General features: G+C 38.9%; 70 protein-coding genes and 11 pseudogenes. 36 read left to right on the plus strand and 45 right to left on the minus strand.

Features of this window, described 5'->3' with window-relative positions; genetic code table 11:
• Positions 1-250, minus strand: a pseudogene (locus DYY67_RS00395) (proline--tRNA ligase); the annotation flags it as partial.
• A 42-nt stretch (positions 251-292) separates the two neighbouring features.
• A complete protein-coding gene (locus DYY67_RS00400) occupies positions 293-577 on the minus strand; it encodes a hypothetical protein (RefSeq protein ID WP_166389818.1) in 285 nt (94 codons plus the stop codon).
• A 100-nt stretch (positions 578-677) separates the two neighbouring features.
• On the opposite strand from DYY67_RS00400, the gene serB reads away from it, so the two are divergent.
• The 7 genes from serB to DYY67_RS00425 all read left to right on the plus strand — a co-directional run bounded on the left by serB (position 678) and on the right by DYY67_RS00425 (position 4,401).
• Positions 678-1,328 (plus strand): phosphoserine phosphatase SerB, encoded by a 651-nt coding sequence (gene serB / locus DYY67_RS00405; RefSeq protein WP_166389820.1) that lies wholly within the window; start codon positions 678-680, stop codon positions 1,326-1,328.
• A gap of 40 nt (positions 1,329-1,368) precedes the next feature.
• Entirely contained in the window at positions 1,369-1,581 is a 213-nt protein-coding gene (locus tag DYY67_RS10190) for a coenzyme F420-0:L-glutamate ligase (protein WP_255492559.1), read from the plus strand.
• Positions 1,565-2,110, plus strand: coding sequence for a coenzyme F420-0:L-glutamate ligase (gene cofE, locus DYY67_RS00410; protein ID WP_255492560.1), 546 nt, complete (start codon positions 1,565-1,567; stop codon positions 2,108-2,110). The genes DYY67_RS10190 and cofE overlap by 17 nt, the downstream gene beginning before the upstream one ends.
• Positions 2,111-2,163: 53 nt before the next feature.
• Positions 2,164-2,550, plus strand: coding sequence for a PHP domain-containing protein (locus DYY67_RS10195; RefSeq protein WP_255492561.1), 387 nt, complete (start codon positions 2,164-2,166; stop codon positions 2,548-2,550).
• 31 nt (positions 2,551-2,581) lie between these two features.
• Positions 2,582-3,085 (plus strand): PHP-associated domain-containing protein, encoded by a 504-nt coding sequence (locus tag DYY67_RS10200; protein ID WP_255492562.1) that lies wholly within the window; start codon positions 2,582-2,584, stop codon positions 3,083-3,085.
• A 98-nt stretch (positions 3,086-3,183) separates the two neighbouring features.
• Complete coding sequence (locus DYY67_RS00420) at positions 3,184-3,396, plus strand: sulfurtransferase TusA family protein (protein WP_445082559.1); 213 nt, start codon at positions 3,184-3,186, stop codon at positions 3,394-3,396.
• Positions 3,397-3,399: 3 nt separating this feature from the next.
• Complete coding sequence (locus tag DYY67_RS00425; protein WP_166389822.1) at positions 3,400-4,401, plus strand: PLP-dependent cysteine synthase family protein; 1,002 nt, start codon at positions 3,400-3,402, stop codon at positions 4,399-4,401.
• Here the strand turns inward: DYY67_RS00425 and trxB are convergent, their stop codons facing one another.
• From trxB to DYY67_RS00450, 7 genes are all read right to left on the minus strand, one after another.
• On the minus strand, positions 4,402-5,370 hold the full coding sequence (gene trxB / locus DYY67_RS00430; protein WP_320415873.1) for a thioredoxin-disulfide reductase: 969 nt from the start codon (positions 5,368-5,370) through the stop codon (positions 4,402-4,404).
• 44 nt (positions 5,371-5,414) lie between these two features.
• Positions 5,415-5,795 carry a DUF6775 family putative metallopeptidase gene (locus DYY67_RS10205; protein WP_255492563.1) on the minus strand — a complete coding sequence of 127 codons (381 nt, stop codon included), beginning with the start codon at positions 5,793-5,795 and terminating at the stop codon, positions 5,415-5,417.
• Positions 5,752-5,868, minus strand: a complete 117-nt coding sequence (locus DYY67_RS11310; protein WP_320415898.1) for a DUF6775 family putative metallopeptidase — start codon at positions 5,866-5,868, stop codon at positions 5,752-5,754. The genes DYY67_RS10205 and DYY67_RS11310 overlap by 44 nt, the downstream gene beginning before the upstream one ends.
• A 100-nt stretch (positions 5,869-5,968) precedes the next feature.
• Positions 5,969-6,148 (minus strand): DUF6775 family putative metallopeptidase, encoded by a 180-nt coding sequence (locus DYY67_RS11315; RefSeq protein ID WP_320415874.1) that lies wholly within the window; start codon positions 6,146-6,148, stop codon positions 5,969-5,971.
• Between the two features lie 64 nt (positions 6,149-6,212).
• Positions 6,213-7,031 (minus strand): sulfide-dependent adenosine diphosphate thiazole synthase, encoded by an 819-nt coding sequence (locus tag DYY67_RS00440; protein WP_166389824.1) that lies wholly within the window; start codon positions 7,029-7,031, stop codon positions 6,213-6,215.
• Positions 7,032-7,067: 36 nt separating this feature from the next.
• The gene (locus DYY67_RS00445) at positions 7,068-7,838 is read right to left on the minus strand and encodes a hypothetical protein (protein ID WP_166389826.1); all 771 of its coding nucleotides are present in this window, start codon (positions 7,836-7,838) and stop codon (positions 7,068-7,070) included.
• Between the two features lie 37 nt (positions 7,839-7,875).
• Positions 7,876-8,088 carry a hypothetical protein gene (locus DYY67_RS00450; RefSeq protein ID WP_166389828.1) on the minus strand — a complete coding sequence of 71 codons (213 nt, stop codon included), beginning with the start codon at positions 8,086-8,088 and terminating at the stop codon, positions 7,876-7,878.
• A gap of 190 nt (positions 8,089-8,278) precedes the next feature.
• Here DYY67_RS00450 and DYY67_RS11320 point away from each other — a divergent pair.
• The 3 genes and pseudogenes from DYY67_RS11320 (at position 8,279) to DYY67_RS10225 (ending at position 10,882) form a co-directional block, all read left to right on the plus strand.
• Positions 8,279-10,083 (plus strand): annotated as a pseudogene (locus tag DYY67_RS11320) (nitrite/sulfite reductase).
• Entirely contained in the window at positions 10,080-10,340 is a 261-nt protein-coding gene (locus DYY67_RS10220; RefSeq protein ID WP_255492566.1) for a rhodanese-like domain-containing protein, read from the plus strand. Before DYY67_RS11320 ends, DYY67_RS10220 begins: the two are co-directional and overlap by 4 nt.
• 53 nt (positions 10,341-10,393) lie before the next feature.
• A complete protein-coding gene (locus DYY67_RS10225) occupies positions 10,394-10,882 on the plus strand; it encodes a sulfurtransferase (RefSeq protein ID WP_255492567.1) in 489 nt (162 codons plus the stop codon).
• 4 nt (positions 10,883-10,886) lie between these two features.
• On the opposite strand, the gene DYY67_RS00465 is transcribed toward DYY67_RS10225, so the two are convergent.
• Positions 10,887-12,029, minus strand: a complete 1,143-nt coding sequence (locus DYY67_RS00465; RefSeq protein WP_166389830.1) for a tetratricopeptide repeat protein — start codon at positions 12,027-12,029, stop codon at positions 10,887-10,889.
• 127 nt (positions 12,030-12,156) lie between these two features.
• On the opposite strand from DYY67_RS00465, the gene DYY67_RS10095 reads away from it, so the two are divergent.
• Positions 12,157-12,378, plus strand: a complete 222-nt coding sequence (locus DYY67_RS10095) for a hypothetical protein (RefSeq protein WP_218584670.1) — start codon at positions 12,157-12,159, stop codon at positions 12,376-12,378.
• Positions 12,379-12,668: 290 nt separating this feature from the next.
• The gene (locus DYY67_RS10100) at positions 12,669-13,571 is read left to right on the plus strand and encodes a collagen-like protein (RefSeq protein WP_218584671.1); all 903 of its coding nucleotides are present in this window, start codon (positions 12,669-12,671) and stop codon (positions 13,569-13,571) included.
• Positions 13,572-13,731: 160 nt separating this feature from the next.
• On the opposite strand, the gene DYY67_RS00475 is transcribed toward DYY67_RS10100, so the two are convergent.
• The 5 genes from DYY67_RS00475 to DYY67_RS00495 all read right to left on the minus strand — a co-directional run bounded on the left by DYY67_RS00475 (position 13,732) and on the right by DYY67_RS00495 (position 16,162).
• Positions 13,732-13,887, minus strand: coding sequence for a hypothetical protein (locus tag DYY67_RS00475; protein ID WP_166389832.1), 156 nt, complete (start codon positions 13,885-13,887; stop codon positions 13,732-13,734).
• A 113-nt stretch (positions 13,888-14,000) separates the two neighbouring features.
• Positions 14,001-14,177 carry a hypothetical protein gene (locus DYY67_RS00480; RefSeq protein ID WP_166389834.1) on the minus strand — a complete coding sequence of 59 codons (177 nt, stop codon included), beginning with the start codon at positions 14,175-14,177 and terminating at the stop codon, positions 14,001-14,003.
• Between the two features lie 34 nt (positions 14,178-14,211).
• Positions 14,212-15,312 carry an OBG GTPase family GTP-binding protein gene (locus DYY67_RS00485; RefSeq protein WP_166389836.1) on the minus strand — a complete coding sequence of 367 codons (1,101 nt, stop codon included), beginning with the start codon at positions 15,310-15,312 and terminating at the stop codon, positions 14,212-14,214.
• Positions 15,313-15,377: 65 nt separating this feature from the next.
• On the minus strand, positions 15,378-15,875 hold the full coding sequence (locus tag DYY67_RS00490; protein WP_166389838.1) for a VTT domain-containing protein: 498 nt from the start codon (positions 15,873-15,875) through the stop codon (positions 15,378-15,380).
• A 38-nt stretch (positions 15,876-15,913) separates the two neighbouring features.
• On the minus strand, positions 15,914-16,162 hold the full coding sequence (locus DYY67_RS00495; protein WP_166389840.1) for a DUF504 domain-containing protein: 249 nt from the start codon (positions 16,160-16,162) through the stop codon (positions 15,914-15,916).
• A 479-nt stretch (positions 16,163-16,641) separates the two neighbouring features.
• On the opposite strand from DYY67_RS00495, the gene DYY67_RS00500 reads away from it, so the two are divergent.
• The 8 genes and pseudogenes from DYY67_RS00500 (at position 16,642) to DYY67_RS00525 (ending at position 23,115) form a co-directional block, all read left to right on the plus strand.
• On the plus strand, positions 16,642-17,337 hold the full coding sequence (locus DYY67_RS00500; RefSeq protein WP_166389842.1) for a phosphoglycolate phosphatase: 696 nt from the start codon (positions 16,642-16,644) through the stop codon (positions 17,335-17,337).
• A 10-nt stretch (positions 17,338-17,347) separates the two neighbouring features.
• Complete coding sequence (argS, locus tag DYY67_RS00505; RefSeq protein WP_320415875.1) at positions 17,348-18,919, plus strand: arginine--tRNA ligase domain-containing protein; 1,572 nt, start codon at positions 17,348-17,350, stop codon at positions 18,917-18,919.
• Complete coding sequence (locus DYY67_RS11325) at positions 18,906-19,142, plus strand: DALR anticodon-binding domain-containing protein (RefSeq protein WP_320415876.1); 237 nt, start codon at positions 18,906-18,908, stop codon at positions 19,140-19,142. The genes argS and DYY67_RS11325 overlap by 14 nt, the downstream gene beginning before the upstream one ends.
• A complete protein-coding gene (locus DYY67_RS11330) occupies positions 19,139-19,234 on the plus strand; it encodes a DALR anticodon-binding domain-containing protein (RefSeq protein ID WP_320415877.1) in 96 nt (31 codons plus the stop codon). The genes DYY67_RS11325 and DYY67_RS11330 overlap by 4 nt, the downstream gene beginning before the upstream one ends.
• A gap of 53 nt (positions 19,235-19,287) precedes the next feature.
• Positions 19,288-20,173: pseudogene (locus DYY67_RS00510) on the plus strand (tRNA (adenine-N1)-methyltransferase).
• Between the two features lie 5 nt (positions 20,174-20,178).
• The gene (locus DYY67_RS00515; protein WP_166389844.1) at positions 20,179-21,042 is read left to right on the plus strand and encodes an NAD(P)H-hydrate dehydratase; all 864 of its coding nucleotides are present in this window, start codon (positions 20,179-20,181) and stop codon (positions 21,040-21,042) included.
• Positions 21,043-21,048: 6 nt separating this feature from the next.
• Positions 21,049-22,396, plus strand: a pseudogene (locus DYY67_RS00520) (M20/M25/M40 family metallo-hydrolase).
• Positions 22,397-22,536: 140 nt separating this feature from the next.
• Positions 22,537-23,115, plus strand: coding sequence for a proteasome subunit beta (locus DYY67_RS00525; protein ID WP_166390131.1), 579 nt, complete (start codon positions 22,537-22,539; stop codon positions 23,113-23,115).
• A 3-nt stretch (positions 23,116-23,118) separates the two neighbouring features.
• Here DYY67_RS00525 and DYY67_RS00530 read toward each other — a convergent pair whose 3' ends face one another.
• Both DYY67_RS00530 and DYY67_RS00535 read right to left on the minus strand, forming a co-directional pair.
• Positions 23,119-23,595 (minus strand): PUA domain-containing protein, encoded by a 477-nt coding sequence (locus DYY67_RS00530; protein ID WP_166389846.1) that lies wholly within the window; start codon positions 23,593-23,595, stop codon positions 23,119-23,121.
• Positions 23,592-24,602: a homoserine dehydrogenase gene (locus DYY67_RS00535; protein WP_166390133.1), complete on the minus strand. Its 1,011-nt coding sequence runs from the start codon at positions 24,600-24,602 to the stop codon at positions 23,592-23,594. The genes DYY67_RS00530 and DYY67_RS00535 overlap by 4 nt, the downstream gene beginning before the upstream one ends.
• An 83-nt stretch (positions 24,603-24,685) precedes the next feature.
• Between DYY67_RS00535 and DYY67_RS00540 the strand changes: the two genes are divergently transcribed.
• Together DYY67_RS00540 and DYY67_RS00545 are read left to right on the plus strand one after the other, a co-directional pair.
• The gene (locus DYY67_RS00540; RefSeq protein ID WP_166389848.1) at positions 24,686-25,345 is read left to right on the plus strand and encodes a hypothetical protein; all 660 of its coding nucleotides are present in this window, start codon (positions 24,686-24,688) and stop codon (positions 25,343-25,345) included.
• A gap of 72 nt (positions 25,346-25,417) precedes the next feature.
• Positions 25,418-26,185 carry a sulfite exporter TauE/SafE family protein gene (locus tag DYY67_RS00545; protein ID WP_166390135.1) on the plus strand — a complete coding sequence of 256 codons (768 nt, stop codon included), beginning with the start codon at positions 25,418-25,420 and terminating at the stop codon, positions 26,183-26,185.
• Between the two features lie 39 nt (positions 26,186-26,224).
• Here DYY67_RS00545 and DYY67_RS00550 read toward each other — a convergent pair whose 3' ends face one another.
• Both DYY67_RS00550 and DYY67_RS00555 read right to left on the minus strand, forming a co-directional pair.
• Positions 26,225-26,689, minus strand: coding sequence for a hypothetical protein (locus tag DYY67_RS00550; RefSeq protein ID WP_166389850.1), 465 nt, complete (start codon positions 26,687-26,689; stop codon positions 26,225-26,227).
• Positions 26,689-28,476 carry an SDR family NAD(P)-dependent oxidoreductase gene (locus DYY67_RS00555; protein ID WP_166389861.1) on the minus strand — a complete coding sequence of 596 codons (1,788 nt, stop codon included), beginning with the start codon at positions 28,474-28,476 and terminating at the stop codon, positions 26,689-26,691. The genes DYY67_RS00550 and DYY67_RS00555 overlap by 1 nt, the downstream gene beginning before the upstream one ends.
• Before the next feature lie 99 nt (positions 28,477-28,575).
• On the opposite strand from DYY67_RS00555, the gene DYY67_RS00560 reads away from it, so the two are divergent.
• Both DYY67_RS00560 and DYY67_RS11335 read left to right on the plus strand, forming a co-directional pair.
• Positions 28,576-28,812: a hypothetical protein gene (locus tag DYY67_RS00560; RefSeq protein WP_166389863.1), complete on the plus strand. Its 237-nt coding sequence runs from the start codon at positions 28,576-28,578 to the stop codon at positions 28,810-28,812.
• A gap of 153 nt (positions 28,813-28,965) precedes the next feature.
• Complete coding sequence (locus DYY67_RS11335) at positions 28,966-29,199, plus strand: hypothetical protein (protein ID WP_320415878.1); 234 nt, start codon at positions 28,966-28,968, stop codon at positions 29,197-29,199.
• Here DYY67_RS11335 and endA read toward each other — a convergent pair.
• The 4 genes and pseudogenes from endA to DYY67_RS00585 all read right to left on the minus strand — a co-directional run bounded on the left by endA (position 29,196) and on the right by DYY67_RS00585 (position 32,703).
• Positions 29,196-29,731 (minus strand): annotated as a pseudogene (gene endA / locus DYY67_RS00570) (tRNA-intron lyase). The gene DYY67_RS11335 and the pseudogene endA overlap by 4 nt on opposite strands.
• 82 nt (positions 29,732-29,813) lie before the next feature.
• A complete protein-coding gene (locus DYY67_RS00575; RefSeq protein ID WP_166389865.1) occupies positions 29,814-30,467 on the minus strand; it encodes a DUF47 domain-containing protein in 654 nt (217 codons plus the stop codon).
• Positions 30,468-30,538: 71 nt separating this feature from the next.
• Positions 30,539-32,306: pseudogene (locus tag DYY67_RS00580) on the minus strand (ATP-dependent DNA ligase).
• Between the two features lie 106 nt (positions 32,307-32,412).
• Entirely contained in the window at positions 32,413-32,703 is a 291-nt protein-coding gene (locus tag DYY67_RS00585) for a hypothetical protein (RefSeq protein ID WP_218584672.1), read from the minus strand.
• Between the two features lie 117 nt (positions 32,704-32,820).
• Between DYY67_RS00585 and DYY67_RS00590 the strand changes: the two genes are divergently transcribed.
• A complete protein-coding gene (locus DYY67_RS00590; protein WP_166389869.1) occupies positions 32,821-33,129 on the plus strand; it encodes a MarR family transcriptional regulator in 309 nt (102 codons plus the stop codon).
• Here the strand turns inward: DYY67_RS00590 and DYY67_RS00595 are convergent.
• The gene (locus tag DYY67_RS00595) at positions 33,114-33,500 is read right to left on the minus strand and encodes a cyclophilin-like fold protein (RefSeq protein WP_166389871.1); all 387 of its coding nucleotides are present in this window, start codon (positions 33,498-33,500) and stop codon (positions 33,114-33,116) included. The two genes, DYY67_RS00590 and DYY67_RS00595, sit on opposite strands and share 16 nt — an antisense overlap.
• Positions 33,501-33,552: 52 nt before the next feature.
• On the opposite strand from DYY67_RS00595, the gene DYY67_RS00600 reads away from it, so the two are divergent.
• Together DYY67_RS00600 and DYY67_RS00605 are read left to right on the plus strand one after the other, a co-directional pair.
• Positions 33,553-34,062 carry a DNA-directed RNA polymerase subunit K gene (locus DYY67_RS00600; RefSeq protein WP_166389873.1) on the plus strand — a complete coding sequence of 170 codons (510 nt, stop codon included), beginning with the start codon at positions 33,553-33,555 and terminating at the stop codon, positions 34,060-34,062.
• Positions 34,063-34,233: 171 nt separating this feature from the next.
• Positions 34,234-34,440 carry a hypothetical protein gene (locus DYY67_RS00605; RefSeq protein WP_166389875.1) on the plus strand — a complete coding sequence of 69 codons (207 nt, stop codon included), beginning with the start codon at positions 34,234-34,236 and terminating at the stop codon, positions 34,438-34,440.
• On the opposite strand, the pseudogene DYY67_RS11340 reads toward DYY67_RS00605, so the two are convergent.
• Positions 34,437-34,854 (minus strand): annotated as a pseudogene (locus DYY67_RS11340) (transcriptional regulator). The gene DYY67_RS00605 and the pseudogene DYY67_RS11340 overlap by 4 nt on opposite strands.
• Before the next feature lie 184 nt (positions 34,855-35,038).
• Here DYY67_RS11340 and DYY67_RS11345 point away from each other — a divergent pair.
• Complete coding sequence (locus DYY67_RS11345; protein WP_320415899.1) at positions 35,039-35,695, plus strand: asparagine synthase C-terminal domain-containing protein; 657 nt, start codon at positions 35,039-35,041, stop codon at positions 35,693-35,695.
• 192 nt (positions 35,696-35,887) lie between these two features.
• Here the strand turns inward: DYY67_RS11345 and DYY67_RS00620 are convergent, their stop codons facing one another.
• The 7 genes from DYY67_RS00620 to DYY67_RS00650 form a co-directional block, all read right to left on the minus strand.
• Complete coding sequence (locus DYY67_RS00620) at positions 35,888-36,031, minus strand: YHS domain-containing protein (protein ID WP_166389877.1); 144 nt, start codon at positions 36,029-36,031, stop codon at positions 35,888-35,890.
• A gap of 38 nt (positions 36,032-36,069) precedes the next feature.
• Positions 36,070-37,179, minus strand: coding sequence for an aldo/keto reductase (locus DYY67_RS00625; RefSeq protein ID WP_166389879.1), 1,110 nt, complete (start codon positions 37,177-37,179; stop codon positions 36,070-36,072).
• Between the two features lie 30 nt (positions 37,180-37,209).
• Positions 37,210-37,992, minus strand: a complete 783-nt coding sequence (locus tag DYY67_RS00630) for a prenyltransferase (protein WP_320415879.1) — start codon at positions 37,990-37,992, stop codon at positions 37,210-37,212.
• Between the two features lie 186 nt (positions 37,993-38,178).
• On the minus strand, positions 38,179-38,583 hold the full coding sequence (locus DYY67_RS00635) for a DUF2203 domain-containing protein (protein WP_166389881.1): 405 nt from the start codon (positions 38,581-38,583) through the stop codon (positions 38,179-38,181).
• A 39-nt stretch (positions 38,584-38,622) separates the two neighbouring features.
• Positions 38,623-39,462, minus strand: coding sequence for an arginase family protein (locus tag DYY67_RS00640; RefSeq protein ID WP_166389883.1), 840 nt, complete (start codon positions 39,460-39,462; stop codon positions 38,623-38,625).
• 64 nt (positions 39,463-39,526) lie between these two features.
• Positions 39,527-40,546, minus strand: coding sequence for a biotin--[acetyl-CoA-carboxylase] ligase (locus DYY67_RS00645; protein WP_168711807.1), 1,020 nt, complete (start codon positions 40,544-40,546; stop codon positions 39,527-39,529).
• 20 nt (positions 40,547-40,566) lie between these two features.
• Complete coding sequence (locus DYY67_RS00650) at positions 40,567-41,229, minus strand: peroxiredoxin family protein (protein WP_166389885.1); 663 nt, start codon at positions 41,227-41,229, stop codon at positions 40,567-40,569.
• A 93-nt stretch (positions 41,230-41,322) separates the two neighbouring features.
• On the opposite strand from DYY67_RS00650, the gene DYY67_RS00655 reads away from it, so the two are divergent.
• Positions 41,323-41,700: a hypothetical protein gene (locus DYY67_RS00655; protein ID WP_166389887.1), complete on the plus strand. Its 378-nt coding sequence runs from the start codon at positions 41,323-41,325 to the stop codon at positions 41,698-41,700.
• A 51-nt stretch (positions 41,701-41,751) separates the two neighbouring features.
• Here DYY67_RS00655 and DYY67_RS10250 read toward each other — a convergent pair whose 3' ends face one another.
• Both DYY67_RS10250 and DYY67_RS10255 read right to left on the minus strand, forming a co-directional pair.
• A complete protein-coding gene (locus DYY67_RS10250) occupies positions 41,752-42,114 on the minus strand; it encodes a hypothetical protein (protein WP_255492570.1) in 363 nt (120 codons plus the stop codon).
• 62 nt (positions 42,115-42,176) lie between these two features.
• Complete coding sequence (locus DYY67_RS10255) at positions 42,177-42,332, minus strand: hypothetical protein (protein ID WP_255492571.1); 156 nt, start codon at positions 42,330-42,332, stop codon at positions 42,177-42,179.
• A 75-nt stretch (positions 42,333-42,407) separates the two neighbouring features.
• On the opposite strand from DYY67_RS10255, the pseudogene DYY67_RS00665 reads away from it, so the two are divergent.
• The 3 genes and pseudogenes from DYY67_RS00665 to ychF all read left to right on the plus strand — a co-directional run bounded on the left by DYY67_RS00665 (position 42,408) and on the right by ychF (position 44,446).
• Positions 42,408-42,819: pseudogene (locus DYY67_RS00665) on the plus strand (CoA-binding protein).
• A gap of 2 nt (positions 42,820-42,821) precedes the next feature.
• Positions 42,822-43,187: a hypothetical protein gene (locus tag DYY67_RS00670; RefSeq protein ID WP_166389889.1), complete on the plus strand. Its 366-nt coding sequence runs from the start codon at positions 42,822-42,824 to the stop codon at positions 43,185-43,187.
• Between the two features lie 41 nt (positions 43,188-43,228).
• A complete protein-coding gene (gene ychF, locus DYY67_RS00675; RefSeq protein WP_166389891.1) occupies positions 43,229-44,446 on the plus strand; it encodes a YchF-related putative GTPase in 1,218 nt (405 codons plus the stop codon).
• Here the strand turns inward: ychF and cysS are convergent.
• The 4 genes and pseudogenes from cysS to DYY67_RS00695 form a co-directional block, all read right to left on the minus strand.
• Positions 44,443-45,854, minus strand: a pseudogene (gene cysS, locus DYY67_RS11760) (cysteine--tRNA ligase). The gene ychF and the pseudogene cysS sit on opposite strands and share 4 nt — an antisense overlap.
• 14 nt (positions 45,855-45,868) lie before the next feature.
• A complete protein-coding gene (locus DYY67_RS00685) occupies positions 45,869-46,657 on the minus strand; it encodes an NAD+ synthase (RefSeq protein ID WP_166389893.1) in 789 nt (262 codons plus the stop codon).
• A 55-nt stretch (positions 46,658-46,712) separates the two neighbouring features.
• The gene (locus tag DYY67_RS00690) at positions 46,713-46,931 is read right to left on the minus strand and encodes a YwbE family protein (RefSeq protein ID WP_166389895.1); all 219 of its coding nucleotides are present in this window, start codon (positions 46,929-46,931) and stop codon (positions 46,713-46,715) included.
• Between the two features lie 302 nt (positions 46,932-47,233).
• Positions 47,234-47,536, minus strand: a complete 303-nt coding sequence (locus DYY67_RS00695; RefSeq protein ID WP_166389897.1) for a Rieske (2Fe-2S) protein — start codon at positions 47,534-47,536, stop codon at positions 47,234-47,236.
• An 80-nt stretch (positions 47,537-47,616) separates the two neighbouring features.
• Between DYY67_RS00695 and DYY67_RS00700 the strand changes: the two genes are divergently transcribed.
• The 3 genes and pseudogenes from DYY67_RS00700 to DYY67_RS00710 all read left to right on the plus strand — a co-directional run bounded on the left by DYY67_RS00700 (position 47,617) and on the right by DYY67_RS00710 (position 51,694).
• Positions 47,617-48,858 (plus strand): adenosylhomocysteinase, encoded by a 1,242-nt coding sequence (locus DYY67_RS00700; protein WP_166389899.1) that lies wholly within the window; start codon positions 47,617-47,619, stop codon positions 48,856-48,858.
• A gap of 27 nt (positions 48,859-48,885) precedes the next feature.
• Positions 48,886-50,536 (plus strand): annotated as a pseudogene (gene metG / locus DYY67_RS00705) (methionine--tRNA ligase).
• Positions 50,537-51,694 (plus strand): MFS transporter, encoded by a 1,158-nt coding sequence (locus DYY67_RS00710; protein WP_255492572.1) that lies wholly within the window; start codon positions 50,537-50,539, stop codon positions 51,692-51,694.
• A gap of 62 nt (positions 51,695-51,756) precedes the next feature.
• On the opposite strand, the gene DYY67_RS00715 is transcribed toward DYY67_RS00710, so the two are convergent.
• From DYY67_RS00715 to DYY67_RS00735, 6 genes are all read right to left on the minus strand, one after another.
• Positions 51,757-52,653 carry an NAD(P)-dependent oxidoreductase gene (locus DYY67_RS00715; RefSeq protein WP_168711808.1) on the minus strand — a complete coding sequence of 299 codons (897 nt, stop codon included), beginning with the start codon at positions 52,651-52,653 and terminating at the stop codon, positions 51,757-51,759.
• Between the two features lie 26 nt (positions 52,654-52,679).
• The gene (locus DYY67_RS00720; RefSeq protein WP_166389901.1) at positions 52,680-52,853 is read right to left on the minus strand and encodes a TPR end-of-group domain-containing protein; all 174 of its coding nucleotides are present in this window, start codon (positions 52,851-52,853) and stop codon (positions 52,680-52,682) included.
• A complete protein-coding gene (locus DYY67_RS11765; RefSeq protein WP_166390143.1) occupies positions 52,804-53,103 on the minus strand; it encodes a tetratricopeptide repeat protein in 300 nt (99 codons plus the stop codon). Before DYY67_RS11765 ends, DYY67_RS00720 begins: the two co-directional genes overlap by 50 nt.
• A complete protein-coding gene (locus tag DYY67_RS10260; RefSeq protein ID WP_255492573.1) occupies positions 53,073-53,204 on the minus strand; it encodes a hypothetical protein in 132 nt (43 codons plus the stop codon). Before DYY67_RS10260 ends, DYY67_RS11765 begins: the two co-directional genes overlap by 31 nt.
• A 295-nt stretch (positions 53,205-53,499) precedes the next feature.
• On the minus strand, positions 53,500-53,670 hold the full coding sequence (locus DYY67_RS00730; RefSeq protein ID WP_166389903.1) for a hypothetical protein: 171 nt from the start codon (positions 53,668-53,670) through the stop codon (positions 53,500-53,502).
• Positions 53,671-53,920: 250 nt separating this feature from the next.
• Positions 53,921-54,331, minus strand: a complete 411-nt coding sequence (locus tag DYY67_RS00735) for a response regulator (protein ID WP_320415882.1) — start codon at positions 54,329-54,331, stop codon at positions 53,921-53,923.
• A 316-nt stretch (positions 54,332-54,647) separates the two neighbouring features.
• On the opposite strand from DYY67_RS00735, the pseudogene ilvC reads away from it, so the two are divergent.
• Positions 54,648-55,648, plus strand: a pseudogene (gene ilvC / locus DYY67_RS00740) (ketol-acid reductoisomerase).
• A 5-nt stretch (positions 55,649-55,653) separates the two neighbouring features.
• On the opposite strand, the gene DYY67_RS00745 reads toward ilvC, so the two are convergent.
• Complete coding sequence (locus tag DYY67_RS00745; protein ID WP_166389905.1) at positions 55,654-56,076, minus strand: cobalamin B12-binding domain-containing protein; 423 nt, start codon at positions 56,074-56,076, stop codon at positions 55,654-55,656.
• Positions 56,077-56,179 lie beyond the last annotated feature (103 nt).

The following is a 56,179-nucleotide window of genomic DNA, read 5'->3' on the forward strand; positions in this document are numbered from 1 at the left end:
GTGTTGTCTCCTTGCTTAATAGTGATTCAGGGATGAGTACTGGAAGAAATCCGTTTTCATGTCCAGTTGCCTTTAGTTTTTGATCAACTGACGACTTGATGTATTCCCATATTGAGTAGCCATATGGCCTTAGTACGATTAACCCCTTGACTGGGGCATAATCTGTAAGCTGTGCCTTTATCACTACCTGTGTATACCATTCGCTAAAATCTTCATTCTTTTTGACCGTGATTCCAATCTCTTTACTCAATTTACATCATTTTGAGGCTTGTCCTAATGAGCCTTTGTTCTTCTACAAAGGGTCGCCTTTGCAAAGAACTTTTCCAGTTATTCTGCTTTGAAAATTAGAGCAGACAAAACATTGGATGAATGGTACTTCTTTTTTCAAAACAGGACAATCTACTGCTTCTTCTTTCATTTTTTTCAGCATCTTGGGGCTGACTCCTTTCAACTTTAATTTTCCTTTATCGTCCATCATTCCTGATGCTTTCAACTCTTCTTTTGTTTGATCCGATAACTTGTTTGATGTTGAAGCCGCTTTGATTGTAACTTCGTATTTATGTGGAAGCTCGCTCATGATCTTCATCTTAGTCATCTTGAATATATTGCTAGTGGTAGAAAGATCTAAGATCGCTTAAGATTAATATAATCTCCATCATTTCACAAAGCGGAAACTGATGCTAGCAATTTTTGATGTGGAAGGCGTATTACTTGACGCAGAATTCCTCCCGATTTTGGCAGAAAAAATTAACAAACAAGACGAGATCTGGGAAATTACAAGAAAAGGAATTGAAGGAGTTATCAACTGGGAAGAAGGACTAAAGAAGAGAATAGAACTTCTCAGGGGAATAAACTATGAAACTTGTACCGAAGTTGCTGATTCTCTTAAGATAATGACAGGTGCCAGAGAAGCATGTCACGCTCTCAAGGCGGCTGGTTGGAAATTGATGGCAGTGTCAGGTGGATTCACTATAATGACTGACAGGCTACGCGAAGATTTGGGGCTTGATTATGTCTTTTCAAACGAATTAATTTTTAAAAATGGCAAACTGGATGGCGTTGTAATAAACGTCAATTCAGACAAAGCCAAATCCGCGATAATCAAGATAAATGAATGGAAAGAAAAAAAGGAAAACATAGTAGTTATTGTTGATGGTGCAAATGATGTTAAATTGTTTGACATATGTGGGCTGGGCGTGGCATTTCGAGCGCAAGATGTTGTCAAAGACTTGGCCACTGTAACGCTAGATGAGAAAGATCTATCAAAGCTCATTGATATCATAAACATGCATTATGGTATGAAGATACAGTTACAAACTGTTGCTTGAGAAGAATATGATTTTAAGCAGTTAAGCAATAGGTTGGTAGATGACCTTAGAGATTATTCCGGTGTATGTTGAAAATGAAATCAAACCCGGTGATGATCTAACTGAGTTACTGCTAGACTCCAATCCTGGATCAAATCTACATGATGGCGATATTCTGGTTTTCACACAGAAAATCATCTCAAAACAAGAAGGACGGATTGCAAATCTTTCAAATGTTAAACCGACTCTTCTTGCTATTGGCTATAGCCAGTGAATACAAAAAAGATCCTCGAATTGTACAACTAATACTTGATCAATCAAAACGTATAGTCAGAATGCGTAATGGTATAATAATTTCAGAGACGATTCACGGTTTCATTTGTGCAAATGCCGGTGTGGACGAAAGCAATGTAGAAGAAGGATATGCAACACTGTTGCCAAATGATAGTGATGCATCAGCTAAAACACTACGTAAACAAATAAAAGAAAAAACGGAAAAAAACATCGCAGTTATCATATCTGATACGTTTGGGCGCCCATTTAGACAAGGTCAAACCAATGCCGCTGTGGGAATTTCTGGAATTGCATCTTTATTGGATTATGCTGGGAGAAAAGATACTTTTGGCAGAACTCTCCGTGTAACTTCTATTGCCATTGTAGATGAAATATGCTCAGCTACGGAACTTGTTATGGGCAAATCACTCAATGTGCCTATATCCATAGTGAGAAATTATCCTTTTGACGATACAAAAAATCAAATAAATGATCTTATTAGAACGCGATCAGAAGATCTATTTAGATAAGTGAATTTTTGAAAACAAAGATTATATTCATAGGTTGAGAGAAGCGATAAACATTGGATGATTTACAGACAGAGCTACACTGTCATAATGAATTTTCAAATTTTCAACTTGGTATAAAAGAAACTCCATATGATTGTGGTATAACAATACAGGAACAGCTAGAACAAGCGTACAAAACTGGCCTAGATGCTTTCTTTATTACAAACCATAATACATTGGATGGATACAAACAGCTTTTAGATTATAAAGAAAACCACGAAAAATTCAAAAATATTAAAATCTATCCAGGTGAAGAAGTTACAACAGATCAAGGAATCCATGTGTTAACATACGGAATCACCGAGACAATAAGGTCAGGTCAAAGTTTTGAAGAGATACTTGATATGGTAAAGTCTCAAGATGCGATTTCTTGTGCCCCTCATCCTTTTGCCCTGAAATAATGGATTACGAGAAAAAGCAATCCTGTGTGATTTGATTGAAGTCTTTAACAGCAACAATGTTGACAGGTATTCAAATCTCAGGGCGTCTTATTTTGCAAAAGCAAATAATATGACTGAGGTGGCAGGAAGTGACTCTCATGTTGTTTCTACACTAGGCAGATGTGTTGACATCATTCAGGCCGAAAATACACTAGACAGCGTTTTGAGGTCAATGAGGCGAGGAAAAATCACAATTGGTACTACTGGTTACATTACCAGTAAAGAAATGATAGAACATGCAAAATATAAAATTGAAAATTCAAAAGATGATATCATAAGATATTTCAAAGAAAATCATCCTCATCTAACAGGGGTATGCAGTTTCCTGATAGATGTGTTTGAATCAAATCCTAACAGCATGGTCTGGAGAGCAGTATACCAAGTAGCTGTGTATCTTACTACTAAATTATCGAACAAAATTAATTTCAAAAATCAAGATTATAACGTGTTGTATGAGCGTAATCTCAGAGCAATATTGCCAATGATCCTGACTTGAGTAATTTTTCTTGCGTACATGAATAGCTTTTAATATCACTTTACTAGCTTTTTATTTATAGGCGATTAGATATTTCAGAATTATCTCCCACCAAAACAATTGATGTTCGAGGAATGTTCTGTCCAGAACCTGTCTTTAGAACAAAGATCGAGATGGAAAGAATGGCAGTAGGAAATATTCTCAAAATTATCGCGGACGATCCTGCATCAGAAGAAGATATTTCACGATGGGTAAACAGAAGTGGACACCAATTGCTTAGTATCAACAAACCTGGTAAAGATCTTGAGTTTACCATTAAGAAGGTGAAGTAGTTCATGGCCACTAAGGCAATAAATGATGCAGAGACACTTTTAAAAAAAATTGGCAATACACCTGTTGTGAAACTTGACTCTCTTTCAAACGACCAGGCAGAGTTTTACGCAAAATTAGAATCTCACAATCCATTTGGTTCTGTAAAAGACAGGGCGGCATTTTGGATGGTAAAAATGGCAGAAGAAAATGGCCTCATAAAAAGGGGACACAGTGTGATAATAGAGCCGACTTCAGGAAATACTGGAATTGCTCTTGCAGGAATTGCAAAACTTCTTGGATATACAGTGGAAATTGTCATACCTGAAAAGGCAAGTGAAGAAACTAAAAAAATAATTGAATCTTTAGGGGCAGTTCTGTATCAAACAAGTGATGACTTGTGCCCAAAAGTCGGAGCCGGTACAGATCAGAGCATCGCACTGGCAAAATCGATTGCGTCAGCAAGACCTGACAAGTACTATTCTCCTAATCAATATGCAAACGAGGCAAATTTCATGGGACATTACAAGGGTACTGGCCCTGAAATTTGGGATCAGACTAAAGGAAAGATAACTCATTTCTTCTCAGGTGTAGGAACCGGGGGAACTATAACTGGAATAGGGGCATATCTGAAAGAGAAAAATCCGAACATAAAGATTATCGCAGTACAGCCACAACAAAATCATTTGATTCAAGGTCTGAGAAATTTTGAAGAGTCTGCAAAACCTGATCTCTTTATCAAACGTGAACAGGTAGTTGATGATTGGATTACAATTACAAATGATGAAGCATTTGTTGCCGTAAAGGAAATCTATGAAAAAGAAGGAATGCTGGTTAGTCCGTCATCTGCTACTGTGTATGTTGCAATGAAGAAGTATGGAATTGAGAAGGGTCATGTAATAGGAATATTTGCTGACGATGGCAGAAAGTTCAAGAGTCTCTATGCTCAACAGAAAATATTTACTAACGAGGAATTTGATAAAGCATTACGCGAGGCAAAACATTTGTCTCCTCCACCGTTTTCCTGACTATTTTCTTCTGCTTTCTGATAAATACTTGTCCACATCTATGGCAGCCATGCACCCAAATCCTGCAGCGGTAATTGCCTGTCGATATCTATGATCATGTACATCGCCAGCAGCAAAGATTCCATCTATGTTGGTATGGGTGTGATTTTTGAGTACTATGTAGCCCTGATCATCTAACTCAATTTGACCTTTGAACAACTTGGTATTTGGCTCATGACCTATTGCAACAAATAAGCCGCCAACATCCATTGTCTCTTGATTGTTAGTTGTTACATCTCTTATCATGATTTGATTTACTTTTTCACTTCCTTTGATTTCATCAATTACAGAATTCCAGTGAAACTTGATCTTGTTATTCTCAAATGCTCTGTCTTGCATTATTTTACTTGCTCTAAGCTTATCTTTTCTATGAATCACATGCACATTTTTTGCAAATTTAGTGAGAAATATGGCTTCTTCCATGGCAGAATCTCCACCACCTGCCACAACTATTTCCTGATTCTTGAAAAATGGGCCGTCACAAGTAGCACAATATGATACTCCTTTTGCGCTGAACTCTTGCTCTCCTTTTGCGCCAAGCTTTCTAGGACTTGCACCAGTTGCAATTATGACCGCATCTGCTTCATACTCTTCTGAATATGTTAACACCTTGAATGGCTTTCTCCTAAAATCTACATTTACTGCTTCATCATCAATGATTGTGGCACCCATTCTCTCTGTCTGTTTTCTCATTGTAGTCATGAGCTCTGGACCTAAGATGCCTTCTGAAAAGCCTGGATAGTTTTCAACTTCTGTTGTAAGCATTAATTGTCCTCCCGGTAACATTCCTGAGATTACTAGCGTATCACGTTTGGCTCTTGATGTGTAAATGGCAGCAGTGTATCCAGAGGGGCCAGCTCCTATTATTATTACATCAAATTTTTTCTTTGTTTCTGGTTTGTTATTTTCTGCTCTAATTTCTGCCTGCACAAACAAAATTCATTTACGATTCATATTTAAATTATGCACCGATTTCAGAGATTATCAAGTACATTTTGGTGCTGTTCGCATAACTTTCCCATTTCTATTTGTGCATGCAAAAGATCTTCTTGCCAATGTGCGTTATGCAAGATGCATTTTCTTGATTCGCAAAAAGGAATCCCTGTAAGGTGATAAAATATTGCCTGTAACACATATCCTCTAACAACCAAGCGTAACCTCTCGTCATGATATTCCAGAAACCTTCCTTTGAATTCTTGTTTAATTGAGTCTAGATTCAGGCCTTGTGATATTCTTTCGTATAACTGGAGATAATAATCACGTGGTTTTGCAGGTGCTTCGATAATTCCTGTAGTAGAAATAATAGACGGATTAGAACAGATCACAGGCCCTGCCATGATATCTGTAGTCGTCATAATCATAGCTACAAGTCAGTCTTGTTGTAAATATAATGTGAAGCTTGTCAGATGATGATTCTGAATCAGGTATGCATCTCTGAAAATATTTTGAAGCTCAAATCCGTCATACAAAATTATATTGTTTGATGTATGCATGTCTGTTTCCAGTTGTTTTTCAAATGTTATCTCTTCTACTGTGGGTTATGTTCCTCAAAAGGCACGTATGGGTTGAAAACTCTACACGAGGCTAACTGGTGGAGAATTTTTTCTTTTATGTCAAAATGCTGAAAAAAACTCTGTCGTACTTCGGTGCTTATTCCACTTTGTTTCTGTATGAACTCCGCAAGTTCATTGATTTTAATCTCAGACACACTTGGTTCGTCATATAAAAATAGTTTAGATATTTTCAATAATGAAATATCGGCTATAGTTGATTTATCTTCTTAGTTCTTTTATTTTGGATGCTGTAATCTCAGCTGCTTTCTTGCCTGATAACAACATGGAACCATATGTTGGACCCATTCTTGCTATGCCATATGTCTCTGTTACGGACATGCCTGTTGCTACAAGTCCAGGGAAAACTTCCCCCGTATGATGTACTACTTTATTCTCGCCATCATCTACCCACATTGGATCCATACCTTTCCATTCCACAAGCTTTCTGTCAACCAGTCTCTTTATTGCTACTGAGTCATGTCCTGATGCATCTATGACCATCTTAGATTCTAAAGCAACTGGGTCCACACAAGTTATGTTTCTTGGAAGAGCTGATACGGGCATCCAATTTACTACAATGCCGCTTACTCTTCCATTTTTCAATATCAAGTCATCAAATTTTGTTAGATTCAAGAATTTTACTCCTGCATCACAAGCTGCAGCTATTAATTTTGAAACTGCGTGTGGACCTGGTGTGAGATAAAGTCCTTCTCTTACCTTCTTGTAAGGAACTCCTAATTCGTCCCAAATTTTTTGTGCTGGGGCTCTCACTGTTACTGGGTTCATCATGTATCCTCCTAACCAATATCCTCCTCCGAGATAGTTGTTTTGTTCTATGACTAGAACTTTGAATCCCATCGATGAAAGTTCTCTGCTTGCAGTCAAACCTGCCGGGCCAGCTCCTATGATTATTACATCAGAATCTGCCCTGTCTACAAGTACTGAGTGAAATTCATCGGCGATTGCTCGTGTGATTTCCTTCTCATCTACGTCTGCAAATATTTTTTGTATCTCATCTTTGTGAGTCGTCGTTTGCATGAAAAATATCCTTAGAACAGCACATTAATAGTTTGCTCAGATTAAAAAAGCATCTTCAAATGATTTAATGCACTCCCTTATGTGCATCCTTTTTGTTGGATTCTTAAATGCATAAGCCGAGATAATGTCTGTTTTTGTAAGATCTTTCTTAGTTAGTATATGTTTTGCAGCCCTGAGTGAATCAACTATTACATTGCAGCCATTTGTACTGTCATTTGTTCTAAGTGACAGGTCCATCTCTATTGTTGAACCTAGAAATCCTTTGGCTTCCATCCAATAATAACTGACTCTTGACTCGCCAAGCTGTTCTGCATATTCTGTAGTGCCTGCAGTAGACTTGAAAGGATACGGAGCTTCAATTGCAATGGATTCTGTTTTGGCGCTTCTTTTTTTCTCTCTTATTTCTTCGGCCATTGTATTCATAGTATCTTGATTTCCTCCAACATCGAGCTGATATGCTTTCTGGATCTTGATGCCACGATTTGTCATAAAATCTATCATTCCTCGATGAAAAGCAGTTCCACCAAACTGACTCATTAAATCATCTCCTAGAATCATCAATCCCTTTGTCTCAAATGCTTTTTTTGTCTTATCGGTTACGGTCTTGGAAGATGTGGCATTAAAAAAAGAACACCCTGCATCCAATGCCGCCTCAGAATATTTTCCTGATGTATTATCAAGTCCAGAAGAAATCGCGTTAACAAGAAAATCTGGATTGGAGGCCTTGAGAGATTTAACAAATTCATCATAACTTACAGATTTTATCTGACCACTCTGGTTAATGTGAGAAGGTGTTGGATCTGACATTATTCCAGGCTGAATTACAATGTCTGAAAAATCTGTTTTACAATTTGTAATCACTTGACCTATTTTTTTTCCTACCTTGGAAGGAATCTATGTCAAAAACTGCTGAGATTGTTATATCCCTCAGAGTTAATCCTGAAATCTTTGGGTGCCAAAGTCCTTCGGTTGAATTCTTGTAAAATTCTAAGCCTTTTATCAGAGTTAATGTTACATTTCCGCTTCCGACAACGGCAATCTTGATTTTATCTGACACACAATTTTTCCTCGTCGATCTTCATTTAACTCTTTTCTGATATTGCTATTCAGAAAGTACATCAAAAAGGGAATTTCATTAAGAAAAGACCAAAATGATGGGTGGAAAATCCTGCCACCATATCATTGACTGATGCATATCTGGTGTCTAGTTTAAAATTTATATGCACTTCGCAAAGTAGCTACCATAATTGAGTAAGACAAGCCTTTCTCAGTCTAGGCCTGATAACCTTCCAAAACCCAAAATACAATGGGGGCGTCTAGAGGAAGCTGAAAAATTTGCAGAGATGGTAAAACTCTTCAGACAAGGCAAGATTAGCCGTGATGATCTACGACGATTTAGACTCCAGCATGGAGCATATGGTAGCAGAATGACTGATGACTATAGTATGATTCGTGTTAAAATCCCTGCTGGCGAAGTTTATCCAGAACAAATTGAAAAAATGGCTGAACTAAGTGAATCGTTTTCAATTGGAAGTGCACATGTTTCCACAAGACAAAATTTCCAGCTTCATTGGGTTGCACTGGAAGATGTCTCCGAAGTTATGCGTGGGCTGGCAGAAATTGGATTGACATCAAGAGAAGCATGCGGCAATTCTGTAAGAAATGTAATGTGTAGCCCTCTTGCAGGTGTATGTCCTAATGAAATATTTGATCCAACTCCATATGCATTATCAACAGCAAAGTTTCTACTGCGAAATTCTATGAATCAATCCCTTCCAAGAAAGTTCAAGATCAACTATACATGTTGTGAAAAACATGGAATGGCAAGAATAGTAGACGTTGGTCTTATACCGCAAAGAACAGAAATTAACGGAAAATTACAGAATGGATTCAAGGTTTTCTTAGGAGGCGGACTTGGTGCCCAGTCATTTGTAGGGCATCAGCTTGAGGAATTTACTCCAGAAGAAGATTTACTCTATACCATAATCGCAGTCATTCGGGTCTATGATAGAATGGGCAACCGAGAAAATATGGCAAGAAACAGGATGAGATATCTTGTTAATGAACTTGGATGGGAAAAATTCCAAAATATTATACTAAAAGAAAGAACAATGGTAAGACTGACACAGTCTGTTGTGGTAAAACTTGATCTTGACAAGACTCCTGAAGTATTGCGCAAAATCTCCATCAGCTCAGAAATTCCATCTCTCCACAGGGATTGTCTAGATGGATCAAAACCAACACAATGAAGCAAAAACAACAAGGTTACAGTGCGGCGTTCATCACGCTAGAATCAGGTGACATTACAGCAAGTCAACTACGTGCTGTTGCTGACATGGCTAGAGAATTTTCTGCAGAGGGACGAATTAGAACTGGATTTGTTCAAGATATAGTGTTTAGATGGGTAAAAGATGAAGATCTTGCAAAACTTTATGCCAAATTGCTAGAGGTCGGTCTTGCAAATTCTGGAGCGTTGACTATGGCCTCAGTTGTTGGATGTTCTGGTACTACCTCATGTAATCTCGCATTGACTAATTCTCATAGACTTGCAAAAGAAGTTCAAAGAAAATTTCTTGAACTAAAACTTGATGAAGACGATGACTTGAGAGATTCTACAATTAAGATAAGCGGATGTCCAAATTCGTGTGGCCAACATGAAATAGCAACAATTGGATTTTATGGCGGAGGTGGAAGGCTTGGAAAGGATATGTACCCACTGTATACCATGTCGTTGGGTGGAAGGGCAGATGGAAATTCAATGCTAGGGCTGATTACAACCAAGGTTCCTACAAAGAGAGTCATTCCAACAATTTTAAAAATAATTGAGATCTTCAAATCTGAAAAAAGATCCGGTGAAGTTCTGGATTCTTGGATTAATAGAGTCATTGAAGGTAGCGGCGGGCCTAAGATTAAATCAATTAATGATATCAAGGAATTGTTGAAACCTGTTGTAGCCCCCCCTACAATCGAGCAAGACCCTGACTTTTACGTCGATTATGGAAACGATGGAATCTATCATGCAAAAACTGGAAGGGGCGAATGTGCCGCTTGAGCAAAGAAAAGATTACAAGAATAACAGTTGATGCAGACACTCTGCGATCAGAGGTTAGGGACAAGAGTGTTAAGGTTCTTGACATACGAAAAGAAGAAGATTACAAGCAAGGACATGTGCCTGGGGCAATTAATTTTCCACTAGCTAGCCTTCTTACTGATGACAGCCCAGAAAAGATTCTCCAATACATGACCAGTCTTTTGGTATTGGTGATGAAACCTCTGTTGTTGTATATGACGACACATTTGGCGCCCTAGCATCACGTGTAGCGTGGGCGCTTCAATATATCGGTCATGAAGAAGTCTCGTTATTGGACATTACATACGGATCGTGGAAAAAACTTGGACTTGAAACAAGCCTTGAATCTCCATCGCTTGAAAAGAAAACCCATTCTCTAAAATTACAACCACAAATTCTTGCAACTGCTGATTCCCTTATGCCAGCAAAAGAGAAGGGTGCCATATTGATGGACAATAGGGAAAGGTTGAATTTTCTTGAGCATCATATCCCTGGAGCCATTAACATTCCATATAGAATGCTTGCCTCTCCTCAAAATATACTACGATCAAAAGATGAGTTGCGAAGGCTTCTGCAGAACAGAAACATATCTTCTAACTCTGAGGTAATTACATACTGTGGTAGTGTAGGTACTCTTTCAGGATTGGGATACTATGCATTAAAGTCAATAGGGATTCAGAATGTAAAACTTTACGTTCGATCCTTTAAAGAATGGGAATCATTAGAAAAACCAATTGAAAAACAACAAGACGCCAACTATTGGGATCTCTCGGCAGAATAATATTTTAGGTATTTTGCGTAGTTTCGCTTCTTAGCTTCTTTGTGGTCTGACTTTCAATGTGATCAAAAAGATCTATCATTTTCTGTTTATTTGCTTGCAAGTATTCGTAACCTTTGTCAGTTAATCTAATTTTGAATAATCTGATATCTCTATGTTCTTCAAAAAAATGTTCTATCATTTGTGCGCCTCTTTTGCTAGGATCTATGAATACATCCATCTTTGCAATGACTTCCTCGACATCTCCTTTCTCTATTGCAGTCTTGACAGCGTGAACTGCCTCGCTAATTTCTTTTAGGTGTTGAATTAGCAATGGATTGATTTTTTTTGTTGTTCCAAAGAGACCTTTCTTTTCAACCCCTATCTTTGCAGCCAACTCGGGGGCAATCTCAAACTCTTCTACCTTTGACAGGCCAACGTTTCTTTCCTCTTTTATCAGTAGGCCTTTTTCCACTAATTTTCTTGCTGCATCTTCCACCTCTGTCTTGCCTAACATGGTTGTCCAAACTATCTGGCCAACTTTGTGATATCCCTGTCTTACTGATTCTAACACTACGACTTCAACAATTCTTCTATATCCGTCATCTGCTCTGACGTTTTCAAAATCTTTGTCTCTTACTGCTTTTTTTGCATTTTTGACATCTATCTCAATTGAACGCTTCAAAGCCTCAATGGCTTCAGGAATGTGATTTAAAAGAGAATAGTAACATCCTTTGTTATACCAAGACATACCATCTGTAGGGTTTGTATCAATTGATTTTTCTACACATTCAAGGGCTTTTTCGTAGTTTTTTTGTCTATAATAGATGAGACCTTTCAGGTTCCAAGCATCCGAGTTTGTAACATCGATCTCGTGAACTTTGTTGTAATCATCCATGGATCCTGCCAAGTCGCCCATGTGGAATCTCGCATACCCTAATTTCAGAAGAGAATCGACATGTCCTGGGTCAACTTGTAATGCCCCTTCAAAGGCTCGTACTGCATCGTCCATCTTTTCATCTGCCATCAAAGAAACTCCTTTTTTGTACAGTTTATCTCTAGTATAGTTAGGATCTGTTATCTTTGATTCCTTGGATCTCTCTACTGACATTTCAGGTTTTATCTTAGTGCTTTCAGGCGACTCTGAATTGCCCTTGAATAATTTTTTCACGACTGGTCAAATATGGATTTTCCGTAGATAAATACTATTCCGGGTGTCTAAAAAGTAAATTTTATTGGCAAAGCAGCTTTATAACGCTTGGATAAATACAAAAATACTCAGGTATTACACCTAGGATATGTCAGCCAGAGAAAGGATAATCGAAATAACTGGCGAATCGCCATTTAGGCTCCCGTCGGGCATCTTTGAGGTGCAAATTTCTATTTGTGATTATCCTCCTTCTCAAGAAGACATAAAACGAAGGAATTTTCCGGTTATCTGGAAAGATAATTTCCACCTAAGGGTAAAAGATGCAAAATTCACTCAGACTCTAGGTTCTCCAAAAAACCCCTATTCCTGATTTTGTCTTTACGCGAGATTCAATCTGGGTCGTAATTCTTGATCAGTTTTCATCAATTAATTCTGCATTTCAAGTCGCGGTACCAAAGATTCCAGGCGAAGTTCCCACCACCACAAATCCAATCCAAGAGGAATCATCACCGAAGAGTTCCAAACCTTCTCCAGAATATTATCCTACGCCAGGCACTCAGGGCCCACGCGGCCCTGTGGGTCAACCTGGAGTTCAAGGTCCACCTGGACAGCCAGGTATTCAAGGTTCGCCTGGACCGCAAGGAATTCCAGGTCCTCAAGGTGACAAGGGTTCGTCCTGGACCTCAAGGTCCTCCGGGAGACAAAGGACCTCAAGGTCCTCCGGGAGACAAAGGCGATAAGGGTGACAAAGGTCCCACTGGCGATAAAGGCATAACGGGAGATAAAGGCCCATCTGGCGATAAAGGTCCAAGAGGAGACAAGGGAGAAATTGGCGACAAAGGCGATAAGGGAGACAAAGGAGACAAGGGCGAAAAAGGTCTTACGGGAGAATCAGGTCCTGCTGGCGATAAGGGTACGACAGGTCCTCCGGGCCCATCTGGCGATAAAGGTATTCTCGGTCCTCCGGGAGACAAAGGGCTCAAAGGTCCCTCAGGTCCACTTGGCGATAAAGGTCCAGTAGGTCCACAAGGTCCACTTGGCGATAAAGGTCTTACCGGTCCCCAAGGTCCACTTGGCGATAAAGGCCCACAAGGCCCGCAAGGTCCTCCTGGAGAAAAAGGTCTTACAGGTATTCCAGGTCCTCAGGGTGAAAAAGGACCTAGAGGTTTACCGGGTTCTCCTGGCGAACAAGGCCCAAGGGGTCCACCAGGCCCACAAGGCCCACCAGGTCCTCAAGGAATTCAAGGCCCTCAAGGCGATAAGGGACCATTAGGTCCACAAGGTCAATCTGGCGATAAAGGTCCTCAAGGAGTTCAAGGTCCTCAAGGCGATAAAGGCGTTACAGGTCCTCCTGGCATGGCTGGCGATAAAGGTCCTCAAGGACCACAAGGTACGATGGGAGATGTAGGTCCTCGTGGCCCACCTGGTCCTCCAGGCCCGCCTGGTCAGCCAGGATTTTCAGATCAACAAAAGCAAATAATCACTCAACTTCTTGAAATACTAGCTTCTAAGAATCTGATCACAACAGAGCAACAAATCAAATTGCTGAGCTTTCTCTACTAGTTCATCTTGTGTTTTGGAAAAGTTGAGACTATTGATAATTTAAAATAAGAGGATCCTTCTTAGCCTGAACCGGCAGTTGCCATGTGTCATGCTAGTTAAGAAAGATGTTTAGCTAAAATATTAAAATTATCGCTTGACATCAAGCGATAATTTTTTGATTTTATCTTCTGCGTTTCTTTGCAGATTTTCTTTTAGCTGTTCTTTTAGCTTTTTTACCCGCTGTTCTTTTAGCTGCTGATCTTCTCTTAGGAGCTGATTTTCTTTTTGGAGCTGATCTTCTTTTGGCAGCTTTTTTAGCGCGTTTTTTCATTGCCATTGACAAGTTTTACATTTAACTTGTTTTTCTATCGTTAGACTTAAGAAAATTACACCAAATGATGATATTCTATAAACAAATTTTTCATAAAATTCTAAAATTTTGATCGCATTTTAGTAAACAGACTCGGCTGATGGCCGCCTTCCTTGTAACCATGAGATCTGTCCGCATTGTACACATTTGTATTGACGTCTTCGTTTGTAAGTTGGAATTTCTGGCATGAAAATTATCTCTTGTTTTGTTTTTGAAATGCATTTCTTACACCATCTGTGTTCAGTTTCTTTTTCCATGAATCACAAAACTTGTCTGTTAAATTAGTTGTTACTATTTGCTTTTAACTATGGTCAGAACATCCTCGTCTTCTAATGTGTGGTTCAAACCAGCTCTCTGTCCGCCAAACTTGACGCTTTTGCCCCACACTAGAGCATATCTGAAATCTTTCTTCAAATCTCTGTGTAATTTGTTACACACATCTAAAACAGTTGAATTGCGTCTAACGATAAGTGGTTCTTTGTAATCAGTCTCGCCGCCCTTTGGTCTCATGTAAATTCTGATAAAATCTAGATATTCATAAATTGCATCTCTGAGCGCAGCTATGTTGATATCAGTATCAGCTGATATGGGGATGATTTTTGATTTTACTTTTTCTTGTAATTCATTTAGGAATCCTTGGTTTACCAAATCTATTTTATTCATCACGGTCAAAGATTCAACATAAAACTTGTTACCTGATACGTAATCAATCAATTGCTCTGAATCGATATCTTCTCTTATCAAAACGCGCGCATTATTTATCCCGTATACTCGTAAAATGTCTTTGAGCAGATTTACAGGCATCTTCGTCATTGGAACCTGTTGACTCACTGCTAATCCGCCATCCCCTGTTTTTTCTATAACGATATTGGGGGGCTTCTGATCCAATCTGATTCCTATGTTACCAAGTTCGGTTCTAATTACTTCCTCGTGATATGGTTGGAATACATCTAATATGATTAGCACCAAATCGGCACTCTTTGCCACTGAAAGAACTCTTTTACCAAGTCCTTTTCCTGTGGATGCCCCTTTGATTATTCCAGGCAAGTCAAGAACTTGAATTTTGGCACCGCGATATTCCATCATTCCTGGTACTACTGTTGTAGTTGTAAATTGAAATGCGCCAACAGCTGACTTTGCACCAGTAAGCCTGTTAAGTAAAGTAGATTTTCCAACGCTTGGAAGACCAATGAATACAACCGTTGCATCTCCTGTTCTTTTTACATCAAAACCGATTGAACTACCAGAACCTTTTGATTTTCTCTCCTCTTCCTCTCTTTTTAATTTGGCAAGCTTTGCCTTTAGAAGACCTACATGATGTTCAGTAGCTTTGTTGATCTGGGTTTTGGCCATCTCGTCTTTTATGGCCTGAATTTTTTCTGGTACTCCCATCTGTCTTATTTGACTCTTATACTGAATAAAATCTTTCTAATTAGATTTGATCTATTGTTCTCTGGTCAAAGTTTGAACGAATTAAAATAATGAACAAACATATTTCCAAAATAAACTGAAGCAAACGCACTAGTCGTTCTTGCTATGCTCATGGATATGAGGAATTTCTTGAAATTGTATCTTTTTACTCCTGCTATTATTGTAACAATCTCTGTCAATATGGGAACTAGACTTAGAGCAAAGATTATGCTCCAACCATGTTTGTTTAACCTCTCAAAACTCTTCTTGTAATCCTCTTCACTATGGGTCTTTCTCAGTAACTTGTACATCTTTTTTCCGTCGTATCCTATGTAATACGTTATGATTCCTCCACCCACGGATCCAATGGCCATTGTGATAAACACAGTTACAGCACTTTGACCGTCTAGAAGCAATGCGGTCGATGTTATCACTATTGGGAATGGGATGATTGAAGCAAAAATGCAGTTTAGAAAAAGACCAACTAATCCATACTTTACAAAGAACGGGTTCTCAAGTATTGGTTTTAAAAAATCAATTAACACAACTCTAGGTGATTTTCTCACATATTATAACTGAATGCTCAAAAACATTCCAAGGACTTGGGATCTTTTTTATTATTTGATTTGTGATATAGCGTCTTGTTTTCTTTCTTTATGTAAAAGATCCTTGTAGCAGGTATTGTCTCAAAATTTTCTGAAATCTTGAGAAATTCTGTCAGTGTAGCTTCCTTAATTATATTAAAGTCAAGATAGCCCACAAAATAGAGATCTGAATTGTCATGATACAATGCCTTGCTAAAAATTTCGGATATTGATCCTTTTCTGGTCACAAATTAACGACTCGATATGAATATTTTAGCTAACCTTATCAAAAATCTATCTTTACTCAGTACATAATTTTAAATTCTAACAATCAATGATTCAAATCATGACTAATAAAATCACGCTAAATATAGACAAGCCGATCTACAATGAAGGTGAATATATGAAATTAAAAGTAGATTATGAGGCACTTAACCCAAAGCAGACAATGCATGTGACAGTTTTAGATCCGTCCAGAGAAGGAGGTTTTCAGTGCTGATCAGTACATTAATTCTCAAAAGGGGAATTATTCTACCGTGTTAAAGTTTGACACAAAACAATGGAGAATTTCTGGTAGATACAAAGTTGCCGCGTGGGATCAGGAAGGAACACGAAAAGAAGTGTTTTTCCAATTCAAGGGAAAGACTTCATGATACTTTGTAGATGACAAAACAGAATAGAATTGTCTATTACAGTTATTATGCCCGGGAATCATTACGTGATTTGATTGAAACCCAAGATATATGCAGTGGATATAGATGGTACAATCACAGATAACAAAGGGGGCAGAGTTGACCTTGATGCACTTGCGGCTCTGCGTTATTTGGTAAAACTCGGCCATAAGGTAATCTACGTGACAGGACGGTCATCTATTGAGGCCTATGTTCTCTCAGTATTTGGCGGTACAACAAGAATAGCAGTGGGAGAAAATGGCGGAATTATCACATCTGGACCTGACGAGCATAGGCTAATTGGAAACAAACAGGAATGCTTGAAGGCATTCCAATTCATTAAAACAAAAATTCCAGATGCAGTTGAAAAACCTGTTTTCCCACGTATCACTGAGGTGGTCCTTGAAAGAAATTTTGATGTCAACTTGGGAAAAAAGATTCTGGCTGAAAATAATTTTAATGTACAATTATCTGATAGTATGTATGCTTATCACATCAACTCAAAAGGAGTTAACAAGGCAAATGGGTTCCTTGAAGTCATGAAGATGTTCTCAGCCACAAAACAAGATGTCATTGCAATAGGTGACAGTGAAACAGACGTGCCTCTTTTTGGACTAGCTGGTATAAGTGTGGCATTAGGAAATGCTACAGATGATGTAAAATCCCATGCTACAATTACAGTTCCGGGTCATGCAGGAGATGGAATAATAGAAGCACTTGAAAAGATTGAATTAAAACTTTTAGTGAAATGATGATGATATCATGACACTACGACTTCTCTTCGATGAAATTCGATCTAATGTGCAAAAAATCTCAAGTGATCTGGGATATCCATTGGTGCGATTTGATGTCTCCGAGGCATCTCAACCGGAATTTGGGGATGTAAGCTGTAATATTGGATTTTTGCTGGCAAAACCACTCAAGAAAAGACCATCGGAAATAGCCGAGTCTATTGCAAATGAATATAAAAAATACAAGACTTCATTTGTATCGCAAGTAAATGTACATCCCTCGGGATATCTCAACTTTGTTGCAAACCACTCGGCTTTTATTAAATCTGTCATGCAATCATCCGCAAGACAAGATTATGGAAAGTTCGATCTTGGAAAGAGCTCGAAGATTGTAGTAGAACATACCAGTGTTAACCCAAACAAGGCGCTGCACATTGGACATGTGAGAAATATAGTAATTGGAGATACAATGGCAAGGATTCTAAACAAAGCCTGCTATGATGTCAGGGTTTTAAACTATGTAGACGATTCCGGGCTTCAGGTGGCCGATATCATTGTAGGATTTCGGTATGGTGGCTTTGATATTGAATCTGCACAGAATCAGAAATTTGATCATTATTGTGGAGATGTTGTATATGTGAGCATCACTGAAAGATACGAGAAAGAACCGCTTCTTGCAGAAAAAAGGACAATAGTGCTAAAAGAACTTGAAGAAGGAAACTCTGAAATCGCAAAATTTGGTGATAAGATAACTCGAAGAGTCCTAGAAGAACAACTCAAGACTTGTTGGAGACTTGGAGTAACATATGACTGTCTAAATTTTGAATCACAAATAGTTCGCTCTAGACTCTGGAACGTGGTTCTTGATAAAATGAAATCTATGGGACTGATATATCTTGAAAATGAAGGAAAGAATGCTGGTTGCTGGGTGATAAAGTCTGATTCAGAAACAGAAGAAGACAAAATTTTGATCAGAAGTAACGGTATTGCTACCTATATTGCAAAAGACATTCCATATGCTACGTGGAAGCTGGGACTGCTGGAAGATCCATTCTACTATAAACAATACACTGTGCAGAAAAATGACAGGATACTTTGGGAGACCACTCTTGAAAATATTGGAACAAAGATGAATTTTACTGGAGATACCGTCATTACGGTTATTGATTCAAGACAGTCAAGACTGCAAAAAATTATCACAAAAATAATATCTGATTTCAAGTCGGAGGGAAAATCATACGTACATCTTGGCTATGAATCAGTCACTTTAAGCTCAGACACTGCAAAAAATCTTAATCTGGAAACTGAAGGCAAGTCTGTCCAGATGTCAGGCAGAAAGGGAATCTATGTTAACGCTGATTCTGTTTTGGATATACTTGGCAAAAAAACGTATGAAGAAGTAAAGAAGCGAAATCCCGAACTTGATGATATGCTACTGGTAAAAATTGCAGAACAGGTAGCAGTTGGTGCGCTGCGGTATGCCATGATAAAACAAGATCTTGATAAAATAATCACGTTTGACATGACAGAATCGCTTGAGTCTAGAAGGCGATACGGGGCCATACATACAATACGCATACGCAAGATCTGTGAGAATTCTTGAAAAGTCTGGCAAAACACCTGCATTTGATGTCTCTTTTGATGATTTGGATACGCCCTATGAGAGAAATCTGGTGAAGATAATTGGCAAATTTGACATACAGGTAGAAGATTCTGCAAAGAACCTGTCTCCTAAACTAATTGCAAGGTACTGTTATGAACTTGCAGTTTCTTTCAACTCATTCTATGAACACGTCAAAGTCTTGACTGCAGAATCCCTGAAATGATAAATGCGCGGCTTTGTCTTGTGTGGTCATTCAAAGAAACCATCACCAAGGCGCTTTCTTTGTTGGGCATTGACACCCCCCATAGGATGTAGTTCCGACTCTGAAATTTGGAAATACTATTATCCATATGGAATAAGGTCTAGTTGTGAAGAAAATAAAACAAAACAACAACGTGTTGTTCTTCTATGATGATTCAAAGAAATGGCTGATGAAAGTATCGCGAAAACAACAATTTCACACTCATGTTGGAATTATTGATCACAAAAAAGTAATAGGAAAAGAATATGGAAGCGCAATCAAGACCAATAAAGGAAAAATAATCTATCTCTTAGAGCCAACCGTATACGATTATGTTATGAAAAGTCAGCGCAGTACTCAGATAGTCTATCCAAAAGATCTGGGTTACATCGCTGCAAGAACAGGATTACAAAGCGGACACACAATTGTTGAAATTGGAACTGGAAGTGGCTTCGCTTACCACTTTTCTTGCCAGTATAGTAAAACCTCGTGGTCATGTGTATACATATGATGTTGATGAAAACTTTATGGCAATAGCAAGGAAAAACATCGAAAAAGCTGGAATCTCAAAATACGTTACAATGGAAAAGTTAGATATCAAAAATACTAAAAAAGTACCACAAACCGACGCGGACATGGTTGTAGTGGATTTGGGGGATCCATGGACCGTAGTTCCACAAGCAAGGAAGATGCTCAAAGGTAGTGGGTATTTTGTGGCAATATGCCCGACAATGAATCAACTTGAGAAACTTGCATCCGCATTGCGAGAAAATGACTTTTTTGATTTAGAGTTTACTGAACAGATTGTAAGGACCATCGAAGCCAGAGAAGGCAAGACACGACATTCGTTTCGAGGCATTGGGCACACCACATATGTTGCATTTGCTCGAAAAGTTACTACGCCAAAAGATCTTAGAAGAATAATACCAAGTATGGAAATTAAAGATGTGCCTGATGTAGAATCTGTGGAAGAATCTGTAGAAGACGAAGGTTTATCCGGCGTGAAAAAATAGGACATTTGTTGGCCAAAATTCTGCAGGCTACAATTGTCAAAAATTTTATTCCTCCAAGAAAATCTTTGTCAAGAAAGGGAGAAAACGGAAAAGTGCTAGTTGTTGGAGGAAGTTATCTATATCATGGTGCTCCAATTCTCTCATCACTTGCTGCGCTTCGCGCAGGAACTGATCTAGTTTACACATGCGTGCCTAAAACTCATGTAACGTCTACTCGAGCATATTCACCAAATCTTATTGTAATTCCAATGGTTGATGTCAAGCTTACAAGAGGCTCAGCTAGAAAACTGGTTGGAATCATACCAAAGGAGCTTGATTCTGCAACTATTGGCATGGGACTTGGAATCCAGGATAGGGAGGCACTGAAGATGCTGGTAAAAGATCTACTTGATAGAGCAGTTATGCTCTCTCTTGATGCAAGCGCACTCGTACCTGAAATTCTTCCTGAAATCAAAGATAAAAAAGTTGTAGTCACACCCCATGCTGGAGAATTCAAGAGATTGTTTGGAGAGGCTCCTCCAGATAATGTAACGCAAAGAACCGCAATGGTGCAAAAACATGCAAAAGATAATGGTATTACGGTATTACTCAAGGGACCAACAGACATTGTTTCAGATGGAACACAGACATTCCTCAATCCAAAGAAACTGGCATCCATGACTGTGGGCGGTACAGGGGATGTTCTCTCTGGTGTAGTAGCTGCAATGCTATCAAAGAATAGGAAACCTGTGGAGGCAGCATCTAGCGCGGTATTTGTAAATGGAAAAGCAGGAGCACTGGCACAAAAGAAAAATGGTTTTCACATTGTAGCAACAGATCTCTTGGATTTTATTCCGCTGGCAATGAAGCCTTTTGATAGAATAAAGTGATTTTGCATGCAGGAACAATACGTAGACAAAAACATGCCGGCACTAATTTCTGACTTGCAGAAATTAATTCAACAACCAAGCATATCCGCAAAAAGTCTTGGATTGGAAGAATGCGCAAGACTGGTAGTTAGAATAATGGGTCAGTCTGGAATCAAAGCGGAGATACTAAGGCTGGGTAAAAATATCCCGCCTGTAGTTTACGGTGAAGTCAAGTCAAAGAAAAATCCCCACAAGACCATACTATTTTACAACCATTATGACGTTCAACCAGAAGAGCCTCTTGAACTATGGGATGATAAACCATTTAGCGGAAAGATAAGGGGAAACAAAATCTATGGTCGTGGTTCAGCAGATGATAAGGGAGAACTAATCACTAGAATCAAAGCAGTTGAGGCATTTATCAAAACAACAGGTGATGTACCATGCAACATAAAATTCCTAGTTGAGGGAGAAGAAGAGATTGGCAGTATGCATGTTGAAGAATATCTGAAAAGATACCAAAAGAAACTGTCATGTGATGGTATAATCTGGGAATTTGGGTACGTTGATGAAAAGGACAGACCTGTCATCAGTCTTGGTATGAAAGGCCTGTTGTATGTTGAACTCTCTGTACTAGAGTCTATTCGTGATGCTCATTCAAGCCTAGCTGTACTAATTGAAAATCCAGCTTGGAGATTAATTGAAGCGCTAAAAACACTGCGTAACAAAAACGGCCTAATTCTCATTAAGGATTGGTATAGGAGAGGTTGATAATTTTACAAAGGAAGAACTTGGTGTAATTGCCCAAGAACCGTTTGATGAAAAGTCGTTTAAAAAAGAATATGGCATAAAGAAGTTTGTGGGAAACAAAAAAGGAATAGACATACGAAAAGCCGTGGTAGGTGACCCTACTTGCAACATTGCAGGATTCTCATCTGGTTGGGAAGGGCCTGGCGCAAAAACAGTTTTACCGTCAAAGGCACTAGTAAAAATTGACTTTAGACTTGTTCCAAAAATGGATCCTCTAAAACAATTATCCAGACTAAAAAAACATCTCAAAGACAAAGGATTTGGGGATGTCCAAGTTCACATGATTCACGGAGAGGCAGCTTCTAGAACTGCAATATCTGATCCATTTGTAAAGGTAGTAAAGAAGGCAGCAGACGAATCTTTTGGAACCTCAATAATGAGCGTCTCATCTGCTGGAACAGGACCTATGCATTCATTTTCCAAAGTGCTCAAGGCGCCTTGCATCTCAATTGGGAGTACGTATGTCTATGCAAGAATCCACTCACCTAATGAATTTGCAAGAATTGATCTGTTAAAAAAGACCACAAAATGCATGTGTAAAATAATAAAAAAATTCAGTGTCTAGCATGGAAATATCGGACATGATTTTTCACATGTCTGCTAAGAAATGTCTGATCTTGACTGCAAAAAGATTTGGATCACAAGTGATTTAGAGAAAGGCCTTTATTGTGCTCATTTAGCAGTTCAATTATGGCCTATATGTACATGCCAGGTGCTACGGCAGTTGGAATAACCTATGACGGAGGTATAGTACTAGCAAGCGAGAGAAGGATATCTTATGGAAATTTTGTGGTAAGTAAAAGCACAAAAAAGACTTTTAAAATAACAGATTTTGTAGGGGCATGCTGTGCCGGAATGGTTGCAGACATGCAGGTTTTGGCAATGCAGATGCGTGCACTAACCAAGATTAGAAAATTAGAACTCAAAAGAGAGATTCCGCCAAACTCTGTAGCTAAAATGATGTCATCTCTCATGTATGAAAGACGATTCTATCCATTGCTTACTCAGGTAATTGTCGGTGGCGTTAATGGCGATGCTACTATTTACACACTTGACCCGTTAGGCTCTGTTCTTCCAGACGACTATGCAGCCGTAGGTACGGGTGCAGAGATGGCACTGGGAGTATTAGATCAGGAATTCAAAAAAGGAATGAAGGAAAAAGAAGCAGTAACGCTTGCAGTAAAATCCATAAAATCTGCCATAATGCGAGATGCGGCAAGCGGTGACGGCATTGATGTGCTAGTCATTGACAAGAATGGGTCAAGAGAATCCACCGAAAACTAGTGGTTACTTTTTTATCGTTTTTGCAGATTCCCAGTATTTGTCTGAGATGTAATGTAAATTCTTGACTACTTCTCCTTTTGTAATGTTGGCCATCTCCTCGCTTGATATGAGGGATTTTCCTATTGCAAGAAACTTGTTGTGCGTTTCCTCTGCAACGCATATGATTTGATCCTTTTCAAAATTGTCATATTTTTTGATTCCTGGACGCATGATGTTTGCTCCATTGCATACAAACTTTATCGCTCCTGCATCCACTAGAATTTTTGGAAACTTTTCAAGCAATGAAGTCTCGGAAAGAAATGGAAGATAAGTTTCACCGCTTTTAATTGCCATGAAACCCTCTCCTGTGATCATGGCTGTTTCATCATCAATTTCGTACTTGACCAATGTCTTTAGTCTTGGTACATCTATTTTCCACTGCAATGCAATGGATTCTAGGATGTCATTGCTGTCGCTTTTAGATAATGGGTGAGATTTCAATCTCTGGACATTTCCTGTTTGATATCTAACAAGTCGCGTAATATGGAACTTGCAGTCTCCATGCCGCCTGCACCACGTCCAATTATTGTCTGCTGACCGGAATGTTCTGAATTGAAGGTGATTGCATTCAATGTCCCGTTGACACAAAGTGGATCATCTTCAAGTATCTCTCTTGGAGCTACCTCCAAGTCTTTGTTACACGATGCAATTAATTTGACTGCGGAACGATTAGTCGCCGCTCTCTTAATGTCAGAAGTTGATACGTTTCTAATGCCTGTTCGCTTGATGTCTTTGATGGTTACCTTCATGTCCATTATCCAGTTTGCAAGTATTACAAGCTTAGCCGCTGCATCAAAACCGTCAATATCCAACGATTCGTCAGCTTCGACATATCCTTTCTTCTTTGCATCTGCAAGTGCCGTCTTAAACGTCATGCCGCCTGCCATGTTTGTAAGTATGTAATTTGTTGTACCGTTTAGAATTCCTTGGAAGGAAACTATTCTTTCTCCTCTGAGGCTATTTTTTGCATAATCTAGGATTGGAGTGCCACCGCCAACAGTTCCGCTAAATCTTAATTGTACCTGATTGTATGTGGCCAACTCTATCAATGATGGAAATGCAAGAGCCAGCGGACCCTTGTTTACTGTAATGACATGAAGACCCTTTTTCATTGCAGTCACTATGTGTGACATCCCAGGCTCGGCATCCTTGTAGTTGCTTGGTGTGGTCTCAATTAACACTTCAGCTTCCATGCCGTTTATCATGTCTAGTCCATTTGCTTCTTTTTCCTTGTTGTGATACTTTCGTATGTTTCCATATTTTTTCTTGACTTCGAGCAACCTATTCAGATCAATACCTGCTGAAGAAGCAGCAGAACCTTTACTGTCGAACACACCGACGATTCTAGGTTTGACTCCGTGTTTTGCATAAAGATCTTCAGACCTTGAAAGGAGAAGCTTTGCAAAACTTTGCCCTACTACACCAAAGCCACACAATATTATGCGCAACATCCACAAGACACATGTTGGGATTAATTAAGATTCATGAATTCTGAGATTCCTTTATTAAAGCTTGAAAAACTTTGGATAGCGTGAAATTTACAAAATACACTTACGTCGGAATTGCAGCCGCAGTCGGTGTTGCAGCTGTAGTTGTATTTCTTACTCAATTCAATATGATGCAGACAGGACCTAGTGCACCTGCTGGAATCTCGGCATATACTTTGGATTTTACTTATGCAGAAGCAAATTCAGACTTGAAAAGTACTCTGATAGATCAGAACATAAACATGTCAAAACCTCTGAAGTTTAACACCCAATCTGACATTACTCAATATTGCAATTTTCTCACTAATCAGACAAGACAAGCCATGATTGAGTATTGTACTTCAACAGAAATAAAGGACGAACATGGTAACTTCCTTGGAAATCTTGACATGATAGGATCTCCGCTATCTCCTGTGATGGTGATTGCAGCAGCGCAATCCGATCCTATGTTTAGTAACTATAATGACGTAAAAATTCTATTTGGAGATGTTGTCAATGAGACGGTCTGTCAATGCTGGGCAACTGAAAAACCAGGTAACTATACACAACTGTCAGGCATGATGGATGCACTTCGCGATTTTCATCTGAAAGGAAAAGAACCCAATAGCACCACTCACGGGGTGCCGTTAAGCGGGAAACACTTTGAAATAGAATTGTCTACAACCACCCAAGGCTATCTGTGGAAATTGCTTGTGGCCAAGTAATTACTCTATGCTCAGGTCCATTAAGCTTGACGCGCTCATTTAATCTATGGAAATTTCAACTTGGTGTTAGAATTGTTTGAATATTTGTGGCTAGTACCGCTTGGTTTTGCTGCTGGCATCATAGGATCAATGATTGGCCTTGGAGGGGGATTTGTTATTGTTCCGGCATTGACTTTTGCTGGGTTTTCACCTACTCTTGCGGCAAGTGATAGTCTCTTTGCTGCCTTTTGTAACGCAGTGGCATCTACGCTATCTTATGCCAGGCAAAAGCGGATTGTGTATTCCCTAGGGCTAAAACTGGCATTACTTTCCATTCCTGGAACAATACTTGGGGCATACATCTCCGACGAAATATCTGCCTCTGTATTCAAGATGCTGTTTGGTCTAGTGCTTGTCTCCTCAAGTGTCTACATTTACTCTAAAAGAAAGATGGAACCCAAAGAATACAATCTTTCAAAACAAATCATGATACTTGCAGTAGGTGCCAGTTTCTTTGCAGGTGTAATTTCAAGCCTATTTGGAATAGGTGGAGGAACAGTATTTGTCCCTCTCATGGTTGTAGCAATAGGGTTATCCATGAAACTAGCTGCACCCACATCGCAGTTCATATTGATGTTCGCAGCTGCATCGGGAATGATTGTTCATTCTCTGTTGGGCCATCCTGACTATGTTCAGGCGGGTTTGTTGTCAATAGGAGCATTTGCCGGGGGAGTTGTGGGAAGTAAAATATCGTCAAGAGTAGATGAAAAAAAACTCAGGATATTTGTAACTGTGGTACTTGCTATCACATCAATCAAGCTCTTCATGGATGCTTTTAGTACTCCAGTTAAAATTCCATGATGATACCATGGAAAAATATATGCCAATCTAGTTTTTCATTTATTTTCTTACTGGAGGTTCCTTTCTAATCTGGTAAAGATTTCTTTTAGATACAAGAACAATCTCGCCATTGTCTTTTGTCCCCTCAAAATCAATTGATAACAGGCCAAATTCATCATTAAGATCTCGTCTGTCTGATATCTTGAATTTGATCTTCAATTTCTCGTCTGTATGGAGAGGTTTGAGAAATCTGGTTTGTCTGCTATTCCAAGACGGGTCTCCGTCTATGCCATAGAAAATCAAAAGATTACCATACATTTCCTCAAGTCTTGTAAATTCACCTTCGATTCTTGCTAATATGGCTCTACCAGAGACCATTTTGCCGCGTTGGTGTGCAAATTCTTCATTTTCATAAATTATGTTTTTTATTCCTGAAAAGGAAAGATACTTGTCAAGGTCATCAGAAGAAATCTGACATTGTGCAAAAAATTCATCCCCAACTTTAAGCTCGGAGAACTTTTTCATCAAGTTCTTGTTTCATCTGGGTAGTAAATTACTTCTGAGTTTGTAATTGCTTTTCCAGTTTTGAAGAAATTCACTGCGTTTAGGATTTTTGAGTTGTCTGATTCCGCACCATCTATGCTTCCGGGAAGAATCAAATGTATTCTGATCTTCGACTTGAGAACATCGCTTAGTTCTTGATTGACTGTTGTGACAAAAGGCCTCAGTGCTCCTCTGAATACTTCTACTTTTGCTCTATCTTTGCCTGTCACCTTGCTGCCTACTGGCATATCTGGGCCAATAATTATGATGCTGCCTTCTTTTTCCTTGAAAAGAGGCGGGTTTTTTGCTCCTCCTGGAACAAATCTGTTAAGGACTTCTTGGAGGACAAGTGCTGGTGTGTTGATGAATTTGTCTACAAGACCATCCCATTGTTGTCTTGATAACTCTGTAATCTTTGTGACTTGAGGCAATTTTCCAGTTACGTAAATCACTACATTGATAGACCCTATCTTTCTCGTTGCCGTATTGAGCATTCTTTTCATGTTTTCTTGGTTGTTGATGTCCATTACATGCGAATGAAATTTGGATAGTCGTTCTTCTGCCTGTTTGATACTGGTTTTTGAGATCAAAATTACAGTTTTTCCTCCATTGCTTTCAATATTTTGTGCTAGATGTTCGACTCTTGACACATCTGACTCTTCTGTGGCGTCTACTACAAACAAAACCACTTTTGAGTTATAGTCTGGTTTGGTCTCTGGTACTGAGCAAGCTATGTGGGGTTTGACGGGATAGAAGACTCTGTCGCCTGGAATCACTTTGCCATTTAGAATCTTTGATATGTTTTCATCACATAGCATAAGGACAGTTTCAGCAACTTGTTGCTGTGACAAGAACTGTTCATCTGCAATCATCTTGCTAGTATTGTTTTGAATTTTTTCTGCAATCTGTTGTATCTTGGTCAAAAGTGATATGATGGTATTGCCGAGTTTTTGAATTTCTGGCTCTGACGTTATTGATTTTGTCTTTGCAAGTTTTGATGCTGCTTGTCTTACTCCGTTTTTCACTGTGTTTTCGTCTTCACCTAATAATGGAAGGATGTCATTATTGACAGTCTCTACTTCTTCAGGAGTTAGGTTTTCAAAACCACTGACTCGCATGAATTCTGCGGCTGCTTTTGGATAAACGGTTTTGTATATTCTGTCTGAATGAACTGGTCCAGGATTTGTAGCAATTGATATTATCCCTTTGTCTGTAAGCTCCCACGACATTGCTTCTGCAAGTCTGTTCTTTGCCCCTTGAGAAGCTGTATATGGACTTCTAAATCTGTAAGGTCTTTGTTCAAACGGGCGCTCTTCTGTGAAAAACGTGGATATTGTCACAATTTTGCATCCTGACTTCATGGATTTGATTGCCTGAGCTGAAGTCCAGAAAGTACCGGTGAGGTGTATGCCAACAGTGCTCTTGAAATCACTCATTGAAGAATTTGTAAAACATGTTACTGGACCTGAAACTCCTGCGTTATTTACCACAATGTCTACTGTTCCATGAGATTTCTTCAAGTCTTCAAACATTTGTGATACTCCTGCCTCATCACTGACATCAACTCCTGGAAAAATTTTCACAAACGCACCACTTTTGGCTTTATCAATTATCGGCTGTAATTCTTTGGCAGCTTCTTCAAGTGGCTCTTTTCTTCTTCCTAAAATGACTATGTTTGCACCATTTTCAGCAAATTTGATCGCTATTGCTTTTCCAATTCCGGTACCGCTACCAGTGATAACAACGAGTTTGTCTTGGAACTTGAGCATTAATAGAATTTGACATGTTTTGGACTATTTATTCGATTGTGCTTGTGTGCTTGCGATGGTACGCTAATATTTATTTGTGGGTCGAATTCAACCTGACGCATGCATGATTCTGAACCTGATACTATTGTACGAAAAAACAAGCAAAAAGAATACTGCGATCTGTTGGAAAAAATTGGGGTAACTGCAGAACCAAAACAATTTGAAACTGACGAAGTTGAAAAAAGTGATTATTATTCAAAGTATTACTCGCATTCGCCTGCTATGGTTACAAACCATGGTTGTATAGATCTAAAAGGAAGTAACATAGACATTATTCAGATAATCCAGAAGGGTTGAAAATGTCACAAGATCTAAATCCGGCACCTTGGGGGGCACAAGACAGATTTCAAGCCCATTTTATTGTCAAAACTGAAAGTCAACTAACAGATTCTGACAATCTTCTTGCCAAAACAACCCTAAATACCTGAAGGACATTTTTCCACAAAGAAAGTGTCTGGAGTAGAATGGGTTGGAGGAAGTCTTGCAGCGTCTCTGAATTCAGACGCCGAACTCAAAAGTATGATTTTGAAGCTTTCGCCCACTGATGCATTAATTTGGGTAGATCCAACAAAGAAGGGAATAAGAATTCATGGCAAATGGAAGAGCAGCGGGGAATTGGGGATTACAAAAGAACTATTCGACGTGTATGACAGAATAGCTTCTCATATCAAAAAACATCTCTAGGCTCTCCACCAGTCAAGTGCCAGGCAGTCAATTTTATTTCCTTTTGGGATTGCAAGGATGAATTGTTTTCTAACTGTTGTGGCCAGCCTGCCTGCCAAGACAACACTTGTTGCTGACATTGTATCTGTGGAATTGTAAACTTGTAACAAATATGGTGCATGATCAATGCCTGGGCCTTTTTGGTAAACTGCAAAATCGCAACCAAACTTTATTCCTGGATTTATGATGTATCCTTTATCTCTGAAATCTTTGTAAACGATGATATTTTTTGTCAAAGTTATGGTGTTCGCGTCTACCATATCTCCAGCATTTCATTTGGAATGACTTTCTTTTTACCTTGGTAGATCTTCAATTTTGATTTTTCTAGAAGATAGTATCCCTCTATGAGATCCAAGATCAAAGGCACGTTAATCTCGTCAGGTTTTGGTTTTGTAATTCCTATTGGTTTTCCATAATATCCGTTAACAAATAATGACTTGGATTCTTCCAGATCCCACACTACAATTCTATTCTCGATTAGTTCTCCTTTCAAGTTAACATCCTTCAAGAATAAGGCAATTGATTTTAGTGTTTAGGAAACATTAGTAAAAAAAGAGAAAGATAGTTTCACGATTTTATAGGCTAAGAGCCAGTAGAATGAATGAATCTGATACCTGAAGGCATTTGTCAGACATTTCTTCTATGCCTTCTACCACATCTTTTAGAAGCATTAGTTCCTTTGTAGTTGTAACCTCGTCCAAGACCTTTATGGTTAGTGAACGATATTTTTCATCCACCATTCTTTCCATCTTCTGGGCTTCGTGGGCAAGATCAATTGCAACTGTTGCGTTACCGCCTAATGCGCGAACAATCTCGTTTATCTTATAGATTTGGTCTACTGCCTGCTCGATTAGCTCAGATAGGTCTTTTTCTATTTTTTCCTTCTTCAGAGTGGCTCCTTTTATGTTTGATAACTTGAAGGCTATGCCTGTGATGTAGCCTGCTATTTCATCCATTGTGTATGCCGTGTTCAACAGATTTTCTCTATTCATCATGAGTCCGCCCACATCTGCAATTTCACGAGTTATTTTTCTGCGCAAAGCCTCAACTTCGTCTTCGGTGTTCTTTATTCTCTCAAGAACTTGCTTTACCTCGGATTTGTCAGACTTGATTATCAACTCGGGAAGTGATGAGAGGTCTCTCACGGCGTTGAGGATCCTGTTTATTTCATCCTGCAAAACGGCAAGTGCCTTTCTCTTTGCCTGAACTTCAAGTTCTCCGCTGTACATCTAGACGTTTAATTCGATGCCAGCAGCTAATAATCCTTACGTAAAGAGCTTCTGATCAAGCCAACCTTTACTCAAAATTGTTTTTCATCTTGTACCACTTTCTTTTGGCTATTGTACATGATGATAACCTCGCTCACAGAAGTAGCATTTTCTGGAGTTTTTTCAAATCTAATCTTTCCAGTAAATTTAGGGAAGCGCAAGGCAAGGCCACTGCCTTTTCTTATCTTGTCTAAAGCTACTTTGTGAATTGGACTCAGTGTAATCTCAGACGCCACTACTTCAATTACGACTTCTGGTTCAAACCATACATCTGCCTCAAGGCCGCTTTCAATCCTAGGATCTTTTTTAACTATGATTTTGTCAGATAATATTTGATAAAACTGATCCAAACTCTCATCTGTGAATCCTGTCCCGACTTTGCATACGCTGGGATAGGTATCTGCCTCTTCGTCATATGTTGACAAGAGCAGTGCGCCATACCTAGCCAGTTCTTCGACCGCGACCGTAAAATGCGCCTACCACAACTAAATCTAGAGAATCGCCCAATTCATTTCTGTATTCGCGTTTTAGTTTGAGCCAGTTGCTTGCTCTTGCACCTGCTCTGTATGGGGAATCCAACTGCTTGAGCATCAGTCCCTCACAACCCGAGTTGATTGCATTTTCAAGAAAGTCCTCTACCTCGTCGTCTGTTTTGACTAACATCATGGGCATGACTTTGACAAAAGAATCGTCGCTTACGATATTTTCAAGTATATGTCGGCGTTCCCTATACGACATGTCTAAACAGCTTTTACCATCAAAAAATAATACGTCAAAGAAATTGACTGTTATGGGATACTCCTGTACTGCCTTTGCTATGTCATATTTTCGTCTCCTGTGCATGAGCTCTTGAAAAGGTAAGAATTCTCCCGTGTCTTCATTTATTGCTACTACTTCGGCCTCCAATATGACTTCGTTGGCCTTTATGGATTTTGTAATCTTCTCTACAATATCTGGATAATAATTGGTGATATTCTCAAGGCTTCTGGAATAAAGAATGATCTTGTCTTTTTGCATGTGGAGTTGGGCGCGTTCTCCGTCTAGTTTGTATTCTGCAGCAAACTCTGTCTCTATTTTTTCGTGAGCCTCCTGTGCACTCTTTACTCTTTCGGCAAGCATGGGACGAATCGGACTGAACATGGATACTTGAAAACTCTTCAATACGTCGGCGCCATTTTTTGCAACTGCCTCTGCTACTCTGCCCAAGTCACTGCAAACATTGTAAGCGTGTTCTAACAGTGGTCTATTTTCTTTTGAACCAGTAAATGCAATAGATAGCGCATCAAGAATTGTATAATCTGCAACTCCTAGTCGTAGATTGGCTGTAATTATTTTTGCGATAAATCTGCCCTCTGTAGGGCTAGCGTCATTTAACAGACTGGAGATGTATTTCATTTTCATGTCCTGAGACCTGTTTCCCCTGAGTGATGCTATCTTGAATAAAGTGTCATAAACCCGCTCCACCGTGATATCTTCTTTGAGAAAAGTTGTTTGTGTTTTTTGTTCCAAGATATTGGCAGTAGCCTGACCAAAATCTCCCACTTTTTCGTACTCACGTTCGATCTTCAATGCTGGAACTCCTGTTGATTTTGACAGTGCTTTGATTGCAATTTTCTCTGCAACTCCGATCTCAATTCCTTCGTGCTCGGGTCTTAGCTTGCCTTGAAGCAAATATGCGACTTTTGAAATTATTTCAGATGGCGTGATCTTAAACAAATCTACTAGATGTTGGGTCAACTCAAGTCGCTTTGTAGTGCCCTCCATGTACCCTAGAGTGTCAGCAACAAGTGAAAACTTCATCTGACGATTTTTACAATCTGTAGAATAAAAGGTTGAGCAAGGTTACAATTTTGTGATATAAAGAATGTGTGTTTATACTACAATTTTGTAAGCTAAACAGGTTGAGTTATTTTAGATGTAAATGTGTCTTGATCTTTAATCGTATTTCTGGAGTCCTTTTCAAAACAATACTGTGAAACTCTGATGATTCTTCCAAATCTAAATATCTCTTATTTCTCTTCAAAAATCCGTCAAAGAACACTCCGCAGATATATCCAACGTAAATTCCATATGCAAAGTCTTCAAGGTTAGATGTTATGGATAAGGACTTGGCTTCGGACAAAACCATTTTGGGATAATCTAGTGTATATGTTATAATGTCGTCGAGATTTTTTTCCTCGATCATATCCAAGCCCATAGAGTGCCCAAATTTAGCTTGTATTTAGAACTTATGAAATTCTGATGCTGGGCAAATAGTGAGACCTAATAGACAGAATTCTTGTTCGTTTATAAATAGGAAGCAGAAAGCTCGGTTATGGGTGGAGCAAAGAAAAAGTCACCGGCACAAGCAGAAAAGTCACAGACTGCAGAAGCCGCAAAGAAGGACGGTCCAAAGAAAGACAAGAAAGAACAGAAACAAAAAACAAACATTTCTGTAATAGTAGATGATGGACAGGCAATGAGTTTCATAAAAGGTTCCAAGGTCTTCACCGTACAAGAATTATCAAGACAAACAAATGTCAAAGTGTCTGCAGCAAATGCATATTTGCTAAACTTGTTAAAACAAGGCGCAGTAAAGAGAATAGGCGGATATAGCGGACATCATATCTACGTGCCTTCTTGAGATATAGAAAATATATCGCCAGGTTTGATTTCTTTTAATGCTTCCAAGTTTGAAGTTATTTTTCCAACAAGTGTCATGAGTTTAGTGGAAGGCACATCTTCTAAAAAGAAACAAATCGAACCGTTTGAAGCCATGAATCCAATCTCGCCTTTTTTGAATTGTGTTCTAAGTTTTTCACCACCTGCAGCAAGAGATGTATCCATGAATGCAATGGAATTGCTCATCATGTGCGAATTGCCCTCAAGTGGTAATGCTCTTAGTATGGCACCAACAGTTTTTGGCGCAAGATGACGTTTTAACTCAATTTTCATCTGTGCTTTTCCTTTCAGCGATAGAGTCAGATCAATTTTAGACACCGATCCGGCACTCATTTTTGAACGAGAGTATTATGAAATATATAACGTTTCTTGCCGGTCTATCTCAATGTCTGATGAGCCTGAGGAAGTTAGTGTAGATACTGAAGAGGCTCCAGCAGAAGAAGAACCGATAGAATCGATTTTACCAAAAGAGCCAGAACCTGTAGAAGTTGTATCTGAGGATGGAGTAGAAGAAAAACCAACAACTAAACGAGGAAAGAAAGAACTCTCACCCGAGGAAGCTGCAGAACAGGAAAGGCTACAAAAAATTATTGCCGCAAGAGAAATTATCGAGGTAGACCCAATACATGTTGCAATAGAATATGAAACTACAGGAAAGGGCAAAGTCATGATAGGTCCTCCTACACTTACACGCTTTGAAAAAGCAAGGATTCTTGGAGCAAGAGCATTACAACTTTCACTTGGAGCTCCACCGTTCATTTCAGTACCTAAAGAAGTCGCGACTTCTCTTGATTTGGCTTACACTGAACTTGAAAAACGTGTTATTCCAATCACAATAAGACGTGTACTGCCAAATGGTGATTTTCAGAACATACCAATTGATCTCTTCGATTAATGGATGATTTGTCGATAAGATTTTAATAGAATGTATAGTTTGGTGTTTGATAGAGTTTGTTGAGTGGAATAGAGGAAAATGTGCAACTAAATGATATGTCATCCAACTCAAAAGGTGGAAAATTGATCGCAATTAATCAACAACCCATAATGGAGTGTGCGCTTGGATATTTTGACAGAGTTGGTACAGCACAGGGTAGTGACTCTCAAGGCCAAAGGCGATTCAATACCGACTGCAGTGGCAGTGGCAAACGTGATAACTGAAAACATGATGAAAGGCAATTCCAAGATATCTAGTATTGCAGTAGACAGTGAGAGCCAAGTAAATCACGGTCCGCTTGTCTCAATAATTGAGATAACTATATCTAAAACAAACTAGAAAGTGCTTCCTGGACCTTTGAGAAGCATGTTTTCACATTCTTTGCATATTGCTTCGTCTATGTTTGATTCTAGCTGATGATGTATATCACAGATCAAAAGACTTGATTTTATGTAATTGCAGAGACCTATGAATTTTGAAAGGCTAGAAGGTGTGTATGCCATGTTCGATGCTAAATTGCTACAAATGTCATTTATCATATCTGATACTTCCTTGATTGCAAGAAGTTTGTTGATTAGTTCAGGATCGCCTCTTGTTCCTCTCACATAGTTGCTAATTGCAGCTTGGGTTCACTCCTAACATCTTTGAAACTTCTTCCTCTCGTATTTTGTGATCTTCGATGAGCTTTTTAGCCAAGATAGCTCTTAATGCAGGGATCAGTGTCTTTGTTTCAATCTCGGCAGGCAAAAGCATACGATTTTTCTCTTTGTAAAATATTTAAAGCTAATCTTTATCGCCATGATAACTTAATTGAGAGATTACCTTCAGATCAGATAATTGCAAGATATCTGCTCAAGACTCCAGTCACTTGTATTTGATGCTGTTGTGAGATGTCAAATCTGAAAGCATTTCTCTGTCGGGAGGTCTTGACTCTTCAATTCTTGCGTCTTGCCCTGATGTCAAAACAGCTCAAGCATACGTTATGGTGGCAGCAGATTTTCCGTCAACAGACTTGGTAAACGCTCAACTAGTTGCCAAGATGAATGGTATGAAACTAGATGTGGTTTCTGCATCTATTGATGAATTGTTACAAGCAATTGAACAAACGATCAGGATCCTGCATGTTTTCAATCCTATTGAAATCCGAAACAATGTTGTGCTTTATCTTACGATGGAGACTGCAAAACATGACGGTTTCAAGTCTATTATGACTGGCGATGGAGCCGATGAGCTGTTTGCGGGTTATCGTTTCTTTCAAAGGATGTCACAGCCTGAATTACAAAAAGATCTTGAAAGAATATGGAAAATAATGCATTTCCCGTCATTGGCTATATCGAAGGCACTTGGAATCTCCTTGCAGACCCCCTTTCTTGATGTCACTGTTATAGAATATGCAAAATCAATATCGCCAGACCTCAAGGTTCATGAAGAAAATGGAAAAAAACACGGCAAATGGGTTCTAAGAAAAACATTTGAGAACATGTTGCCTCCATCAATTGCATGGCGCGATAAGGATGCAATGCAGGACGGTTCGGGCACAAACGGATTGACGCATTTTTTTGACAGTCTGATACAAGATTCTAGTCTTTTCTGAAAAGACCAAAAAATATCTGGAAAAAGAGCAAGTCACATTGCTATCAAAAGAGGCGCTCTATTATTACGAGATATATAGAAAATATTACGATTATCCCGTCCGCCTTGGACCGTCAAAAAACAAATGTCCGTATTGCAATTATTCTGTTGAGAAAGGATCACATTTTTGCCGTATGTGCGGGGCTTTTCCTATCTAGTCCTTTTTCCACTTGTTGGGTTTTCTTACAAAAATTCTCTTGCAGCCGTGGCAACAAAAATAATACTTTTTTCCCTTATACTCATGTTCTAGAGCAAGTTTCTCATCAAGCTCTATACCACAGACTGGATCTACTGGCATGTTTTGATTCGTCTGCTATTTGTATTTAAAACTTACAATTACGACGATGATAATCTATTAACAAGATCAGAAAATTCTTTTTCATTTAAAACTGGAGTCTTTGCAAGCTCCAAGTTCTCATCTACATGGGAAGGAGATTTTTGTCCTACTAGTGGCGCTATGACACCTGGGGTGGACCTGACAAATTGAATTGCTCGATGAGACGCACGCGTTAATTCTCCAAATTCAGGTAAGACATTTGGACCTAGAAGTTTTGCTTGCATTAGCGGAACGCTTGTGAAAACTCCTATTCCAAGCTTGATTGCAGCCTCAAAAATACTAGATGTTGTACCGTCTTGTGTTTGATTCTTCATGGTCATGGCTTGATCAAGATACATGTTGTATGGAAGTTGTATGAATTTGAATCCGTTTTCAGCACCGCCTATGTCTCTTGCCAGCTTGACAATGTCAAAAAGAGAGAGATACTGTGGATGTTCTTGTGGCACCCTAAAGCAATCCCATGTGGCCATTCCATAGTATCTTATTGTTCCAATTTTTCTCTGATTTTCATAAAATTCAAACACGTCTCCAAGTTTTTTCATAAATTCATCTTTTGTAATGTCTTGGAGTTGTCCCTCTGCAGCATTGTGCAGATACATCAAGTCAACGCATTCTAATTCCAGATTTTTTAGGCTTCGGTTTAATTGATCTTGAAGATACGGTATTGTCATACAGTGGTATCCAGAAGAGATGTCGCCTGATTTGATTATGTTTGATTTTACAAGGGTATTTTGAATATTTTGCCAAAACTCTTCTTTTACATCCCCGTCATTTGTTATGTAGCCGTTCTTTGTACTTATGAACAATTGATCCCTTTTTGCCTTGTTTTTTTCAATTAGCTGGACAATTGCCTTGCCTACTGATCTTTCCGCCTTCTGTGATCTATAATTGATGGCAGTATCTATTACATTGATGCCCAAAGTAGTTGATTTTATCACGGCATCTTTGACCAGTACATCAGTTGCATCATCTGGATTTCCAAGATACGTGCCTATCCCAATGGATGATAATGTCAATCCGTTGAATTGTTTGAAGTGATTCTTCGCTACATTTGGATGATTTTTTGCAAACTCTGCTGTTCCTTCTGGTGTGGAATGCCCAGTTATCACAAAATGGCTTTAGATGTGGTTGATTTAACTCTACTGAACAATCTTCATGATATAGTCTGCGATAAAACTTACAACAAGTAAAATGCCGGTGATTCTGCTATATGATACAAAATTTTTCATTACCGGAACGAGTTCTTCTATCTTGTCAAATTTTTGTTTTAGGGACCTGCCGGATTTTATTGCAATTGGTATGGTGGCAAGTGTGATAAGAGATACAATTGGAAAAAAATGCAATGCAACTGCAGTTATGATTACCCCATATGATATGACAGGAAAAATCCATACACTTGAAGCAGCCTTTGCTTTACCAAACAGTATGACAAGAGTTTTTCTTCCATGAGACTTGTCTGCATCATGATCTGGAAATGAATTTACAAAAAGAACAGTTGATGACAAAACTCCAGACACTATTCCAGCAAGTACAGGTTCGGCAGTTATGTGAGAGGCTTGCACAAAGTATGTTCCAAGAACTATCATTGCGCCTTTGATGGCAACAAAGACTTCGCCAAGACCTGAATCCACTATTCTTGTAGAATAAAAATAGATGGAGATAATGGCAAATCCCAAAATTATTGCAATTGTTATGCCTCGCTCAAATACAAAATATGCTCCAATTAGAGCACCGACAACTAGCAGAATAACTCCTGCACGATAGACATCAGATGGATTGAGCAATCCCTCTGGTAAAACTCCTGTACCGCCACTGAATTTGGTCCTCTTGGTCTCCGTGTCTATGTTTCTTTTATAATCCCAATAATCATTGAGTAAATCTACACTTGCATGTAGTGCTATAACACCTGCCAATGTTAACACGGCAAATTCTAGATTGATAGCTTGTATTTTGCCACCAATTTATGGCAAGACCGAGAAAAACTGCAGATTATTGATGCAAGTAGAAACTTGATTCGAACTATGCGCAGCCAAGATGACAACATTGTGTAACGTTTGGATATGCTCTATTTCGGTATATTGTCTATGATATGAAAGATGAGATGGCGATTACCGTAATTTTTCCAAGTCGACGTTTTCTACTGGCTTTCTACCGTTGAATCCTTCGTCTTTTCCATGCCAAAACTTGATCTCAGTTTCGCCTTCTTTCCAACAAAGCCATATCTCTTCATTGAATCGAAGTGATGGAAAATCAAGCAATCCCTCATCTATGCTTTTTATCATTACGCCAGAGCTCTCAATATCTTCTATTGATTTGTAGAAATTCGATATTGCGGTATTGAGTTCCTGCTTTTTGAGGGAGTAATCTTTGAAGCTAGACATGTATTTGGGATTTGTTTCAATCTCGGTTTGAATTTTTATGACCTCGTTTTTCAAATTTACCAGATCTTTGAACTTTTTGATCACAGAAGGAAGCATCGCATTTGCCTCTTTTAGAGTAAAATGAGAAAACATTATCAAACTAGCACGATGGCCCAGTTAAAAGTATTAAGTCTAATTGATGGCAGATATTACTTCGGCAATCATTCTTGATGCCAAGTGCGATGTTCTGTCTTTGATGTCATATCCTGGACAGACTTCCATGATATCAAGTCCGACAATTCCTCTCTTTACTATGGATTTGAGCAGATACACAACCTCTAGATTTCCAAGTCCTAATGGAACGGGAACTGAGACTCCTGGTGCATAAGCAGGATCAATTGCGTCCATATCTACTGAAATGTACGTATTCTTTCCAATCTTACCAAGTATGGTTTTTTCAATTTCTGTAATGCCGTTTTTGAGAACATCCCAGGGGGTTATCACAGATAGATCATGCTTTTTGATGTTGTCTATCTCTTCTTGTTCTGGCGTTCTTATTCCTATCTGGATGCTTGATTTTGTATCTATGTCAGGCAAGACGTCATGCAAGACTGAGCCGTAGTATCCGCTGGAAGAGCTAATGAAATCGGGATGGGCGTCAAAATAGACAAGAGATATTGAGCCATATCTTTTGGATAATGACTTGATAATATCTGTAGAAATGGAATGATCTCCGCCTATGGTTATGGGGATTTTTGATTTTGAAGATATCTTGCCTATCGCATCGCTCACTTCAGTTCTTAGTATGTTTCCATAATCATACACTTTCGTGTTTATGCCGCCAAGCGGAAAGCCTGTAGAAATATCACTGCCTCTCTTGTAGGTATCTCTTATGTTGGAAATTTCTCTTATCTTGTGAGGAGCTTCCGAAGTTCCTTTGCGCAGTGAATGTGATTTTGATTCGTCAGGCACTCCTAAAATTACAACATTTGATTCGTCATAGTTTTCAGTATTTGCCCAGCATATTCTCATTCTTATACTCACATTTTGTAATTATAAAAAACTGACTAGGCATACAAATGATGGTACCACATAGTTAGACTTGATACGATATGTCTCCAACCAGTAATCTCTGCGTCTTCCCTTTGCTTGAAATTAATAATGCTCCGTCATCATCTATTCCTATAACCATTCCTTTTATCTCTCCGCTAGGAGATGATGATATCTTGACTTTTCTCCCTATGGTTGAGGATCTTTTTTCCCACTCGTTTTTGATTCCGTCGAGATTGCCTGCAACTAGTTTGCTGTAGAGTTGTTCTAGTTCATGCAGAAATGATTGAAGCAGCAAGATGGGATCTGCCTTTTCTTTTTTCTTGACAAGCGTTGTTATGCCATAAAAATTTCCAGAGTTCTTGACAATTTTAGATATCGTACTGGGCTGAATCTTGAAATTTATTCCGACGCCAATGACCAAATAGTCTATTTGATTTGATTCAATGGACGCATCAACTAGTATTCCGGCGACTTTTTTATTGTTAAGAGTAAGATCATTTGGCCACTTTAACTTGGGCCTCAATTTCAACACTTTTTCTATGGCGATTGCAAGAGCAAGTGAGGTCAGCATGGGAAATAACGAAGCCTGAGAGATCTCAAAATTTGGCTTGAGAAGAACTGATAACCATATCCCGCCTCTTGGAGAAAACCATTTTCTATTTCGTCTTCCTCTACCATGAGTTTGTTGTTCAGATATTACGATGGAGCCATTCTCATGTGGCTTTGAAGCTAGTTTTAATGCAAAATTCTGTGTTGAATCGATTGTGTTAAAATAATATATTTTTCTTCCAATAGTTTCCGTTTGCAGTCCGTCTGAAATCTCCCATGGTAACATTAGATTTGTTTTGGCAACCAGTCTGTATCCTGATTTCTGCCTTGATGTTATTTTATAGCCAAGAAACTGGAGTTTTTTTATATTCTTCCAGACAGCAGCCCTACTAAGTCCTAGTGACCTGCTAAGTTCTTCTCCTGACAGAAACTCTGATTGATGAGATTTTAGCAGTCTGACTATCTTGTCCAGAGTGTCATCAAATGACGTGTACACATATTGTTTATTTGACAAATTAGCATTACTTGGAGTTTTTATTCGCTGAGCAACTTTTTGATGTTTTCTTCAAGAAAGTCGTTTTGGCCAAATGCAACATCTCTTAGTATTCCCTTCTTGTCTATTAGGATGGAAGAAGGTGTACCTCGCAGGGCATACTGTTCAAATGTCTGTGCAGAATATTCTTTGTTTTTTAGATATTGCTTGACACGTTCGATGATGTCTGCCTTTTGATGTTCGTTGTAAGAGTCAAATCCTGGCACATTTGCTTCTATGATTTCATTTATTTTCTCTTGGCTAGCCGGACCTTCTTCTTTCTTTAAAAGATCCATGCCGACAGGAAATGGAATCTTGTATGGCAGTTTTTTTCCATCTACTAGCTGACCGTACTGTCCTAGTGCCTTGAGCGTTTCACCTACTGTCTCGCCTGTTGTCAAAAGAAGCTCAAGATTCTCAACAGTATTTTTATCAAAATCCTCAAACGCAGTTGAAATCCCAAGAACCGTAACTCCTTCTTTACGATACTTGTTGTAAATATCAATCACCTGTGGTATTGCATGTAGAAAACATCCTGGACAATTTACTTGGAACACTTCAACCAAAACAACATTGTCTTTTTCCTTGTCTATGTTGGTGGGCAAACCTTGTACCCATTTTGAAACACCAAGATTTGGTGCATTTGAACCTATTTTTGCAATCATGAATAACATCTAGATCTAATTTGGTATCTATTTCTTTGTAAGGTAGGCTGAATGTGCGAAATTCTTTTATATGCGCGGTCTATAGCTAAAACCATGTCGTCCAAGTTACCGGTAGTACTGTTGTTAACAGCAGTTCTGATGGCATCTGTTGCAGTATCAACAATTCCTGCATCAAATGCATTGATCCAGAGAGACTACTCCTACCTAAATGATCAACAGATAACAGTGAGATACGGAAACACCAAAGTTTGCGGAGATCACATGTGTGCACCTGGGGAATGGGATAAATTGCAAACATCAATTTCAACTGCTCAGCAAGGCAAACAAACTGGAAATGCAACAACCACCAAAACCGCAGCACCTATGACATCCAGCGCATCAAGTCTTTGCACTGCAGTAAAGGCAGCACTTGCTAATGCAAATACAGATTCTACTATGGCATCTGCAATACTTTCAAAGCTAGGCTGTTAAAGTCCAGTATTTCAAATCTCTTTTTTTAAAACCTACTCCTGTAATTGAAATTCAAAAGTTTACGTCAAAACCGCCCATGTCGCCCTGTCCTCCATCATGGCCAAAATCAGTGCTACCGTAGTCGCCATGACCAATGTCATGTCCGCTATCATCATGCCCGTTATCGTCGTGACCTGTATCTGTCGTACCTGTATCATACATGTACTGATCTGGCATAAAACTTGTCATGGCAAGTCCCATGAACGACATCATTGAGGAAAACATCATCATGTCCATGATTCCCATAAACATCATGGAGGGCAGGACTGAACGATTATTATCTATATGTTGTTGCAACTTTTCTTTATCTCCATTCTTCCAAAGAGTTACCATGTGATCCCAGTTTTGCTGCATTTCAAATCTCCTTTCTTTCAATTCTTTTGTTCCCTTGTCTGTAAGTGTAATCTCTTTTTTTGGACCAAAGAATCCTTTCTTTTCTATGCTTGCATGATTAACCCATTGCTTTCAAGACGCTCAAGAAGAACATTCAACTCACTGCCTCCAATTCGTGCCTTTTTTCCTATCTTGTCTGGTTTTTTAGCGCCTTGACTTATGGCACTTAGAACTATGACATCAGTTGGTTCTTCTTCCATGAAATAAAGAACTGTATCTGTGTCTATAAATTGTTTCACGACAATCTATTAAGAGGAAGAATAATATCAAAAATCATGGAAAAAGATATGCATTCTGATGAACAAATAAAGAAAATCTATGAATTAAAAAATATAGCAGTTGTGGGAATGTCAAAGAACCCAGAAAAAGCAGCGCATTATGTACCGAAAATATCTTGCAGAACAAGGATACAACATAATACCTGTTAATCCTACAACTAGCGAAATTCTGGAGAAGAAATGCTATCCAAATCTACTTGACATTCCGGTTCAGATAGATATCGTTGATGTTTTTCGACCGTCTGATCAAGTAAGACCTGTAATCGAAGAAGCCATCAAGATGAAACCCAGGGTGATTTGGCTGCAAGAAGGAATTCATGATCCGGAAGCAGAATCCATGGCAAAAAAAGCAGGAATAGATGTTGTTTTTAACCGATGCATGCTTGCAGAACACCAGAGATTATTCTAGACATGGTAGAAGATTTTGCAAAATTTTATGGCGCTCTTTCCGATCTGATAAAATCATTTGAACAAAAAAATGTGCTAATCAAGATGTCGTCAGATCTGGATTCGAACATTGTCCGGATATATGGCGAGAGATCAGATGCACTAGCGCGAGCAAAAACAGGACTTGAGGAAGTTGCAGAGCTTGCATATGATACGGCCGAACATCATCCGTACTGGAATTTGTTGTATAATGGCTCACAAATCATAAAAGTAGTTCTGGACAAATGGAACGATGCGTTAACGGAAGAAGAGCTTGGAGAAATAAAATGGTATGCAGACAAGATAAAAGATTCGCTTGGGAATGTCTCAAGTGATCATCATCATGAATAATCTGCAACAGAGATAAATAGCAAGGATTGCGAGATGAGTTCATGCCAATAAAAATTGGCCTTATCGGTAAAACAAATACTGGAAAAACTACATTTTTTAACGCTGCCACTCTGTCAGGTGGGGAGATCTCAACATATCCATTTACAACAAAGAAACCAGAGCGTGGCACGGGAAATGCAATAACTCCATGTGTTCACACAGAATTTAACGTACAAGACAGTCCTCAAAATTCAAAATGTGTTGACGGATGGCGATTCATACCAATTGAGCTCATTGATCTTCCTGGTCTCATAAAGGGCGCTTGGGCAGGAAAGGGTCTGGGCAACCAGTTTCTCTCTGTAGCAACTCAGTCTGATGCACTCTTGCATATAGTGGATGTATCAGGTGGTGTTGATGCTGCTGGGAGAATAACGGAGATTGGTCAGGGCGATCCAATTGCTGATGTATCCGATATTGAAGAGGAATTGATAATGTGGTATCAAAAACTCTTGGAAGGCAATAGAGACAAGATATCAAAACTTGTCAACTCTGAAACAGAGCCGGTTATCGCAATCACTGATGTCTTTCGGGGAATCGGTGTCAAGGAAAGTCATGTAAAGGAGACCTTGAAGGTGACTGGTCTTGAAGACAAACACTTTGATAACTTTGATATGAATGATAGTAAAAAATTCTCTGCGCACTTACGAAAGATCTCAAAACCTACGCTGATAGTCGCAAATAAGATTGACCTTCCAGGTGCAGACAAAAACTTTGACAGGCTGCGTGAAAAGCATGTAGATACGATAATCATACCTGCCAGTGCAGACAGCGAGCTTTCTCTGAGGCGTGCAGAACAAAAGGGCTGGATAAAATACATTCCTGGCTCAGAACAATTTGAAATACTTCACAAGGAAGCGTTAAATAAAAAACAAGTAGAGGCACTTGAATTCATTACAAAAGGCATACTTGGAGAATACATGAGAACAGGCGTACAGTTTGCAATCAATGTAACAGTCTTCAAGTTGTTGAAGATGAACTCTGTTTATCCTGTAGCAGATCCTGAGAAGCTATCTGACAAAAAAGGGCATATTCTACCAAATCTTATTCTCATGAAAGACGGTTCTACCATAGAAGATTTGGCAAAAGAAATCCACTCCGACCTTACCAAGGGACTGCTCTATGCAAAGGACGTAAGATATGGCGTCAGATTGCCAACCAATTATCAATTACGTGATAGGGATATAGTGTCATTGGTGAGCGCACAGACGAAAAAGTCTTAACTGCTCTCAGCGCCGATTCTTTCCTGTTTCATCCACAGCGTTTTTTTCTTGTGATCAATTAGGGTGATTCCCATGTCTGATATCTCTTTTCTAATGGTATCTGCACCCTGAAAATTTTTTTGACTTCGTAACAGGATTGCGTTGATTTATGAGCCCGTTTATTTTCATTTTCTCCTCTGGTGATACCTGAGATATCTTTAGGCCTAAAATGTCAAGCATTTGATCAAATACGGGTAAAACCATACTGGAAATAGAAGAAACCATGCGTTCTGACGATGCAATCTGATTTACTACCTTTACAAGTTTGAAAAATGCGCTAAGATGCAAGCGACGTGTTAAAGTCTGAGCTCAAAGCTTCTGTGAACTCTTTTTTGGTTTCTTTTATTGTCTCTTCTATGATCTTTACATCGTCTGCAACCGCAGATCCGTCCTCTGACAGGATTAATTCATAATAGCAATTTTCAACTTGGCGCCACTTTGTTATTGCCTCTCTTAGCAAGTCTTCAGAATAATCGAATTGGCTTGGAATAGTGACCTGAAAGGACAAAAAAGTCTGATTATGTTAGAGCCCCACTTTTTTAGAACAAAATCTACCGATTTTGTATTTCCAAGAGATTTTGACATTTTCTCTCCATTTATTGTGACCATTCCCACATGCATCCAAATCTTGGCAAAATTCTTGCCTGAGTATGATTCTGATTGCGCAATCTCGTTTTCATGATGGGGAAATATGAGATCTCTTCCTCCGCCATGAATCTCAAAATCAGGTCCAAGATATTTTAGACTCATGGCAGAACATTCTATGTGCCATCCGGGCCTGCCAAAACCCCATGGACTGTTCCATCTTGGCTCGTCATTTGAAAATTTCCATAATGCAAAATCTAACGGATTATTTTTAGTCTCATCTATCTCTACGCGTGCTCCTGATACTTAACTCGTCAATTTTTTTCTTTGAAAGCTTGCCGTACTCTTGAAATTTTGATACTGAAAAATAGACTCCATTTGTTGACACATATGCAAAGTTTTTCTCAATTAACACTTTGATCAAAGCAATCATATCTTCTATGTGCTCAGTAGCCTTTGGATACCTGTCCGCATGAATGACATTGAGGTTGTCAAACTCCTCGAAATAATTTGTAATGTATTTTGAGCTTATTTTATCTGCAGATACATTTTCGGCTCGTGCGCGATTTATTATCTTGTCATCAACATCTGTGAAATTTTGAATGAACTCAACTTTGATTCCTTGTGACTCTAGAAATCTGCGTAGGGTATCAAAAACTATGATTGTTCTGGCATGTCCTATGTGACTGTCATCATACACTGTAACACCGCAGAGGTAGATTCTCACCTTACTTGACGTGTCTAATTCCTTTTCTGCCACTGATAACGTATCAAAAATTTTCAAACTTTATCATCTTATCAAAGAACGCATGCTTTGGGTGTTATTCTTTTGTGCTCGCTTCTTTTGTGCATCTGGTAAATTTTATCCACATTTGAAATGGGTATTTCTGTGATCTTGGAGGTATCTTCAATTGATAGATTCTTGTCCACTATGCAATACAGAATGGAATCGATTTCTTCGTATGTCAAACCAATCTCTGCTTCTGCGGTATGCCCTTCCCACAATCGGGGGCCGCTTGGCTTTGATACTATGCTCGATGGAACGCCAAGAAATTTTGCAAATTCTCTAATCTGTGTTTTGTATAGAGAAGATATTGGTAGTAGGTCTGCAGCGCCATCACCATATTTTGTAAAATATCCTATCAAAAACTCACTTCTATCGCCTGATCCAAGAACAAGATAATTTCTGGCATTTGCGTAATAATACAAAATGTTTGATCTGATCCTTGCACCAAGGTTGCCAAATGCTAGTGGACTTGGTTCAATGTACTTTGAGTATTCTTTGTGAATGAATCCGATATCAATTAACTTGTATTCTAAATGTGAACTATCGACAATTTTGATTGCATCTTCAGTGTCTGTCACGGGTGTAATTTTAGAGTCTGGCATTATTAGCGCAAGTGATTTTTCTCTGACAAATTTTGCACAAAGCATGGCAATGACTGCAGAATCTATTCCGCCGCTTAGGCCAAATATCACGCCTTGTGATTTCTCTCTCTGACCTCCTCTACAAGAAATGAGCCAATTTTTTCTTGTCATGGTATTGAAATCATTTCTTGTAATCTCATCTAGAATCTTTAGATTCAACGTTTGTTAAAAATATTCTAAAGAATTAAACTTTTTCAAACATTTTTTACACTATCTATTTTTCACTGTGATTTTTTGGATTGACACATTTTTGAACTCGTCCTATCTTGCCATTATCTAATTCAACTTTAATCCCATGAGGGTGTGAGTTACTCGAAGTGAGAATTCTTCTGACCATTCCTTCAGTCAAGACACCTGTCTGTTGGTCTTGTTTTTGTACTATCAGTACACTTGTTCCAATTTTTATTTTGTCTCTTGAAGGTGATTCATTCAATGGTGACCTGATGACAATCGTTTATCTTAAACTAATCTAAAACTATGGTATTTTTTGTGTTATAGTTTTTTTACAAGTATTTACGACACCAATTATTGAATGATTTCATTGCAAGATGCAGGTCCTGCAATACTCGAATTTTTATCCCTGATCAGGGGCCTTGTACCGATTTGGAGTACATGCAATACATTACTGCATACAACAAACAATGCAAATGTGGTAAGAACGACTGGGAGCTTGTTTCTTAGGTGTTTTTTGTTATGTGATGGTATGGTATGGATGCTTTGTAGGGTCTGAATTTGTTACAGATCTAGATAAATGCCGTCCGTTTTCACTTCGACCTTGTATGTCTGAAGTTTTACTCCTTTGATGTAATCTAAGAGTTCGCCTGTTTTGATGTTATAGTGCCATAAATGAAGCGGACATTCTACTATGTCGCCTTCTAGCTTGCCTGGTGCAAGAGATCCGTCCTGATGTACACAAACCGAGTCAAGTGCATGAAAACCGTTTTGATTGAATATCGCAATTTTCTTACCGTCTACCGAAAACTCTCTACCTTTTCCTGGTGCGATTTCGTTCTTTTCTGCTACTTTTTTCCAGACCATATTTTTTTAAACAAAACCCATCCAATATTTAGATTGTTATTTTTGATAACATTTTATATCCCTGAAATTTCAACTGCCGTATGAGTCAGGTAAAGGATCCAAGCCTTGCAGAAAAAGGAAAGATGTCATATGAATGGGCACGGGATCACATGCAAATTCTCACTAATACAATTGGACGATTAAAGAAATCTCAGCCTCTAAAAGGACTACGTATAGGAATATGTCTTCACATCACAAAAGAAACATCTGTCTTGATAATGGGCGCAAAAGAATTGGGCGCAGATGTAAGTGCATGTGCCGCAAATCCTCTTTCAACACAAGATGACATTGCTGCATTCTTGGCTGAAAGTGGAATTCACATTTATGCTTGGACGGGTCAAACCTCTGAAGAATATGATTGGTGCATAGAACAGATGCTAAGTCATAAACCACAGATTCTAACAGATGATGGCTCTGACAGTCACAGCAAGATACATGGAAATAAAAAATTTGCATCACTCAAAGTTATGGGGGGAACAGAAGAGACAACAACCGGTGTTATACGACTAAAGGCTCTTGCAAAAGAAAAGAAACTCAAGTATCCTGTAATTGCTGTCAATGATGCATACACAAAACACATGTTTGACAACAGATACGGAACAGGCCAGAGTACAATTGACGGTTATCTCAGATCAATGAATTTGCTATTTGCGGGAAAACGTGTTGTTGTGGCAGGATATGGATGGGTAGGAAGAGGCGTTGCATCAAGATGTCGCGGAATGGGTGCAAAGGTTTGCGTTACTGAAGTTGATCCTGTAAGAGCTTTGGAGGCTCACATGGATGGTTTTGACGTTGAACCGATGGCAGAAGCTGCAAAAACAGGAGAAATATTCATCACTGCAACAGGTCAAACTGGAATCATTAGAAAAGAGCATATCCTGACTATGAGAAACGGTGCCATCATGGGCAATGTGGGACACTTTGATGTTGAAGTAGATGCCAAGTTTTTGCTGACTGAATCAAAATCTGTACGAGAAGTTCGTCCAAATCTAGATGAGTGTTCATTAAAAAATGGAAAACGCGTTTATCTTATCGGAAAGGGAAGAATTGCCAATCTTGTTGCAGCCGAAGGACATCCGCCAGAAGTCATGGCTCAATCATTTTCAAATCAATTGCTATCCATGATTTACATTGCAAAGAATCACAAAAAGATAGGAAAGAATGTAATCACGGTTCCACAAGAAATTGACATACAGATTGCAATCGATGCACTCAAAGCAATGAATGTGAGCATGGACAAACCAACTGCGGCTCAGATAAAATACGGTCAAAGCTGGGCATAGCTTAAATCACGCACAAACTTTATTCAGATAATGAAAAAGGCAATCATAACAAGTGCATTACCATATGCTAATGGTGAGATACATCTTGGCCATGTTGCCTCAACTTATTTGCCTGCTGACATAACAACAAGATTTCTCAAGCTTACAGGTACTGAAGCATATTACATATGTGCATCAGATGACTATGGAACGCCAATTCTAATTCAAGCTGAAAAAGAAAAAAAGACGCCAGAAGAATATGTCAAAGTCTGGAACAAAAGAGATTATGATGATTTCACAGCATTTGGGATAGGATTTGATCTGTTCTACAGAACAAGTTCTCCAGAAAATATTGCCTTTGTACAGGAGACATTTAAAAAATTAATGGAAAATGGTCACATTTACGAACAAGAAATAATTCAATTCTACTGTAAGGTTGACAAAAAATTCTTGCCAGACAGATACGTGATAGGCAGATGTCCATATTGCAAGGCAGAAGAACAATATTCAGACTTGTGTGAAAAATGCGGCAGAGTGCCACAAGAGATTGAAGAGCCAAAATGTTCGCTTTGCAAGAATCCACCAACAAAAGAAAAGACCAAGCACTACTTTTTCAAACTGACAAACTTTGTAAAAGAACTAAATGAATGGCTTGCAGGGGACTCTCATCTACAAAAGGACGTGAAAAAATACGTACAAAATTGGATAAAAGATGGCCTGGTAGATTGGGATATCACAAGGGACATTACTTGGGGAGTGCCTATTCCACTTGAAGAGGCCAAGGGCCAAGTCTTCTATGGCTGGTTTGATAACCATCTTGCATACATCTCTTCAGCGCTAAAGTTTCTAGATAACAAGGGTATCAGATGGCAAAGAATTCTGGAATTCTGCTGACATTTACCACTTTATTGGTAAAGATATCGTATACCATCATTATCTGTTTTTGCCTGCAATGAGAATTGGAATAAAAAAAGAGTACAAACTTCCTGACTATATCCCAACCAGGGGGCATCTCATGCTACAATCAAAAAAGATCTCAAAGAGCCGTAATTGGTATATTGGCCTAAGGGATTTTCTTCAAATCTATCCGTCTGATTATTTGAGATTCTATTTGACGTTGATTACGCCATATAGTCAAGATGATCTTAATTTTGATTGGGACGAGTTTGCAGCCAGGATCAACTCTGAACTAATAGGAAACCTTGGCAACTTTGTCAATCGAGCACTTGGTTTTACAAAAAAGAGTACGGGTGGTGTAATTCCTTCAACTGGTGATCTTGATTCTGTTGATAATGAAGCACAAGACAAGATCAAAAATTTCGTAAAAGAACTGACGCCGCTAATGGAAGAAAATAATCTTGACAGGGCATTAAAGAAGATCTTGGAGTTTTCTGCATACTTTAACCAATATTTTCAGAAAAAAGAACCGTGGAAGGGTGGTGCAGGTACAAACAACTGCATATTCATTTCGGTGCACGCGGTGCGCTCTATTGCAATAGCACTTTATCCGTTTTTGCCAGAATCATCACAGAGAATATGGTCACAACTTAACTTGGCAGGAAATGTATCTGAACAATCCTGGCACTCCATGTCTGAAATTGCAATAAAATCAGGTCATAATCTGGGCGAGGCTACTCCACTTTTCAAGAAAGTAGAGTCGGCAGATATTGAGACACACAAATCAAAACTTGGACAGTAAATGACACTAGACTGGGTCTCAAGGGATGGAAAACTAATACTTGGTGCACGAGTTGTCAGAACATTCTCATATGGTTTTCTGAGCGTAATTTTAGCAATCTATCTCAACTTGCTTGGATTCAGTTCAATCTTAATCGGGGTTGTTTTAACTGCCACACTAGTAAATAGCGTAATTTTCAACCTGATCTCAAGCGTATATGCCGATAAGATAGGGCGCAGAAAATTTTTGATTCTTTATGCAATACTGATGGTCATCTCATCTGCCATCTTTTTCCTAACTGACAACTATGTGGCACTAATTGCTGCCGCGCTTATTGGAACAATCAACGTAACCGGATCTGAGGTAGGGGCATTCTTATCACTTGAGCAAGCCATTTTGCCCCAAACGATAAATGATGAAAAGAAGAGAACTTCGATTTTTTCTATCTATAACATGGTGGGAACATTTGCCATGTCTGGAGGCGTGCTTCTTTCGGGACTACCACATATTCTTTCGCAACAACTCGGACTTGGGCAAATACCTGCAATCAAACTTCTCTTTCTTGCATATGCAGCATGTGCATTAGGTGCCCTTGTAATCTATCTTGTGTTATCGCCCAAGATTGAGCTCAAATCCAAGAATAAAGATGCCAGTTCATTTCGTAGCATCACACCCCAATCTCAAAGTGTTATCAAGAAAATGTCTTCGCTGTTTGCCGTTGATTCTTTTGCAGGAGGATTTGTGATACAAAGCATAGTTTCATTTTGGTTCTATACAAAGTTTGGCGCTGACTTGTCTACTCTGTCTTACATTTTCACAATAGCTGGCATACTCACAGCCGTATCGTATTTGCTAGCAAGCAAGATAGCATCAAAGATTGGTCTTGTCAATACGATGATCTATACCCACATTCCATCCAACATTCTTTTGATATTGGTGGCATTTGCACCAAGCTTTCCAATTGCTATTGGGTTGTATTTTGCAAGAATGAGCATATCGCAGATGGATGTTCCAACGCGTCAGTCATATCTGATGGCAGTAGTAAATGAAAACGAACGTGTTGCAGCAGCAGGAATCACTAATACATCAAGAAACATTGCCCAGTCAGTTGGTCCGTCGCTTGCCGGAGCTATAATGGGATCGCTCTTATCTGCCCCTTCATTATTGGCGGCGTGTTAAAGTTAGCATATGACATAGGGCTATTTCTAAATTTTAGAAAAATAAAACCTCCAGAAGAGACTCTAGGTGTTTGATTTTTTTATTTTCTCAAGATATGAGAGAATTCCTGTATAGTCAATATTGCCAAATCCATCTTTGACTGCGTTTTGATACAATTCATTTGCAAGCCTGGCAACAGGCAAATCGGCACCAAATTCTTTAGCGGTATAATTTATCTCATCGAGGTCTTTTTGCATCACGTTTAGAAAGAAACTTGGCTCAAAAACCCCTTTTGCCATCTTTGGCCCTTTGAGAGTACTCATTCCTGTCTTAAAATAGGTGGAATTTAGAACCTCTAAGAAAAGAAGCGGGTCCAGACCTGATTTTTTTACCAATATGATGCCTTCAGATATGGCCAATGCCAAAATTGAAATCTGCAAGTTCATGGCAAGCTTCATTGCATCTGCAGACCCATTGTCTCCAAGATAAAACGTTCTCTCCCCTATTGAATCAAAAACAGATTTGCATCTTTCGTAAATTTCTTTTTTACCTCCTATCATGACTACAAGCTGACCTTTTTCTGCAAGCGGTGGCCCGCCCATCACTGGGCTGTCGATCATTGGAATTCCATATTGCAAATATTTCTCAGCTATTTTTCTTGATGAAATGGGACTGATTGTGCTCATGTCTGACACAATCAATTTTTCGTGTTTGCCATGTATGATCCCGTCTTTGCCAAATGATATGGACTTGACAGCTTCTGCATCCTTTACTATGGTGATAACAATATCTGATCTTTCAGCTACTTGCTTTGGAGACTTTGCAACTTGTGCGCCAATGTTTTTGAGCGATTCTGTTTTTTTCTCTGTTCTATTGTATACTGTAACCTTGTGTCCAGTATTAAGAAGACGTGTTGCAACTGCTTTTCCAAGCAGTCCTGTACCAATGATTCCAACATTCATTATATCATTATTTTTCATGACAGTGTTTTTTTCTATTGCATCATTTATGTGACAAGTGCTTTGAATCTATCGTCGTCTCGAAGAATATCAAAATCTTTGTCACCACTGGCTTTTATTGCATATTCTGGATCAAGAACTATTGCGTGTTCAAGAAAGACCAAAGCTTCTTCAGATATTTTTCTGGAGTGATTTGCTGCAGGCTTTGTGGTACAACGCACTGGCATGTTTTGGCTCTTGTACTAGAATTTTATCATAACATGCTATGGCTTCGTCATACTTTTGGAGGTAATGCAGGGCAAGTCCTTTGTTTAAAAGACAAATTACATGATTTGATTTTAGTTTCAAAACCATATCATAGGAAGAAATGGCGTCATTGTACCTGCCTATCTTTCCCAGGACATTTCCCTTGTTAATTAAAGCATTCAGGTGTGTTGGGTTTACGGCCAGAACCTTGTCAAAATAAAATATGGCATCCTTGGGTTGCCTCGCTTTGCATGTCCCAAGCCAATGCTATAAAAATACTCAAGACTTGCCTCTTCATCATCTGAGGTAAAGCGTATTCCCTTCATTCTGGTATGTATGACACGCTATTTGATAAAAGCTACTGAATCTGATCAAATTGATAAGGTACTGCCATGGTATCATAAAGACATGGAAAAGCTCAGGGCATGCCCAATTTGTCCTAATTGTGGTTCTAGAAAATTTGACAAGATAAAGGCCAAAGATACCATTGTTAGATGCGTAAAATGTGGAAAAGAAATGACTATTTGATTATTGTATGTTGCAATACTGTTGACATTTTCAAGTTTCTTATCTGAAAAATTTCTTGTGCTAAATCGTACCTGATTTTCAGACCGGAGAAAATTATTCTAATGAGCCTGACCTGAGAAACTCTAGGCTTTCTTTTTCAAACAGATCTGATTTTTCCTTTACCTGTTTTATGGAAGAATATAGTCTGAACAATAATTCATCGCTAGGCTGGGTAGTTTCCAAAAGTTTACGATCTATGCCGTATTCTTCTATTACTTGCCACATTTCATCTAATGATAATTTCGAACTCAATTTGCTCCCCGTTGGATACAAAATTATTCCAGTATTTAAAAATTATTCAGAATTGGAGTAAACTGCCCGATCTTAAATGATGTGTATAAATAACAAATTGTTGACTCGATTTGGATGTTAGAAGCTTTATTTTTTTGAATGTTAATGTCTTTAGATCTTATTTTGGATGCATTTCTAATCTGTTTTACACATATTGCAAATTTTTTTGCCACGAAAAATAGAATTAATTAAAGAATTTCATCTTGCTAGCACTAGTTTCTGATACCAGATCTTTTACGACATTTACAATGTCATTGATATCAAATGGCTTGTGAATTACCGCCGAAGCACGTAATTGTTCCAATCGTTCAGCCGTTGTTGCAGCAAGATCTGACGTGACCATGACGACTATGGCTGTGGGATTGATCTCCCGAATCTTTTCCAAAGCGTATATGCCGTCTCCATTGGGCATGACAACGTCTAAAAATGTGATATCTGGCTTGAGGGTGCGGTATAATTCGACTGCCTCTTGACCATTTCGTCCTTTACCCACAACTACAAAGTTTTTCAATTGCAATAATTCTACAAAAAGGGTCAGAATGTCAGGATTGTCATCTACTGCTAGTGCCTTTATGCTTTGTTCCTTCTCTCCCACTAGTACCAAAATGATTAATTTACTATTTAAGGTATCTTTTGATAATTGTTTTCCTTTAAAGGGAAATGATATCAGTGAAGAGGTTGGGTATGTGTCAAGATCAAATATTGTTCAAAAGAAACTTTGCCTGATAAAACAAAGAATCTGTTGTCTGGGGAAAAATTTGCAGTAATTGGCCAGATATCTTGCCCGCTTGTGGTCTGTAAATAGTGTAGGCATCCTTCATTTTCTACTCGTGTTTTCTGACTGGAATCTATTGAATTTGCCCTCAAAACGTATTGTACGTTTTTATTTCGAGTATTTTTAAAGGTCCAACATGGCTAAAACTTGGAAAGATTCTGATGTAAGCCTAGATCCAATAAAGAATGAAACAATCGCAGTACTTGGCTATGGAATTCAGGGACACGCGCAAGCAAACAACCTCAAAGGATTCTGGTCTTAATGTTATAGTTGGGGTACAAGAATCAGGGGCCAGCTGGAAGAAGGCAAAAGAAGATGGTCACCAAGTAATGTCTGTTCAACAGGCATGTGAAAAAGCCGATATCATTCATGTACTGATTCCTGATATGGTTCAAGCCCAAGTTCTACAAGGAACAGATAGCACCAAATCTAAAATCCGGCAAAGCACTTTCATTTTCTCACGCCGCCGCAATACACTGGGGCTGGATTGTACCTCCAAAAGATGTTGATGTAATCATGATAGCGCCAAAAGGCCCAGGCTCAAAGGTTCGTGAAACATATCAACAGAACTTTGGGACTCCATCAATTGTGGCAGTTCATCAAGATTATACAAAAAAAGCATGGGATAGAACACTTGGAATCGCAAAGGGAATAGGTAGCACAAGAGCTGGCGTAATCCAAACAACCTTCAAAGAAGAAGTTGAGACTGATTGGTTTGGAGAACAAGTGGATCTATGTGGAGGCTCTGCATCTATGGTAATGAATGCATTTGAAACTCTAGTTGAAGCGGGATATCAGCCAGAAATAGCTTACTTTGAGGTGCTCCATGAACTCAAATTAATTGTAGATATGATTCAACGATACGGAATAGGTGGAATGTATCGCAGAGTGAGCGAGACTGCAAGATATGGCGGCTTGACTAGAGGTCCTATGGTGATGGACAAAGAAGTCAAGGAGAAGATGAAAAAGGCATTGAAGATGATACAAGATGGTACGTTTAATCAAGAATGGACAAGTGATTACAGGAAGAATAACAAAAATGCGTTTGATAGATACATGAAAGAGATTGATGCACATCAGGTAGAACAAGTGGGCAAGAAGATGCGCCAGATGATGTGGCCCGACTCTAAAGAATAGTTTCTCTAGCTTTTCCTAGTTTTTGTCAAGTTGGACTGGATAAAGTCAATTATGGTTGGCAGTGGTGTACCAGGTCCGAAATTTCCTAACACTCCTGCTTTTTCAAGTGCCTGTTTGTCGTCATGTGGAATAACTCCGCCGCCTATTACAAGAACATCGCTAATTCCTTTTTCTCTGAGAGCTTTTACAACTCTTGGAAACAGAGTCAAGTGTGCGCCATTTAGCAGACTCAGTGCTATGACATTGACATCTTCGTCTTCTGCAATCTGTGCAATCCTGTCAGGTGTTGCAAACAGGCCAGAGTAAATGACTTCCATTCCGGCGTCCCTGAATGCCCTGCACAATACAAGGGCGCCTCTATCGTGACCGTCTAACCCTAATTTTGATACCAATATTCTGATTCGCTTTGTCTGGGTTTTCTGCGACATGATATCTTGAAAGTACAAACTGGGTTTTAAAACCTTTATTGGAAAATTCAAAAGATACGAGTTTATTTGATATTGCTGCAACAAGATTTTATTGTGCGCATGG

Origin of the sequence: Candidatus Nitrosotalea sp. TS (assembly GCF_011319465.1) — an archaeon.
Lineage (GTDB): Archaea > Thermoproteota > Nitrososphaeria > Nitrososphaerales > Nitrosopumilaceae > Nitrosotalea.

Coding starts and splice junctions, on each gene's coding strand:
- DYY67_RS00400 (WP_166389818.1), bottom strand. CDS start 577: ATGAGCGAGCTTCCACATAAATACGAAGTTACAATCAAAGCGGCTTCA.
- serB (WP_166389820.1), top strand. CDS start 678: ATGCTAGCAATTTTTGATGTGGAAGGCGTATTACTTGACGCAGAATTC.
- DYY67_RS10190 (WP_255492559.1), top strand. CDS start 1,369: ATGACCTTAGAGATTATTCCGGTGTATGTTGAAAATGAAATCAAACCC.
- DYY67_RS00425 (WP_166389822.1), top strand. CDS start 3,400: ATGGCCACTAAGGCAATAAATGATGCAGAGACACTTTTAAAAAAAATT.
- DYY67_RS10205 (WP_255492563.1), bottom strand. CDS start 5,795: ATGACGACTACAGATATCATGGCAGGGCCTGTGATCTGTTCTAATCCG.
- DYY67_RS00440 (WP_166389824.1), bottom strand. CDS start 7,031: ATGCAAACGACGACTCACAAAGATGAGATACAAAAAATATTTGCAGAC.
- DYY67_RS00445 (WP_166389826.1), bottom strand. CDS start 7,838: ATGTCAGATCCAACACCTTCTCACATTAACCAGAGTGGTCAGATAAAA.
- DYY67_RS10095 (WP_218584670.1), top strand. CDS start 12,157: ATGTCAGCCAGAGAAAGGATAATCGAAATAACTGGCGAATCGCCATTT.
- DYY67_RS00475 (WP_166389832.1), bottom strand. CDS start 13,887: ATGGCAATGAAAAAACGCGCTAAAAAAGCTGCCAAAAGAAGATCAGCT.
- DYY67_RS00480 (WP_166389834.1), bottom strand. CDS start 14,177: ATGGAAAAAGAAACTGAACACAGATGGTGTAAGAAATGCATTTCAAAA.
- DYY67_RS00485 (WP_166389836.1), bottom strand. CDS start 15,312: ATGGGAGTACCAGAAAAAATTCAGGCCATAAAAGACGAGATGGCCAAA.
- argS (WP_320415875.1), top strand. CDS start 17,348: ATGACACTACGACTTCTCTTCGATGAAATTCGATCTAATGTGCAAAAA.
- DYY67_RS11330 (WP_320415877.1), top strand. CDS start 19,139: ATGATAAATGCGCGGCTTTGTCTTGTGTGGTCATTCAAAGAAACCATC.
- DYY67_RS00525 (WP_166390131.1), top strand. CDS start 22,537: ATGCCAGGTGCTACGGCAGTTGGAATAACCTATGACGGAGGTATAGTA.
- DYY67_RS00550 (WP_166389850.1), bottom strand. CDS start 26,689: ATGAAAAAGTTCTCCGAGCTTAAAGTTGGGGATGAATTTTTTGCACAA.
- DYY67_RS00555 (WP_166389861.1), bottom strand. CDS start 28,476: ATGCTCAAGTTCCAAGACAAACTCGTTGTTATCACTGGTAGCGGTACC.
- DYY67_RS00560 (WP_166389863.1), top strand. CDS start 28,576: ATGCATGATTCTGAACCTGATACTATTGTACGAAAAAACAAGCAAAAA.
- DYY67_RS00575 (WP_166389865.1), bottom strand. CDS start 30,467: ATGTACAGCGGAGAACTTGAAGTTCAGGCAAAGAGAAAGGCACTTGCC.
- DYY67_RS00585 (WP_218584672.1), bottom strand. CDS start 32,703: ATGGGCTTGGATATGATCGAGGAAAAAAATCTCGACGACATTATAACA.
- DYY67_RS00590 (WP_166389869.1), top strand. CDS start 32,821: ATGGGTGGAGCAAAGAAAAAGTCACCGGCACAAGCAGAAAAGTCACAG.
- DYY67_RS00595 (WP_166389871.1), bottom strand. CDS start 33,500: ATGAGTGCCGGATCGGTGTCTAAAATTGATCTGACTCTATCGCTGAAA.
- DYY67_RS00600 (WP_166389873.1), top strand. CDS start 33,553: ATGTCTGATGAGCCTGAGGAAGTTAGTGTAGATACTGAAGAGGCTCCA.
- DYY67_RS00620 (WP_166389877.1), bottom strand. CDS start 36,031: ATGCCAGTAGATCCAGTCTGTGGTATAGAGCTTGATGAGAAACTTGCT.
- DYY67_RS00635 (WP_166389881.1), bottom strand. CDS start 38,583: ATGTTTTCTCATTTTACTCTAAAAGAGGCAAATGCGATGCTTCCTTCT.
- DYY67_RS00640 (WP_166389883.1), bottom strand. CDS start 39,462: ATGAGAATATGCTGGGCAAATACTGAAAACTATGACGAATCAAATGTT.
- DYY67_RS00650 (WP_166389885.1), bottom strand. CDS start 41,229: ATGATTGCAAAAATAGGTTCAAATGCACCAAATCTTGGTGTTTCAAAA.
- DYY67_RS00655 (WP_166389887.1), top strand. CDS start 41,323: ATGTCGTCCAAGTTACCGGTAGTACTGTTGTTAACAGCAGTTCTGATG.
- DYY67_RS10255 (WP_255492571.1), bottom strand. CDS start 42,332: ATGGAAGAAGAACCAACTGATGTCATAGTTCTAAGTGCCATAAGTCAA.
- DYY67_RS00670 (WP_166389889.1), top strand. CDS start 42,822: ATGGTAGAAGATTTTGCAAAATTTTATGGCGCTCTTTCCGATCTGATA.
- ychF (WP_166389891.1), top strand. CDS start 43,229: ATGCCAATAAAAATTGGCCTTATCGGTAAAACAAATACTGGAAAAACT.
- DYY67_RS00695 (WP_166389897.1), bottom strand. CDS start 47,536: ATGGTCTGGAAAAAAGTAGCAGAAAAGAACGAAATCGCACCAGGAAAA.
- DYY67_RS00700 (WP_166389899.1), top strand. CDS start 47,617: ATGAGTCAGGTAAAGGATCCAAGCCTTGCAGAAAAAGGAAAGATGTCA.
- DYY67_RS00710 (WP_255492572.1), top strand. CDS start 50,537: ATGACACTAGACTGGGTCTCAAGGGATGGAAAACTAATACTTGGTGCA.
- DYY67_RS00715 (WP_168711808.1), bottom strand. CDS start 52,653: ATGAAAAATAATGATATAATGAATGTTGGAATCATTGGTACAGGACTG.
- DYY67_RS10260 (WP_255492573.1), bottom strand. CDS start 53,204: ATGAAGGGAATACGCTTTACCTCAGATGATGAAGAGGCAAGTCTTGAG.
- DYY67_RS00730 (WP_166389903.1), bottom strand. CDS start 53,670: ATGTGGCAAGTAATAGAAGAATACGGCATAGATCGTAAACTTTTGGAA.
- DYY67_RS00745 (WP_166389905.1), bottom strand. CDS start 56,076: ATGTCGCAGAAAACCCAGACAAAGCGAATCAGAATATTGGTATCAAAA.